This window comes from Vibrio sp. Evd11 (genome assembly GCF_900382755.1).
Lineage (GTDB): Bacteria > Pseudomonadota > Gammaproteobacteria > Enterobacterales > Vibrionaceae > Vibrio > Vibrio lentus.
This window is the reverse complement of the sequence record NZ_OSDX01000011.1, coordinates 57,672-111,955: the sequence shown is the minus strand read 5'-3', so window position 1 is coordinate 111,955 and position 54,284 is coordinate 57,672. Positions and strand designations below refer to the sequence as shown.

Annotated in this window: 47 protein-coding genes (1 of these 47 only partly in view); 15 read left to right on the top strand and 32 right to left on the bottom strand. The window is 44.1% G+C overall.

Going from position 1 to position 54,284, the window contains the following annotated elements:
* Positions 1 to 29: 29 nt before the first annotated feature.
* The 3 genes from ED652_RS07370 (at position 30) to ED652_RS07360 (ending at position 3,293) form a co-directional block, all read left to right on the top strand.
* A complete protein-coding gene (locus ED652_RS07370; RefSeq protein ID WP_122054104.1) occupies positions 30 to 890 on the top strand; it encodes a winged helix-turn-helix domain-containing protein in 861 nt (286 codons plus the stop codon).
* Between the two features lie 156 nt (positions 891 to 1,046).
* Positions 1,047 to 1,670 carry a redoxin family protein gene (locus tag ED652_RS07365; protein ID WP_122054102.1) on the top strand — a complete coding sequence of 208 codons (624 nt, stop codon included), beginning with the start codon at positions 1,047 to 1,049 and terminating at the stop codon, positions 1,668 to 1,670.
* Between the two features lie 201 nt (positions 1,671 to 1,871).
* Positions 1,872 to 3,293 carry a hypothetical protein gene (locus ED652_RS07360; protein ID WP_122054110.1) on the top strand — a complete coding sequence of 474 codons (1,422 nt, stop codon included), beginning with the start codon at positions 1,872 to 1,874 and terminating at the stop codon, positions 3,291 to 3,293.
* 82 nt (positions 3,294 to 3,375) lie between these two features.
* On the opposite strand, the gene ED652_RS07355 is transcribed toward ED652_RS07360, so the two are convergent.
* The 9 genes from ED652_RS07355 to ED652_RS07315 form a co-directional block, all read right to left on the bottom strand.
* Entirely contained in the window at positions 3,376 to 5,259 is a 1,884-nt protein-coding gene (locus ED652_RS07355) for a methyl-accepting chemotaxis protein (protein WP_122054100.1), read from the bottom strand.
* Positions 5,260 to 5,582: 323 nt separating this feature from the next.
* Complete coding sequence (locus ED652_RS07350) at positions 5,583 to 7,154, bottom strand: BCCT family transporter (RefSeq protein WP_076669844.1); 1,572 nt, start codon at positions 7,152 to 7,154, stop codon at positions 5,583 to 5,585.
* 270 nt (positions 7,155 to 7,424) lie between these two features.
* Positions 7,425 to 9,023 (bottom strand): BCCT family transporter, encoded by a 1,599-nt coding sequence (locus tag ED652_RS07345; RefSeq protein ID WP_122054098.1) that lies wholly within the window; start codon positions 9,021 to 9,023, stop codon positions 7,425 to 7,427.
* 169 nt (positions 9,024 to 9,192) lie between these two features.
* Positions 9,193 to 9,831, bottom strand: a complete 639-nt coding sequence (locus ED652_RS07340; protein ID WP_122054096.1) for a response regulator transcription factor — start codon at positions 9,829 to 9,831, stop codon at positions 9,193 to 9,195.
* Positions 9,824 to 11,179, bottom strand: a complete 1,356-nt coding sequence (locus ED652_RS07335; RefSeq protein WP_017110951.1) for a cache domain-containing protein — start codon at positions 11,177 to 11,179, stop codon at positions 9,824 to 9,826. The genes ED652_RS07340 and ED652_RS07335 overlap by 8 nt, the downstream gene beginning before the upstream one ends.
* A gap of 104 nt (positions 11,180 to 11,283) precedes the next feature.
* Positions 11,284 to 12,567, bottom strand: coding sequence for a TRAP transporter large permease subunit (locus ED652_RS07330; protein ID WP_054547368.1), 1,284 nt, complete (start codon positions 12,565 to 12,567; stop codon positions 11,284 to 11,286).
* 9 nt (positions 12,568 to 12,576) lie between these two features.
* Positions 12,577 to 13,134 (bottom strand): TRAP transporter small permease subunit, encoded by a 558-nt coding sequence (locus ED652_RS07325; RefSeq protein ID WP_102517062.1) that lies wholly within the window; start codon positions 13,132 to 13,134, stop codon positions 12,577 to 12,579.
* A 233-nt stretch (positions 13,135 to 13,367) separates the two neighbouring features.
* Positions 13,368 to 14,462 carry a TRAP transporter substrate-binding protein gene (locus ED652_RS07320; protein WP_017060957.1) on the bottom strand — a complete coding sequence of 365 codons (1,095 nt, stop codon included), beginning with the start codon at positions 14,460 to 14,462 and terminating at the stop codon, positions 13,368 to 13,370.
* A 608-nt stretch (positions 14,463 to 15,070) separates the two neighbouring features.
* Positions 15,071 to 15,463, bottom strand: coding sequence for a hypothetical protein (locus ED652_RS07315; protein WP_004733388.1), 393 nt, complete (start codon positions 15,461 to 15,463; stop codon positions 15,071 to 15,073).
* A 220-nt stretch (positions 15,464 to 15,683) separates the two neighbouring features.
* Here ED652_RS07315 and ED652_RS07310 point away from each other — a divergent pair, with 220 nt between their 5' ends.
* Positions 15,684 to 16,484, top strand: a complete 801-nt coding sequence (locus ED652_RS07310) for a DUF2982 domain-containing protein (RefSeq protein WP_122054094.1) — start codon at positions 15,684 to 15,686, stop codon at positions 16,482 to 16,484.
* Between the two features lie 103 nt (positions 16,485 to 16,587).
* Here ED652_RS07310 and ED652_RS07305 read toward each other — a convergent pair whose 3' ends face one another.
* From ED652_RS07305 to nrfB, 15 genes are all read right to left on the bottom strand, one after another.
* Positions 16,588 to 17,241 carry an MBL fold metallo-hydrolase gene (locus ED652_RS07305; RefSeq protein WP_076678904.1) on the bottom strand — a complete coding sequence of 218 codons (654 nt, stop codon included), beginning with the start codon at positions 17,239 to 17,241 and terminating at the stop codon, positions 16,588 to 16,590.
* Between the two features lie 100 nt (positions 17,242 to 17,341).
* Positions 17,342 to 17,890 (bottom strand): YcbK family protein, encoded by a 549-nt coding sequence (locus tag ED652_RS07300; RefSeq protein ID WP_122054092.1) that lies wholly within the window; start codon positions 17,888 to 17,890, stop codon positions 17,342 to 17,344.
* A 199-nt stretch (positions 17,891 to 18,089) separates the two neighbouring features.
* Entirely contained in the window at positions 18,090 to 19,628 is a 1,539-nt protein-coding gene (locus ED652_RS07295; protein WP_122054090.1) for a murein L,D-transpeptidase, read from the bottom strand.
* Positions 19,629 to 19,709: 81 nt separating this feature from the next.
* Positions 19,710 to 20,789, bottom strand: coding sequence for a DUF1513 domain-containing protein (locus tag ED652_RS07290; protein WP_122054088.1), 1,080 nt, complete (start codon positions 20,787 to 20,789; stop codon positions 19,710 to 19,712).
* Complete coding sequence (locus ED652_RS07285) at positions 20,779 to 21,840, bottom strand: imelysin family protein (RefSeq protein ID WP_122054086.1); 1,062 nt, start codon at positions 21,838 to 21,840, stop codon at positions 20,779 to 20,781. The genes ED652_RS07290 and ED652_RS07285 overlap by 11 nt, the downstream gene beginning before the upstream one ends.
* Positions 21,841 to 21,982: 142 nt before the next feature.
* Complete coding sequence (locus ED652_RS07280) at positions 21,983 to 23,371, bottom strand: di-heme oxidoredictase family protein (RefSeq protein WP_122054085.1); 1,389 nt, start codon at positions 23,369 to 23,371, stop codon at positions 21,983 to 21,985.
* A 111-nt stretch (positions 23,372 to 23,482) separates the two neighbouring features.
* On the bottom strand, positions 23,483 to 24,742 hold the full coding sequence (locus ED652_RS07275) for an imelysin family protein (RefSeq protein ID WP_076678910.1): 1,260 nt from the start codon (positions 24,740 to 24,742) through the stop codon (positions 23,483 to 23,485).
* A gap of 189 nt (positions 24,743 to 24,931) precedes the next feature.
* Positions 24,932 to 25,528, bottom strand: coding sequence for a GTP cyclohydrolase II (ribA, locus tag ED652_RS07270; protein ID WP_004733379.1), 597 nt, complete (start codon positions 25,526 to 25,528; stop codon positions 24,932 to 24,934).
* A gap of 249 nt (positions 25,529 to 25,777) precedes the next feature.
* Positions 25,778 to 25,954, bottom strand: coding sequence for a hypothetical protein (locus tag ED652_RS23725; protein ID WP_162929926.1), 177 nt, complete (start codon positions 25,952 to 25,954; stop codon positions 25,778 to 25,780).
* A gap of 89 nt (positions 25,955 to 26,043) precedes the next feature.
* Positions 26,044 to 26,484 carry a heme lyase NrfEFG subunit NrfF gene (nrfF, locus tag ED652_RS07265; protein ID WP_122054083.1) on the bottom strand — a complete coding sequence of 147 codons (441 nt, stop codon included), beginning with the start codon at positions 26,482 to 26,484 and terminating at the stop codon, positions 26,044 to 26,046.
* Positions 26,481 to 27,035 (bottom strand): DsbE family thiol:disulfide interchange protein, encoded by a 555-nt coding sequence (locus ED652_RS07260; RefSeq protein ID WP_122054081.1) that lies wholly within the window; start codon positions 27,033 to 27,035, stop codon positions 26,481 to 26,483. Before ED652_RS07260 ends, nrfF begins: the two co-directional genes overlap by 4 nt.
* Positions 27,016 to 28,938, bottom strand: coding sequence for a heme lyase CcmF/NrfE family subunit (locus ED652_RS07255; RefSeq protein ID WP_122054080.1), 1,923 nt, complete (start codon positions 28,936 to 28,938; stop codon positions 27,016 to 27,018). The genes ED652_RS07260 and ED652_RS07255 overlap by 20 nt, the downstream gene beginning before the upstream one ends.
* Positions 28,939 to 29,066: 128 nt before the next feature.
* Positions 29,067 to 30,041, bottom strand: a complete 975-nt coding sequence (gene nrfD / locus ED652_RS07250; RefSeq protein ID WP_122054078.1) for a cytochrome c nitrite reductase subunit NrfD — start codon at positions 30,039 to 30,041, stop codon at positions 29,067 to 29,069.
* Positions 30,042 to 30,043: 2 nt separating this feature from the next.
* Entirely contained in the window at positions 30,044 to 30,730 is a 687-nt protein-coding gene (nrfC, locus tag ED652_RS07245; RefSeq protein ID WP_076678915.1) for a cytochrome c nitrite reductase Fe-S protein, read from the bottom strand.
* Between the two features lie 3 nt (positions 30,731 to 30,733).
* Entirely contained in the window at positions 30,734 to 31,318 is a 585-nt protein-coding gene (gene nrfB / locus ED652_RS07240) for a cytochrome c nitrite reductase pentaheme subunit (RefSeq protein WP_076678916.1), read from the bottom strand.
* 481 nt (positions 31,319 to 31,799) lie between these two features.
* Between nrfB and nrfA the strand changes: the two genes are divergently transcribed.
* Together nrfA and ED652_RS07230 are read left to right on the top strand one after the other, a co-directional pair.
* Positions 31,800 to 33,230, top strand: a complete 1,431-nt coding sequence (nrfA, locus tag ED652_RS07235; protein WP_174214620.1) for an ammonia-forming nitrite reductase cytochrome c552 subunit — start codon at positions 31,800 to 31,802, stop codon at positions 33,228 to 33,230.
* Between the two features lie 127 nt (positions 33,231 to 33,357).
* A complete protein-coding gene (locus ED652_RS07230) occupies positions 33,358 to 33,702 on the top strand; it encodes a rhodanese-like domain-containing protein (RefSeq protein WP_122054076.1) in 345 nt (114 codons plus the stop codon).
* Positions 33,703 to 33,753: 51 nt separating this feature from the next.
* Here ED652_RS07230 and ED652_RS07225 read toward each other — a convergent pair whose 3' ends face one another.
* Together ED652_RS07225 and gyrA are read right to left on the bottom strand one after the other, a co-directional pair.
* Entirely contained in the window at positions 33,754 to 34,383 is a 630-nt protein-coding gene (locus tag ED652_RS07225; protein WP_122054074.1) for a tetratricopeptide repeat protein, read from the bottom strand.
* A gap of 252 nt (positions 34,384 to 34,635) precedes the next feature.
* Positions 34,636 to 37,308: a DNA topoisomerase (ATP-hydrolyzing) subunit A gene (gene gyrA / locus ED652_RS07220; protein ID WP_017106649.1), complete on the bottom strand. Its 2,673-nt coding sequence runs from the start codon at positions 37,306 to 37,308 to the stop codon at positions 34,636 to 34,638.
* Between the two features lie 258 nt (positions 37,309 to 37,566).
* Here gyrA and ubiG point away from each other — a divergent pair, with 258 nt between their 5' ends.
* The 4 genes from ubiG to yfaE all read left to right on the top strand — a co-directional run bounded on the left by ubiG (position 37,567) and on the right by yfaE (position 42,624).
* Complete coding sequence (gene ubiG, locus ED652_RS07215) at positions 37,567 to 38,313, top strand: bifunctional 2-polyprenyl-6-hydroxyphenol methylase/3-demethylubiquinol 3-O-methyltransferase UbiG (protein ID WP_122054072.1); 747 nt, start codon at positions 37,567 to 37,569, stop codon at positions 38,311 to 38,313.
* 515 nt (positions 38,314 to 38,828) lie between these two features.
* A complete protein-coding gene (gene nrdA / locus ED652_RS07210; RefSeq protein ID WP_076669905.1) occupies positions 38,829 to 41,111 on the top strand; it encodes a class 1a ribonucleoside-diphosphate reductase subunit alpha in 2,283 nt (760 codons plus the stop codon).
* Between the two features lie 101 nt (positions 41,112 to 41,212).
* Positions 41,213 to 42,346, top strand: a complete 1,134-nt coding sequence (gene nrdB / locus ED652_RS07205) for a class Ia ribonucleoside-diphosphate reductase subunit beta (RefSeq protein WP_004733365.1) — start codon at positions 41,213 to 41,215, stop codon at positions 42,344 to 42,346.
* Positions 42,346 to 42,624, top strand: coding sequence for a class I ribonucleotide reductase maintenance protein YfaE (gene yfaE, locus ED652_RS07200; RefSeq protein WP_017110975.1), 279 nt, complete (start codon positions 42,346 to 42,348; stop codon positions 42,622 to 42,624). The genes nrdB and yfaE overlap by 1 nt, the downstream gene beginning before the upstream one ends.
* A gap of 227 nt (positions 42,625 to 42,851) precedes the next feature.
* Here the strand turns inward: yfaE and napF are convergent, their stop codons facing one another.
* The gene (gene napF, locus ED652_RS07195; protein ID WP_122054071.1) at positions 42,852 to 43,367 is read right to left on the bottom strand and encodes a ferredoxin-type protein NapF; all 516 of its coding nucleotides are present in this window, start codon (positions 43,365 to 43,367) and stop codon (positions 42,852 to 42,854) included.
* Positions 43,367 to 43,933: a molecular chaperone gene (locus ED652_RS07190; protein WP_122054069.1), complete on the bottom strand. Its 567-nt coding sequence runs from the start codon at positions 43,931 to 43,933 to the stop codon at positions 43,367 to 43,369. Before ED652_RS07190 ends, napF begins: the two co-directional genes overlap by 1 nt.
* A 199-nt stretch (positions 43,934 to 44,132) precedes the next feature.
* Here ED652_RS07190 and ED652_RS07185 point away from each other — a divergent pair, with 199 nt between their 5' ends.
* The 3 genes from ED652_RS07185 to ED652_RS07175 are packed head-to-tail and all read left to right on the top strand — an operon-like array spanning position 44,133 to position 48,050.
* Positions 44,133 to 46,571: a DmsA/YnfE/YnfF family dimethyl sulfoxide reductase gene (locus ED652_RS07185; RefSeq protein ID WP_122054068.1), complete on the top strand. Its 2,439-nt coding sequence runs from the start codon at positions 44,133 to 44,135 to the stop codon at positions 46,569 to 46,571.
* Positions 46,572 to 46,582: 11 nt separating this feature from the next.
* Positions 46,583 to 47,203 carry a DMSO/selenate family reductase complex B subunit gene (locus ED652_RS07180; protein ID WP_017106644.1) on the top strand — a complete coding sequence of 207 codons (621 nt, stop codon included), beginning with the start codon at positions 46,583 to 46,585 and terminating at the stop codon, positions 47,201 to 47,203.
* A gap of 1 nt (position 47,204) precedes the next feature.
* Positions 47,205 to 48,050: a DmsC/YnfH family molybdoenzyme membrane anchor subunit gene (locus ED652_RS07175; RefSeq protein ID WP_122054066.1), complete on the top strand. Its 846-nt coding sequence runs from the start codon at positions 47,205 to 47,207 to the stop codon at positions 48,048 to 48,050.
* A gap of 146 nt (positions 48,051 to 48,196) precedes the next feature.
* On the opposite strand, the gene ED652_RS07170 is transcribed toward ED652_RS07175, so the two are convergent.
* A complete protein-coding gene (locus tag ED652_RS07170; RefSeq protein ID WP_122054064.1) occupies positions 48,197 to 49,435 on the bottom strand; it encodes a CinA family nicotinamide mononucleotide deamidase-related protein in 1,239 nt (412 codons plus the stop codon).
* A 209-nt stretch (positions 49,436 to 49,644) separates the two neighbouring features.
* On the opposite strand from ED652_RS07170, the gene ED652_RS07165 reads away from it, so the two are divergent.
* Positions 49,645 to 50,553 (top strand): DUF3943 domain-containing protein, encoded by a 909-nt coding sequence (locus tag ED652_RS07165; RefSeq protein ID WP_017110981.1) that lies wholly within the window; start codon positions 49,645 to 49,647, stop codon positions 50,551 to 50,553.
* 253 nt (positions 50,554 to 50,806) lie between these two features.
* Positions 50,807 to 51,319 (top strand): glycine cleavage system protein R, encoded by a 513-nt coding sequence (locus ED652_RS07160; RefSeq protein ID WP_017110982.1) that lies wholly within the window; start codon positions 50,807 to 50,809, stop codon positions 51,317 to 51,319.
* Between the two features lie 97 nt (positions 51,320 to 51,416).
* Here the strand turns inward: ED652_RS07160 and nspC are convergent, their stop codons facing one another.
* From nspC to ED652_RS07145, 3 genes are all read right to left on the bottom strand, one after another.
* Positions 51,417 to 52,550: a carboxynorspermidine decarboxylase gene (gene nspC, locus ED652_RS07155; protein WP_122054062.1), complete on the bottom strand. Its 1,134-nt coding sequence runs from the start codon at positions 52,548 to 52,550 to the stop codon at positions 51,417 to 51,419.
* Positions 52,551 to 52,760: 210 nt separating this feature from the next.
* Positions 52,761 to 54,011 carry a carboxynorspermidine synthase gene (locus ED652_RS07150; RefSeq protein WP_122054061.1) on the bottom strand — a complete coding sequence of 417 codons (1,251 nt, stop codon included), beginning with the start codon at positions 54,009 to 54,011 and terminating at the stop codon, positions 52,761 to 52,763.
* An 8-nt stretch (positions 54,012 to 54,019) separates the two neighbouring features.
* Positions 54,020 to 54,284 carry the 3' end of a pyridoxal phosphate-dependent class III aminotransferase gene (locus ED652_RS07145; protein ID WP_174214619.1) on the bottom strand. Its footprint extends 2,675 nt past the window's final position, so 265 of the gene's 2,940 nt are visible here — the last part of the coding sequence; its start codon lies beyond the right edge, outside the window; the stop codon is at positions 54,020 to 54,022.

Genomic DNA, 54,284 nt, shown 5'->3' with positions numbered 1-54,284 from the left:
GTGGCTACCGATGTATTGTTGAACACGGAATGTACAGCAAAGATCAACACGCCCTAGTAATTAATGACGAGTTACATATCAACCTAAGCGATCGTTCAATCACCAACATAGAAAACAACACCTTAATCAAATTAAGGCCGAAACCTTTTCGTGTTTTACTTTATCTAGATACTCATCGTGGTCGTTGTATTAGTAAGGATGAACTTTTTTCGGAGTGTTGGAATGGTGCTATCGTATCCGATCAATCACTCACAAATACAATCAGTACGCTAAGGAAAGCACTCAATACGATTGGAATCGTCAATATTAAGCTGACAACCGTCAGTAAAGCTGGCTATTTACTGGAAGATACAACCACGGATGAACAAGCCGATGAGTTAGGTAAGCTCAGAATAGAAAATCACGACTCGGCTGATTACCAAACTCAAGAATTACAGTTCTCCGAAAAGCAGAATGCTAACAAAGATGTTTCGCCCGAACGCGACAAAAAGTATGCACGCCCAAAAAAGTTAATGATGCTAATGCTCGGCATTACTTCTCTATCGTTAATAAGAGGTTGTTACAACACGAACAGCATTGACAAGAGCATGAATCAACGTTCGGTATCAACCGAGAACATTTCATACAACCTTGTCGATTATACCGAAACCATAGATCTTGAAACTATTGAGGGAATCATAAGATTAAACTCGTACAAAAACTGCAAGGCTAGCCATATTGATATCACGATAACTCAAAACAAAAATGGCATCTTCGAAACGGATTTTTCGATCATCTACAAAAATAAAGCGCGTAACTATTTACAGTCATACAAGGTAAGGAGTGACAGCTCCGAAGTTCGCATCGTACAGCTATCGAGAATACTTAGCTTATGCAAGCTCTCGTTTTAAATAGGTGTTATTTCTCCCTTATCCTTTGATATAAAAGAATTAAATGTTTTAGTTTGGTTTTCATTATCTATTTGTTTGAACAAAACCTTAAGAATCTAGCTAGAGTGCGCTCGGCTTAAACACAGGGCCGAATCAAACAAATTCAAGAGACTAAACATGAAAAAAACGCTAACTACGCTAGCTGCACTATTACTTACAATGGCAACAACTGTTACCGCTGCGGACTACCTAACCACCAGCGAGACGGCTCCGACAGGCAAAGACAACACACTGACCCTGTTCCACGACACAACACTCAATCTAGTTGGTAACAATTTGGCGGTAGGTGATGTCCTACCTTCGGTCACATTGATGACTAACCAAAATCAACCATACGACACCACGGCAAAAACAGACAAAGTTCGTATCTTTAGCGTTTTAGCATCCGTTGATACACCGGTATGTGACCAACAAGCACAGAATCTGTCTAAGTTTGTAGAAGCGAACCCTGCATTAACAAACAACATTGAATTCATCGGCTTAAGTGCAGATACAACGTTCGCTCTAGATCGATTCAAGAAAGAGAAAGGCATTACCGACAAACTCACTTTGCTTTCAGATGCAAAAGACCACGTATTTGGATTTGAGTCAGGCACGCAAATCAGCGAACTTGGCTTACTTGCTCGTACTACTTTCGTTGTCGACAAAAACAACAAAATTGTTCACATTCAGCGAGTTCCGGAACTTACTATGGTTCCAGATCTGAACAAAGCGGTTGAAGTAGCGAAAGAGCACTTTTAAACACTGATCTTCAGTGGGCTGGCTGAGGCTAGCCCACTTGCCCCTCTCTAGAGCAAAATATCGAACAATCGATATAGGAAATCAATTGCTGCAAGTTTATTTGTAAGAATTATCAATACACAACTTACAAAAGCTTACTAAGAGACAATACCATTTCTTGTAACATGCAGGCTTTATTGCTTGCAGATAACTTGGTTCCCTATAGTATACAAACTCACTATTCCAATTCTTGTTCTGACTACGATGCTCACTGCGTGCGGTGGTAGCAGTAGCGGTGGCAAGACCGCTAACGCCTCAAAGGGTGTCATCGACGCATCAAGCGCAAGCTCCGTTGTTACCTTAGGGAGCAACTATTCTCTGCACTTGAGTGTTAAGTCGATTACCCCAGGTACGGACAAGAACGTAAACATTGATATTACTCAGTATGGTAATACACAGAAAGCGAGCGGCAGTTTCGCGCAAGTTCACGGCATTCCTGAGCGCAATTATAAAACCCAAAGCGATGCAGATATCACCTTCTCCGTCACGGCAAAAAACTCAGCAGGTAAAACGTTCGACGTTGAAAATTTCAGTATTTACTACGAAAACTTTAACTCAACAACGACACCTGAAAAGCTTGCCATCGCTGAGGTTGAAAACAAGATAAACAACGTTGTTCGTTGGAAGCGGGCCGATACTGTCACTATCAACAGGCAATTCATTGTTGATGCTACTGGTGTCAAATTTAACATAGACCAAATGAGACCAATGAACTTATACGTTCGTGTTGGCAATACGTTAAGTAATGGCGTTCAATTCGTTCCATCTTTCGCTCAAAGTGCGTCAGAGACGTTTTCAAGAGCCCCAACGAGTGATTGCTTAGTTATCTCAAACACGACAGGTGATTTGTTCGCCAATGGCATCAAGCAACGCACTTGCGTAGAAGCTCATGGTTATAAGATCCCACTGTTAATTGAAGACAAATCCGAAAACAATTCGGAAGCAAAGGTCGCTCATGTTAAGAACATCATGCAGTACTACCTTGATAGCTTCCCAGCAGAAGTGACTAAGGCAATTTACGACAGTAAAGCTGCGATGGCATTCTTTTACGATGAAGATTGGGCTGATGGTCCGAATAGAGATGCAGGCGAATATTTAGATGAGAATTACCGCTTCCAAGATCTGTTTGCGACTGAAACTACAGACACGACAAAAGGTGAGAACAAGCTGGATTTGGCGACTCGACGAGACGCCGCGTTTGAAGAAATTATCCACTTTGTACATGATTACGGTGTGATGAACCTAGCGGTACAATCATCTTCATCGAAATGGGCAACGATGCAGAAAGAGTTAGATGAACTCAATGAAAAAGCGATTCTTGCTGGTTCTTACTTTCCAAACGGCAAAGACTCGACGATTGTCAAAGCTGACCTTGATGCAGAGTCATACGATCAAGAATACCTAGCCTACTCTCTTTATGCCTACTACGACCTCAACTTTAAGGGTTACAACCCGCAAGAGTTAAGCTCAGCGACGTTCACAGAGCTGCAAGCTAACGACCCTGAGGTGGTTAAATTTATGGAGCAGTACTTCCCGACTCGCGCAGCACTTAAAGCTAAATTCCCAGGCTATCCGAACAACTAGTTTGGATTCATAACTCTAACTAACACGCACAAAAAAGCCGAATGTGATAATCACATTCGGCTTTTAAATAACAAATTAGAGCTTACAGCTTGAAGCGGCTAATTTCGCTTTCTAGCTCGTGAGACAGTTCAGACAGTTGCGCTGCTTGCTCTGCCGCTTGGTGTGCTTCGTCTGCTAGCTCGTTAGATACGTCACGGATTCCTTCAGTGTTACGAGTAATCTCAGACGTTACTGATGCTTGCTCTTCTGCAGCAGAAGCAATCTGTGTTGCCATATCGCTAATGCGTTCAACGGCAGCATGAATTTGCGTTAGGCTTGCAGCCGCTGAGTTTGCGTCATCAACACTGGTTTCAGCAAGCGTACGACTATCATTCATGATGTTAACCGCTTTGCCTGTTGTACCTTGCAGCAATTCGATAGTTTGTTGAATCTCTTGCGTTGAACCGTGTGTACGTTGGCTCAGAACACGAACTTCATCAGCAACAACCGCAAAGCCACGACCCTGCTCACCCGCACGTGCTGCTTCAATAGCGGCGTTTAGTGCAAGTAGGTTAGTCTGTTCAGCGATACCTTGAATGTTCGATAGGATAGCGTTGATGCTGTTGCCGTGCTCTTCAAGTTCAAGAATCACATTAGTTGCGATTTGAACTTCTTGAGCCAGGTTTTGGATTGAGCTTTGAGTCTGTGTCACTTGACCAGTACCGTGCTCACACGCACCAACCGCTTCAGATGAGTTCTGTGCAGTGTGGTCAGCGTTACCCGCGATTTCTTGTGTTGCTGCAGCCATTTCGTTAACAGCTGTTGCGACCATGTTGATCTCGTCTTGTTGCATCTGGATGCGAGCGCTACGCTCTTCAGCTTGTGATGCCGTTTGACGCGCTTGGTTACCCAACGCAGCAGACACTTCACTTAGCTTAATAACCATAGTGTGCATGTTGCCCACGAAACGGTTGAAGTTTGCAGCAAGCTGACCAATCTCGTCGTCGCTCTTAGGCTCAAGACGTTGAGTCAGATCGCCTTCACCTGAAGCAATTTCTTCAAGTGCAGCAGAAACACGGTTTAGATCGCGGAATAGGAAGCTCACTAACCAAGAAACCAATACGATCACGATAAGTGTAATTACAACAGCCGTCATGATTAGCTGAGTAAGCAGTGTTGAGTGATTCGCTTCTTCAGTCGCTCGGTCCATTTGAACCGCGAAGATCCAGTTAGTGTTAGGAACTTTAGTGAAGTAAAGCAGCTTCTCAGCGCCACGCTCTTTGATGATCTCGATGCTACCAGTACGCACTGCGTTCTTAATGATAGGCATAGAGATGTCATTTGAAAGCTGGCTTACCGGCTTAAGGCTCAATGCTGAATCTGGGTGTGCTAGGAATGTGCCGTCAGAGGCATCAATTAGCATCGCGTTTGCGTTGTCACCAACATCTAGGCTAATTACATCGTTAACCAATTGATCGATAAGTACATCTGCACCTACTACACCAACAAGTTTGCCGTTATGACGCACAGGTTCTGCAATTGTTACTAGCAATGCTTTAGTGATCGCATCTTGGTAAGCAGTCGTGATGATTTGCTTACCCGCTGCGTTTGCTTCTTGGTACCAAGGACGTTGACGAGGATCGTAACCTGCGCGATTACGTTCAGGATGTGAACGGTACATTCCGCCTTCTGGAGTACCTAAAAAGATATCGTCAAAACCACCCGCTACACGAGCTTGTTTAAGGAAAGGAACAACATCATCCTCTCGTGAAAAGTCATTAAATGCTGATGCGATATCGGTACGGATATCAATCCAGTTTTTAATACCTTCAGATGCTGCTTCTGATACGCTTTCAGCTCGTAGGTATACGCCATTACGAGTCTGTTCAAATAATTGGTTTGCTGACAACCAAGTCAACGCTGTAGCCATAACGACAACAGCAGATAGGCTAGCACCTATCAACTTCTGCTTTAGTGTTAGTTTCATGTCAAAGTTTCACGAGTGGTGGGAAATCTCGCGCATACTACCCAATATCAGTATTAAATTCGAGCGATTTCACAATTTAATATTGGAATATATTTTTATGTAAACCATGGCCTTAGCTTATGCCAATTCCTTGGCTTTTCGCCAAATTCACGGCGCTATTAAGTGTATGGTTATTAAAAAATATGTCAGCTTCAATACGGTAAAATAGGCATTGGAATAGATAGAAAAATAGATACAAAAAAGGCAGGAGAGTTTCCTCACCTGCCTTCGTATTATTTAGCATTCGACCGTCTATAAATCGCGGTCGATTTGAGCTTTAAAGATTAGCGCTTTTCTGTACGCATACCCATTAGCAAGCTCACACACATCAGTAATAGAATGATGGTGAATGGCAATGCTGTCGAGATAGCACCCGCTTGCAGAGCTTGTACTGCTTCTGTACCGCCAACCCACAATAGAGCCACAGCAATCGCACCTTCAAGGAACGCCCAGAATACACGTTGAGGCACTGGCGTATCAACTTTACCACCCGCGGTGATGCTGTCGATTACTAGAGAGCCTGAGTCAGACGATGTAATAAAGAATACTAGAACCAAGATAACCGCAATGATTGATAGCAACGTACCGAACGGTAGAGCATCAAACATTTGGAACATCGCTAGTGATACATCCGTCAAACCATCTTGACCAAGGATACCAACGTTATTCACGATTTGGTCAATCGCCATGCCGCCAAATACTGACATCCAAATGATAGTAACCGTCGTTGGAACAATCAGAACAGCTGTGATGAACTCACGAACAGTACGACCTTTAGAAACACGAGCGATAAACATACCTACGAATGGTGACCATGAAATCCACCAAGCCCAGTAGAATACCGTCCAACCGTGCATCCACGCTTCATCTTCACGACCATGAGGGTTACTCAGCGGAATGATGTTCTCAATGTACGCCATAAAGGTAGTTGGGATAGAACCTAAACTCACCGCATAGCCAATTAGAGCCACTAAGATAAGCAGTAGGAAAGCAACCAACATGTTGATGTTACTGATAACTTTAACGCCGCCATCAATACCGCGAAGCACTGATACGACCGCTAGTAACGTTACTACTGTAATAACAACAACTTGTAACCCCAAGCCAGCCTCGATTCCGAAGACATGCTGGATACCACTTGCTGCTTGTTGCGCACCTAAGCCCAGCGACGTCGCCAAACCAAACAGCGTTGCAAGAACCGCTAGAATATCAACAATGTGACCAGCCCAACCCCACGCTCTATCACCCAAGATTGGGTAGAAAATAGAACGAATAGAAAGAGGCAAACCTTTATTGTAAGAGAAGAAAGCAAGTGACAACGCTACAACACCATAAATAGCCCAAGGGTGTAGACCCCAGTGATACATGGTTGCACCTAGTGCTAGCTTAGCCGCTTCTGGTGTATTCGCTTCAACACCTAACGGAGTCTCATACAAACCGGTGTAATATGCTGCTGGCTCTGCCACACTCCAGAACATCAAGCCGATACCCATACCTGCGGCAAACAACATCGATAGCCAAGACATGAATGAGTAATCTGCGGTTGCATCAACGCCACCAAGGCGGATTTTACCGTATGGCGAAACAATCAGGCCTAAACAGAAAATAACAAAAATGTTACCAGACCAGATGAACAACCAATCAAACGAGTTGATGATTTGGCCTTTAACACCATCAAGTGCTGCTTTTGCTGATGCGGTATCTGTAATAAGAATACCGATCAAAAACAAAGTAATTAGGCCTGCGCTAATACCAAATACAGGGTTATGAACATCAAAGCCCCATTTTTGGACGTTATCTTGACCGACAGTGTAATCCGTACTGTCGATACTGTATTTATCTATACCTTTAGTCATTATCCCTCTCTACGGAATACTAATACGGTCTGTTGACCTCATATCCCTTACTTACCTGCGACTTAATCACAAACTCGAACATACGATCCAAGTAGTACAAGCTGTTGTCACATAATTCAAATACTTGGATGTCTGAAGTTTAGCAGGTTAACTTATTGTTTTCAGTAAACCAGAATCGGTTCGATTGGTTTTCATCCAATATTTACGTAATTACCCAAGTTACCGGCAAAAAAAAGGCCGAACACGTCGGCCATTATTTCAATAATACTTTCAACTCAAAGCATTTTGCTGCTTAACCAATTGATTTTCTGTTCGCAAACCTAGCAATAAGCTTAGGCACATAAACAATAATATGAACGCAAATGGCAACGCCATTGATACCGTTCCGGCTTGTAATGCTTGAATGGATTCCGTACCGCCAACCCACAATAGAACCGCTGCAATCGCACCGCCCATCAACGCCCAAAATACACGCTGTGTCACCGGTGCATCGACTTTACCACCAGAGGTAATGCTATCGATAACTAACGAGCCTGAATCTGAAGAGGTTATGAAGAACACCATGATCAAACCAATCGAAACCACAGAAAGCACTGAACTCATTGGTAGCGCATCATAAGTGTGGAATAGAGAAAGCGTAATATCTTGCAGGCCATTAACGCCAATCTCACCCACCTTGTTCGCCACTTGATCAATCGCGATACCACCGAAAATAGCCATCCAGATGATGATTACTGACGTTGGGATGAACAATACAGCGACGATAAATTCACGAATTGTACGACCTTTAGAGATACGAGCGATGAACATGCCAACGAATGGTGACCATGACATCCACCATGCCCAGTAGAATACCGTCCAGCCTTGCATCCAAGTTTCATCGTCACGACCATGAGGATTGCTTAGAGGAATAAAGTTTTCAATGTAGCCCATTAGTGCCGTTGGAATAGCTTTAATACCCGCCATGCCGCCAGCGATCGTTACAAAGATAAGCAGACCCAAAGCAACCAACATATTGATGTTACTCAGAACCTTTACGCCACCGTTAATACCGCGAATTACTGACATTGTTGCTAAGAAAGTAACCACTGCGATAACAACCAGCTGCATCCCAATACCACCATCAGTGCCGAATACATGGTTAATACCACTTGTCGCTTGTTGTGCACCTAGGCCCAGTGATGTTGCAAGGCCAAATAGTGTTGCTAATACCGCAACGATATCAACAACATGACCAAACCAACCCCAAGTTCTATCGCCAAGTAACGGGTAAAAGATTGAGCGAATTGAAAGCGGTAAGCCTTTATTGAATGTGAAGAAAGCGAGGGCTAGAGCAACAACAGCATAAATCGACCAACCGTGGAGACCCCAGTTGTAGATGGTTGCACCTAATGCCAACTTAGCCGCTTCAGGAGAATAAGCTTCAACACCGAGCGGTGTTTCATACCAACCAGTAAAGTAAGCGACAGGTTCAGCCACACCCCAGAACATCAAGCCAATACCCATTCCTGCTGCGAATAACATCGACATCCAAGATAGGTTTGAGTGCTCTGCTTTGGCATCATTGCCACCAATACGTATCTTGCCATACGGGGAGACAATGAGGGCAAAACAGAAGATAACGAAGATGTTGGCTGCCCACATGAAGAAACCATCGAAGTTACCGATGACTTTCCATTTGATTCCATCCAGTGCCGCTTTTGCTGTTTCTGGATCTGCGACTAGAAGTGCAACCAAGAAGACAATGATCGCTCCTGCACTGATTCCAAATACTGGGTTATGAACATCAAAACCCCATTTCTGAACGTTATCTTGTCCTACTGTATAATCGGTATTTTCAATACTATACCTATCTTTTACAGGCTCCATGCTTCCTCTCTAATCTGTATCGCACAGTTTGCAACGTTGCATTCTGCGCCTAAATTTCGAAAAGAAGAATATCAACCTGTCGCAAAAATACTAAAAAAACCTCCAAAAAGCAGGGCTGAATTACACATTTAGTAATTAAATTACACATTTGGTGTCATTTAGCGTACGATTACTTCACAAGCCCCGAATTGACAGCGTACTTAGCAAGCTCTGCCGTAGAGTGAATATCCAGTTTATGCTTGATGTTTTGTCTGTGGGTTTCAACCGTTCGGTAACTAATATTCAAACCCTTCGCGATCTCTTTACTGCTCTCCCCTTTTGCGACTAATTTCAGCACAGCCTCTTCACGTCTGCTCAATGGATTATTCACAGATTGCGTGGGAGTAATCGGCTGAGTAAACAAATTCTGCGTCACTTTTTCACAAAAATAGGTCGAGCCTTGATTGACCGTTTTGATCGCCTGCACCATTTTTTCAGCCGAAATCTCTTTCAACATATAGCCGACTGCGCCCGACTGCATCACCTTCATGATGTATTCACGGTTGTTATGCATAGTCAGCATCAGCACCTTCGCATCAGGGTCTTCTTCTTTAATCAGGTGGGTGGCGTCAATGCCGTTCATAATAGGCATGCTAATATCCATCAACACCACATCGGGGCGTAAAGACTTAACAACCTCTACCACTTCTAAACCATTACTGGCGGTACCTATCACACAAATATCTGGCTCGAGTTCCAATCTCGCCATAAAGCCATCCAGTACCACTTGGTGATCGTCAGCGATCACAACTCGAATAACTTCACTCATTCATTAATCCCTCTAGTGTCAGTAACACTGTAATTTCCGTTCCGAGTCCAATCTCACTCATCAGTTCAAAATCCCCACCGATGAACTCCACTCGCTCTCTCATATTACGCAGACCAATCCCTCGTTTTTCCATCGCTTTATAAGTGTTGAAACCGACACCGTCGTCTTGGATCAGCAGTTGCAATACATTGCCAATTTGCTGCGCGATAACCGTCACTTTGGTCGCTTGTGCGTGCTTTTCTATGTTGTTCAAAGATTCTTGCACCACTCGATACAAGGTCGTTGCGGCTTCTGATTTCAGCTTGCCGGGTTGAGTACTGAACAAGGTCTCCACTTCAATGCCCGAGTGCGCCTGAAAATCCAACAACAACGAAGACAATGCCGCTTCTAAGCCGATATCATCCAGTGAACTTGGTCGAAGTTGATGGGAGATGTGCCTCACCTCTTCAATCGCTCGCATCAGCGAATGCTGCGACTTATTCAAATGCGCTTTGAGGTCTTCATTTTGTAACTTATTACCAAGCAGTTCTAAATGGCAACGACTTGATACTAATAATTGATTAATACCGTCATGCAGCTCTCGTGCTAAATGCTTCTTCTCGTCTTCTTGGAACATCACCGTTTTATGGGCGAGCTCTTTTAAATTATTATCCGCGATTCGATGCTCATGCATGTTAATAGCTAAGGTCAACACGATGATCACCGCCACGGTCACGCTTAAAATGACCACAATGGAAAAGAACGTGGTTTCAATATTTTTGTTGATCGCGGCCTGCATCGAAGCCACTTCTTGGTGCACGTCTTCAATATACAAACCCGTGCCAATCATCCAATCCCAACGCTCTAACCAAGCGGCGTAACTCAGCTTAGAGACCACTTCTCCGGTTGAAGGCTTTTGCCATAGGTACTGGTGAAACCCTCCTCCGGTTTGCGCTTCTTTCAACAACGCTTCGATTAGGAAATCACCATCTTCATCTTGCAGTTGAAGTAGGTTTTGCCCTATCAACTCTGGCTGGATTGGATGAACCAAATTGGTTCCGTGGCGATCATACGCAAAGAAGTAACCGTCAGAACCATACCTAAGTTTAGACAATATGGTTCGAACTTCTCTTTTGGCTTGGGCTTCTTGGATATCGGGATCGTTGTAGATATGTTCGATGGCATCAAATGCGAGATCGACAGTGTCTTTGAGGGCGTTTTCACGCGACTTGATTAAGCTGTCTCTGAAGATCTCGACCTCTTTCGCACCCAACGTCTTGGTTTGATGCAACGAGATCCAACTAATGCTCGCCGTTACTAGCAGCAACGGGAGTAGCGTCAGCAAAATCAGCTTAGCTTTTAGAGGCATTCCTTTCCTTCACAAAAAACGGCTTACTGAACATCAATAAGCCGTTTTACTTTATCAATTTATAGATAGCCGTTGAAACATATCATTCACATTCTAGGCTTCACTCACATTCCATAGAAAGATGGGAAGGCGAGAAGTGATCCAAGTACGAGGATTTGAATCAGAATAAACGGCATCACGCCTCGATAGATGTCCTTAGTGGTAACGCCTTTCGGTGCTACCCCTTTCAAATAGAACAAACTGAAGCCAAATGGCGGCGTTAAGAATGAGGTTTGCAGGTTCATTGCAATAAGGATAGCAAACCAAGTCATGTTGATGCCCATCAATTCAGCCACTGGCGCAATGATTGGCACGATGATGAAACAGATCTCTACGAAGTCGATGAAGAAACCCAGAATCAAAATAACCAACATGGTGATGATCAAGAAGCCCCACTTCTCACCTGGCAGCTGCAACATCCACTCTTCAACCAGATAATCACCGCCCGTGTAAGTGAACGCCATCGAGAATGCCGTCGCACCAAGCAAGATAGCAAATACCATTGCCGTGACTTTCACCGTTTCTTTGGACGCTTCATACACCATCGACCAGCTGAATTGACCGTACAGCAAAGCAAGTACCATAGCACCCGCACCACCTAATGCAGCAGACTCTGTCGGCGTAGCCACGCCCGCGAAGATAGAACCTAATACGACAATGATTAGCGCCAATGGCGGTACGATAGCTTTCAGTGCATTGATGACTTCTTGCTTACGACTAATGGAATCATCACGTTCAATCGGTTGAGCCGCTTCTGGGTTAAGCTTTGCGTATATCAAGATATAAACGATGTACGCGCCCACCAACATCACACCCGGCCAAATCGCCGCTTGGAACAAGTCCCCTACTGGTACACCGAGCACATCACCTAATAAGATCAATACGATAGAAGGCGGAATGATTTGCCCTAACGTGCCAGATGCACAAATAGTACCGCAGGCTAAACCTTTGTCGTAGTTGTACTTGAGCATGACTGGTAGTGAGATAAGCCCCATCGCAACCACGGAAGCACCTACTACGCCCGTTGAAGCCGCAAGCAGCGAACCAACGAGTACCGTCGAGATAGCAATACCACCACGAACACCACCAAACAGTCGTCCCATTGACTCAAGCAACTGTTCAGCAAGCTTGGTCTTTTGCAGAACAAGCCCCATGAAAACAAACAATGGAACGGCCATCAGCACCGTATTTTCCATGATTGATTGAATTCGATATGGCATGAAGGCAAACATTTCTATGCCTTCAGCCCACACACCAAAGATTAACGCGATACCACCAAAGGTGAACGCGACCGGGAAGCCAAGTAAAAGTGCAAACAAGGCTACGAAAAACATTACTATTCCAATCATGTTCAGCCTCTACTTATTCTTTGTATGAGTATTGTTTGCATGGATAAGATGCGGATTAAAAATCTTGTTCAACGAATGCAGAATCAAACCAACACCACTGACTGCCATCAAGAAAAACGAAAGCGGGATCATCGCTTTGATAACCCAACGATATGGTAAGCCACCGGGATCGCCCGACGTTTCGCCGAGGTTATAACTCTCTTTGGCAACATCAATTCCATACCAAGCAACCAACAAACAAAAAGGAAGCAAGAAGATAACGGTGCCTAGTAGGTCAATAATCGCTTGTGCCTTGAAGCTGAGTTGTTCGTAAAAAACATCTACTCGCACGTGGCCACCCGCTTTGATGGCATAAGGAACACCTAATAGAAAAACGGCTGAGAAAAGGTGCCATTCCATCTCTTGGAAGGCGATTGAGACATCATTGAAGGCATATCTCATGACAACGTCATACACAACGTTCGCGATAAGTAAAATAAACAACATACTGGAAAGCCATCCCAGTGCATCACCGATACGATTAAACAGGCGTTCAATATAAATTAGACTTCGCATTCCCGACTCCATGGAATTTGAAAAGACATCGCGTATTAGAGTTAGTGCAACTAAAACAAGTAGCGCTAACAAGATGCACGACGTAGAAAGGGTTCTTGGATCTTGTTACAGGATTTATCCTGCTTAATTATTATGTTTAAAATGAACCCGCCGCTTATCTGCTTAGATACGTAAGCCCTTAGACTTAAACTATGTAACAGTACGTTTGCTTTGGGTTCATTTAACTTTTAGGTCACCGCTGTCGATTATTTCGCTTGGCTATTTAGATAAGCTCTATGTGAAATATCCGTCCAAGAGCGCACTTGCTCTAGGTAGCTGGCTTGTGAAGCTTGGATCTCTTTCGCCAACTCATCTTTCTCAGCATGTGCAGCAAGTAGGCGATCGTTCGCTTCTTTCAGTGCCGACATTACTTCAGGCGGGAAATCTTTAACTTGTACATCTGGGTATTCTGTTTTCATTGAAACCCAGTTCTTGCCACTTTCGTGCGTTGCTTGTGTATACATGTCGTAAGCCGCAGTACGCATTGCAACACGCAAGATTTCTTGTAGGTCTTCAGGAAGCTTGTTCCATGTACGCTTGTTCACTAGGAATTGAAGCTCTGAACCCGGCTCGTGCCAACCTGTGTAGTAGTACGGCGCGATCTTGTGGAAACCCATTCGTAAATCAAGTGATGGACCAACCCACTCTAGTGCATCGATTGTGCGACGCTCTAAAGACGTGTAAAGCTCACCAGGGGCAATGTTAGTCGGCTTAGCACCTAGCTCCGCAAGGATCTCACCGGCAAAGCCTGGGATTCGCATTTTCAGACCTTGTAGGTCTTCAACGCTGTTGATCTCTTTTTGAAACCAACCGCCCATCTGGATATCCGTGTTACCACCTGGGAACGACATTAGGTTGTGTGGAGAGTAAACCTGCTCCATCAACTCCATACCACCACCGTGATAGAACCACGCGTACTGTTCTGCTGGCGTCATACCGAAAGGCATAGAAGTGAAGTAAAGAGTGTTTGGAACTTTACCTTTCCAGTAGTAAGAGCCTGAGTGACCCATGTCGTATTGACCAGACTTAACCATGTCAAATACGCCAAGCGGTGCTTTATGTTTGTTTGCTGAATCGATTCGGATTTGAAGTCGACCATTAGACATTTTCTCGGCCATCGCAGCCATGTTCTTCGTTGCGTCACCGAAGACAGGGAAGTTTGGTCCCCATGTCTCTGCAAGCTTTAAACGGTAAACCTTATCAGCAGCTGTGGCGCCAGTAGCGACCAAAGCTAAACAAGCCGCTGCAGTTACCGCAACGTTTTTAAAAACTCGTGTGAGGGAGTTAGAAATGAGACTCATGTTCACGTCCTTTTGTTGGGTTAACACTCTTTCTTTGAGTATTTTTTATGATTCAACATAAGAGTGCACCTTGATGAGGCAACTAGATATCAGGGAGAGCACGCACGACAGACCCACACAAACTGCGTATTAGACCAAAGGATTACGTATAACTACGTAGGAAATAATTGAATCATGTCGGTTTTAAAGGACTGAACCCATCCATAGTAAGAATACTTATTGATAAATACCTAAGTATTAATAATTAAACATCGTTAACAATTGATTGCCATTTCGTGATAAGGCTCTATTCACACCACAGATCAAATACGCACCTAAATGCATTCAATCCATGAGAATCAAGATTTCACAGAATCAGGTGCCCTACTTTGGTGCTTACTGATTCGAAACATCGGATACGCGAAACACAGATGAATAACGGAAGGGGTCAACCAATTGGAAATAAGGCTTCTTGGGCTAGGTTCGAATGCTAGGTTTGAATATGAGTATGAGTTTAGGGGGTTAGGATTTGGATTTAGGGGTTTAGGTTTAGCATGATCCGTCAGATACAAAAAAGCCTCGAAAATCGAGGCTTAAAAACTTAACGAAGCGAATGTAATCCCACAGGATTAAATAGCTTTGTAGATAACCTTGTTACCTGCTAGCTGCTCTTTCGCTACTAGGTTTTCTTCAAGAAGTTTTTTCAATGCGCCTGTTGCCCATGAAGCTGCTTTCGCGTCTTCTTGACCAGCTGCTAGGCCGATACCTTTAGGGTTAATGCCTTCAGCATTGCTAACAACGATGTCTAGAACTTGTTGTTGCTTAGGAGTCAGTGCTACTGCAACTTCTTTAGTTGCTGCTACTGCTTTCTCTACCGCTGGTTTTGCTGCTACAGTTTTTTCTGCTACAACTTTCTCTGCGACAGGCTTCGCTTTTTTCGGCGTTGCCACTGCTTTAACTACAGCCGCTTTAGTGCGTTTCTGCAGTTTAGCCTGCACCTTACGCTTATGAGCAAGTCTCATTGAATATTTCTCCAGTTCACTGCTCTTTTCGCAGTGGTGAAAATTTGAAGCGCGATTTATACCAAAAAACAGGAGCTATTTGTAGAGTGAAGCGCCGAAAGTCGACGAAAAATACCGATATTGTCTACTAGCGTCTATTATTTAATCATCGACTTATCAATTCAGGGTCATATACACTGGTTATCCATCCAGACAAAAATATGAAAACTTGGTGTTGCCTATGGACACTCGTCACCTTACAAATTTCTCTTTGCCTTCGTTCACACGTTCGTACCGTATTCTCGCCGTTATTTTAGGCTTCATTTGCTTGCTCATTGCTCTCTATAGTGACAATCCAAAGTTACTGATCGTGGGGGCATTTTGCATTATTACCCTACTAGGAGCTGGCTATTATTTAATGTTGCGCAGCAGGGTGATGTTTACCCTCACACCGACTCATTTTCAGCAACATTTTTATAAAGGTGGGTGGGTTTTAAAGTGGAGCAATATTGAAAAGATTGGCCTATGTACTTATGAACAAGATGGGTGGCATCAACCTCTCCCTTGGGTCGGCATTAAAATGACAGATTACTCGCCCTACCTCGATTCTATCTGCCCTAAAATCACCTGCGAGTTATTGCTAAGCCAGCGAGCACTTTTGTACCTGGGTGCCAAGCAAGCAGGTAAAGAGTCAAACTTTGAAGATATGGTTCTCGATTCATCCCATTACCATGCGCGTTGCATTGAGAGTAGCTGTGTAGAATTGAGCAAATATAAAGAGTCTGAGAATACTGGCGAGGTCAACTTCAGCGATGGCCAAGCGCAAACAAACCTTGATTCATCCCGTGAACCGAATACGCAAAACGCAGTGATTAAAAACTATTCCGGGCTACAGGCGATGCTAGCGAATAGGATGAAATATCAGAGGGGTTTCCACGGCTATGATATTTTCATATCAACTCAAGATTTGAATATGAGTGGAGAAGAGTTTATTGGATTAGCTCGACGCTACTTGGCGGCTGCCGAGCGTCTTTCTGATTAAAATTAAACAGGTTTAAAAATAAACTCGCACGCAATAAAAAAGCTTAGCTTTCATAGGAAAAGCTAAGCTTCATTTTCAATCGTTCTTCTATTAAATCAGAGAACTAGTACAGAGGCATTTCATCGGCTACGAACGGGTTTGATGCGCGTTCACGACCAAATGTCGATTCAGGGCCATGACCTGGAACGAATGTTACGTCACTGCCTAGTGGCCAAAGCTTAGTCTTGATTGAAGAAATCAACGTGTTGAAATCACCTTGAGGGAAATCCGTACGACCAATTGCGCCGTTAAACAATACATCACCAACAAACGCCATGCGCGCTTGCTCGCTAAATAGCACAACGTGACCTGGAGTATGACCCGGAGTATGAATCACATCAATCACTTGGTTACCAAAAGTAACTTTGTCGCCCTCTTCTAACCATGTGTTTGGTTCAAAGGCTTTGCACAGTGGGAAACCAAACATCTGGCTTTGATTCTCTAGACCTTGAAGCCAAAAGTTGTCTGCCTTATGTGGGCCAACAATGTTCACGTTCAAGATCTCAGCAAGCGGTACAGTGCCGCCCACATGGTCTAAGTGACCGTGCGTCAGTACCAAGTTCACCACTTTAACACCTAGCTCTTCGATGATCGCAGCCAGCTGTTGAACGTCACCGCCCGGATCGACAACGATGCCTTCCATTGTCTCATCACACCACACAATTGAGCAGTTTTGAGAGAAAGAGGTAACAGGGACAACTTGATACTTGAGAGACATATACAAACCTTAGAGGGCAAACTGAAATTTGGGCAAACTATGACATTGGATGTCTACTTTGACAAGTCCCTACCGTTTCGATCGCAGTCTAAGTCTAGCGCTACCAGCTGCGGACTGGGCCAGTATCTATATGGATAAAGTTGCTACGTGCATAATAACCCACACCACCCGCGTTTAGGCTTTTAGCTACGTCTCTCAACTCTTTCAAATCGACACCATCGATACGAAAATCGATCGCTTTACCAAGCATGTGATAACTCTTCTTCGCTACACCACTCGACTTTGAGCGTAGTGCTTCATTGGTCGCTGGAGAGCGGTAACCAGAGATGATCTGAACTTCTTTTTGAATACCTAAGACATTCTGTATCTGTGTGATCTGATCAAACAGGTTCTTATCCATTGGGTGAATTTCATTGCGGCGGAAGTCACGGCAAAGCTTGCTTAGGCGAGCCATCTCATTACCGACATAGTTCGTGCCATCGAAATAGCAAGTCTCTAATCGTTCACCAGTGTGAAGATTGTTCATACTGATCGTTCTTGGCTGGCCTGGGTATGACGCAAAAGCGATAGAAGGCGTGATTGAGGCGATAACAGCGGTGCCACCAGCGTAAGTCAGAAACTGACGGCGAGAAAATAAACTTTGAGACATACAGCAAAAAACCAATTAGATCGAACGAAAAATGCACGATACATAATGAGAATTGCTGCGTCAACGTACGAAAACCGCCCAAAGGGTTAGTATTTGTAACCTTTTGTACGGTTAGTTATTGATACACATTATAATTTTATCAATAGATACTTCCTTGTCATTTTTTGGTCAAGATCACCCTTATTAGCTTCATTCTGAATTAACCACCCTCTTTATCATATTGATAGATGTCACCACGATACTGTATGCCTCCTTCTTCAAACAACACCGTTTGATAGATAATATGCACTGGGATTCGCTTCTTGAGTCGCACCTTAGTATTAGGTGCTAAGTCACCACCTTGGTTAGGTACCTTTCTGACCTTAGTCGCGAACAATAGCTCAGCGAGTTGCTCGGCATGTTCCACACGTATACACCCGGAGCTGTATGCTCGGAAGTCGTCATTAAACAAGCCTTTACTTGGTGTGTCGTGTAAATAGATCGCTCGCTTGTTGGGTGTATTGAATTTATATAGCCCTAATGCATTTCGAGAGCCCGCTTGTTGTCGCATACGGTATGGGAACGAACTAAAATTAATAGTCTGCCAATCAATATCTGTAGTGTCGACAGTTTCCATTGAACGCCAACCATCAATCACTTGGATATTATGAGTTTCTAAGTAACTTTCGTCGGCTTTTACCTTCGGTAAGATGTCTTTAACCATGATTTTCCATGGTACATTCCAAGTCGGATTTAAGATGACTGAATCTAGATTTATCTCTAAGAGCGGTGTTTTTCTCGATTTTCTCCCAACGACCACCTTAGACTCAAACACCTCTTCACCACCCTCCCAATACTTCATATCAAAGCTAGGTACGTTAACCACGATGAGAGAATCTCTATCTCTTGGCCACAAGCGCACGCGTTCGGCATTCAGAGCCAACGAACTTAATCGATCTTCAAAGCTCATATTGATCCATTTGATCGTATCAGGTCCGATAATTCCATCCGCCGTGAGACCGTGCATGCGCTGAAAATATTTAATCGCCGTTTGCAGATCTCGATCGAACTCGGGAAAATCGACCGCGATCATCGAGGTATTAACACCAACCAAAGCGATACGTTCGACAAGAATGTTTTTGTCTGAAAGCTGGTCACCCAAGCGTTTCAAGCCTTTCTGTCTATAACGTTCAATATTAAGTTCAGACGCGGTTTCTAGTACCGAATAGGTTGCCTTGAATTGGTCAAAATCCCCTACAGGAGGCGCATAAGAGAGCACCATCTCCATCAAATAATCATCGGTAACACTGCTTTTTAGTCTCATCAGAATATGAGGTGAAGGCGCAGGTAATTTAGAATGTAACTTGCCTGAAAAATACCATTCTTTACCAATTAGGGGCGCATTCTCAACGTAGCTCAGATAATAGATGAAGGTGTCGGTTAGTAGAATATCCAACTCTTGCCATTGCCCGCTAGATTGATACTGGCGTATTTGGTTAAGTTGTCGCTCAAAAAGTGGCGCCATTTGAGCTTGTTCTAACAATGAAAGCTGAAATTCAAACGCGTTAACAAGCTCTGGCGAATCCCAGAGGATAGGAAAAGAAGAGTCTTGGTAAATACTCTGAGTTAGCTCGGGATAGATGAGCATGAAAGAGAGTTCTGAATCAGCCGGAATAAATCGGCTCACGTCAGAACTCGTATAGCTCCATGCATGCACAGACACTAAAACCAATAATCCACAGAAGTATTTCGCTAACATGCTTAACTCCAACACCAACAATCTCATAAGTATGGCAAAGAAATTGGAGTAAGCATGTTATTTTTTAAGGAGTTTTATGAATCAAATTGCACTCCAATGATTATCCCACTGGACCGATGATTGCTGAGCTGATTTCTCATAAGGCTTACGTTGGCTCACCACGCTACCTGCACCAGAGCTTAATCTAAACTCACCATCAAGCAACACCGCACCAGACGCATCTGATAACGCTGAGAGTTCTACGAGCTCTTTAGTCTCTTTAGACCAAATGCCGTAGCAATTCCCTCTTGGTGAGGTAGCGATAATCCAATCATCTGAAGCCGCAATACTCGCGATATAATGATTGAACCTTGCCCATTGCTCTGGTTCCGCATTCAACGATTCAAACTGCCCGCCTTTAGTATGCATCGCCAAAAGTGAAGGATACTCATCCGGCTCACCACGATACTGCTGACCACAAAGCACGGTTTCAGCACCATCATGGGCTAAGTGTCGAATGCTTAACTTCTTATCCAACAATTCGACCTGATCAAGTAGCACTCCTTCAGATGAAACGTAGCTCAAACTCGGTTGCATCGAATCAAGGTTTTTAGGTGTTCTACCATCTGTATGAACGCCACCGACACCGATCGCGAGATTACCGTCCGGCATGATGATCACTTCATGTGGTCCAATACCAAAACCGGTGAACTCTTCGACCTTGCGATATCCTTGCGCGACATCGTAAACGCCAATCACACCTTGGCTGCTGTCCGTTTTCCCTTCAGTGGCATACAGTAACTTGCCATCTAATGAGTAAACGCCATGGCCATAAAAGTGACGGTTCTTACCCTTCACAACTAACTTGATTTGGTCACCGCTTTTATAGTCAAACACCATAAAATAGTCACCAGGACGACGAGCAAATACCACCGCATGTGATGATGTTGAGCAAATCGCGACACCATGACCACGATCTGGGAGCGGCAGCTGGTTCAAAGGCATTCCATATTCGTCAGCCACAACCGCTGAATATTGACCTCGCCCATTCAGCGCACAACCGATTAATTGAGGCTCACTGGATGAGCTAGAGCGACTAGCGCAACCAAATGGAAGTACTGGAACAGCTGCACAACTCAGTGCAGCCTTGAGCAACGCTCTACGTGTATTATCAGTCACCATCGGTAGCATTAAATCCTATTACGACGCCAAGCTCTATCGCCACTTCTTCATGAATGAGATACTTCAAACGTTCCAATTTGTTGTATTGAGTCAGCACCTCTCGGTAACCTTCTTTGCTCTGCAATAACTCAAACAAGCTTGATTCCGTAGGCCAAGTATCTAGCGTCAATGTGAACTGGTCAGCAACACGATCTGCAAGGTCGTTTAAGCCCTTCTCTCTCAACAAGCCGTCTAGGCCATTGCCATCTGCAAGGTACAAATTCTGAAGTGCTGCTACATTGGCTTTTAGTTGAGTCATCGAGGTTTGTGCACGCCATGATTCAGAGAAGTAAGGACGAGGGTGACCGATTTTAGCCATTGGACGACTCAGCTTTTTCATGCTGTAATCAAGTTGGTTGGTCAATAAAGCGATGTATTCTGACTCCCAACGAGTCTCATCCAGTGCTAACCAAGGGTTAACTTGCCATGCCTGTGCTATCGAAGAAGACTTAATCGCTAAGTTCTCAGTAATCGCTTGTGATGATTGGCAGCCTAGCGCTTTGTCTTGAAGCAGTGGCGATTGTTCGTCATAAAGCGACCATTCCAACGCACCTAGCCCTTGCACTGTCACACTCTGCTGCGCGATTTCGCCTTGAGTCCAAGCTTTGTTCTGCTGAGTTAGCTGACGCATCTTAAGACCCGTCGTGTTCTTTTTGTCTGGCCAGAATTGAACATTCCAGCTCTCTTCAAGCGCCGCTGTTGGACCTCTTTCTTGCCCTTGCAGTGCCATCCAGCTGTTCATAGCTAGCTGCCACTGAGCTTTCAAAGTATCTAACTCAACACTGTTGGTTTGGCAGTAACCCTGCATCAAGACTTCTAGCTCATTGGCTTGCTTGGCGAATAAAACTGCCGAATCAAACTCTTGCTGATAGACACCACGGCTGATGTGGTTAGTCGAATCTGCTTGATAAGACACACCGTTAACCTCGGATGAAGCAGCTTGCTCACCCGTTGATTGGCAGCCTGCCATGATTAATACCGACAAAGGCATTAACAAAAATTTATGTGTCATGCTGTTACCTTACTTCCTAATTTTTCTTTTAATTATATGAGTTCGTTAAATACGAAACGACCGCTAACCTCGTATTCCTACAAGTTCAGCGGTAGTGTGCTGTTGGTTAGTTCAGTAGTTGAGCCACTGAATCTCAGACCGACTATAACGAATTCAAAAACGCCAGTAGTGCTTCACGCTCAGTGGCATTCAAAGACAGAACGTTTTGTTTCGCCATTTCTGCTTCACCATCATGCCAAAGCACAGCTTCCATAACATTTCTCGCACGACCATCATGAAGTAAGAACGTGTGGCCATTCACTTCTTTGGTGTAGCCTAATCCCCATAAAGGTGTTGTGCGCCATTCTTGACCGTTTGCTAGGTATTCTGGACGATTATCTGCTAAGCCTTCACCCATGTCGTGCAGCAACATATCGGTATACGGGCTAATTAACTGCTTAGACAACGCAGGTAAACCTTCCCGTTCTGCTGTGCGAATTTCAGCTTGGTGACAACTTTGGCAACCAATGTCTTTGAACAGTTGTTTACCTTGAACAACCGCAGGGTTATCAACGTTACGACGAATAGGTACCGCTAGATGCTGCGAATAAAACTCAACGAAGTCTAAAATGTTATCGCTGACTTCTGGCTCGCCGCCATTTGGGAAATCGTCACACGTTGATTGCGCTGATGTACAGTTTTCCTTTGGAAATAGACGACTCGTTAATCCCAAATCACCGTTAAACGCCGCCGCATTTTGCTGCATTAGATTTGGCTGCCCCGCTTTCCAACCAAAACGACCCAGCGTCATTTCATTGGTTTTAACATCAAGAACATGATTGGCTTTACCTGAGATACCTTGTTTGTCGGCCAGTTGTTGCTCAGCAAATCCGAGAATCGTTTCTTGCGGGATACTTTCAAGTAAACCGAGACCAATCATGGGCGGCGCGACACGAGCAGAAAATTCTGTTTTAGGGTGCATTTCGCCGAAAGCAAGTTCGGTAATCTTTAAGGTTGGTTTACGCAGAGTGACGACTGTGCCGTCTTTGAATTCAACAGGAACATCTGTGTAGCTGATGTTCACTTTACCCTCAGGTTTCACGCCTTGAAGCGCAAAATCTTGTAGCTGGCCACCATAAGTTGGTTCTGGAATACCACCATCGCGAATGAAGGCTTGTCTCTGCTCTGGCGTTTCAGCAGGAATGCTCAAGCGAACCAACATGGATACCGCGTTCTCATCACCTTTTTCTGGCGCGTGGCCTCGACCATCTTTGATGTGACAGTTTTGACAACCGTTGGTGTTGAATAGTGGGCCTAACCCATCACGCGCATCGGTTGATGATGGTGCAGGAACCCAAGGGTTTCTAAAGAAGCTGTTACCTACGCTGAAATCCAAGCGTTTGCTCATTGGTAAGTTGGCTGCAGGAAGAGAAAAAGCATTAGCGCCTTCTTTCTTCACGGTAGTTTTGCCACCAGAGTAGGTTTCATGGGCGTGTAATGGAGATAAGAAAAACAGTGCGGTTAATAGTGAGGCTGATAGATACGACTTCATACATTGCCTTGCTGTGTTTTGATTTTAGTTTTTATGTGGGAGTGACTTTCTTGAGTAGCAAACAATTAAGGGCTCAATGAGAGCCCTTACATTGGATTTGGTCTCGGGTTCTTAGAACTCGTGATCCGCTGTATCTGGGTTTAGGCTATCAATGCCAATAACACCAGCAGCACGCTCGATTGCAGCTGTTTGAGACACTAGAGCAACAATTGTTTTGTTTACTAGTGCATTACCAGCAGCGTTGTCAGCAGCAATTAGTTGGTCGAAGTGCTGGTTGTTTTTTTCTGCAGAAACAACAAGTTGACCAACTTGTGCACGTGCTAGGTCAAACTGCTTTTGAATCTCTTTTGCAGCTTGCTCGTCTTTTTGTTCAACTAGGTCAAACAGGCTTGGGCCTGAAAGTAGAGAGCCATCTTCACGCTTGTACAAGCCAGTGTATACGTTGTAGATACCTTGCTCGTTGTAGTAGTGAGAGTTGTGCGTGTTATCAGAGAAACAATCGTGCTCGTCTTCAGTAGAGTTTGCTTCTAGTGCAACCTTCATACGCTCACCAGCTAGTTCACCTAGAGACAGTGAACCCATGCCGAATAACATTTTACGTAGGCCGTTTTCGCTAGAATCAGAAAGAAGCTCTTGACGGTAGTTGCCTTTCTCGCCTTCAGCCCACTGCTTTTCCATCCATTCTAGGTCTTGGATAAGAAGTTCAGCTGATGCTTTCAGGTACGCGCCACGACGGTCACAGTTGCCATTAGTACACTCTGCGCCAACAACGAAATCAGTGTAAGCACGCTCGCCTGCACCGCTGTTTGTGCCGTTTAAATCTTGGCCCCAAAGTAGGAATTCAATCGCGTGGTAGCCGGACGCTACGTTCGCTTCAGAACCGCCGATCTCATTAAGGTCTGCGATTAACTCAGGAGTAATGTTGGTTGCGTCTACCGTTGTCTGACCAATTTGGAATGTTTTGTTCGCAACGATGTTTGCGCTAGCGCCTTCGTTACCAAGCTCATATTGGTAGTCAGAAGATACGTAATCGATCAGGCCTTCATCTAGTGGCCATGCGTTCAATTGGCCTTCCCAATCATCAACAACAACGTTACCAAAGCGGAATACTTCTGACTGTTGGTAAGGTACACGAGACTCAAGCCAAGCTTGTTTTACTTGTTCAAAGTTACCAGCAGAAGGAGAAGCTAAGAAGGTATCAATAGAAGAGTTCAACGCTTTTGCTGTAATTACTGAATCTGCAAACACGGCATGAGCAATATCTGCGTAATGTTCTACAACTTGATCTTGAGTTACTGCTGCGAAAGAAGAAGCAGAGGCAAAAATGAGTGACGAAGTTACGGCTTTGGTCACTAAAGATTTAATGGTCATGAAGCATCCTTGTTGAGCTTTAAATTATTATTCGTAGCATTATTCGTAGTAATAGTGCAAACCATTATCATTTGCACTACGAATTTGAATAATACAAACTTACAATTTTATTGCAAGATAAATACAAAAAAACCTCACATTTGTGAGGTCTTTAAACATTTTTATGTTAGGCGCAACAATGGAGGAGAATCAGATATCCAGGTTATGCTTACCGTGTGAGACTTTCGCTTTAAGGTAGCTTTCATTACCCGACTTAACATGGGCAGAGGTGTTCACCACTTCCTCAATCTCAATACCAAAAGATTTCAACTCATTGATTTTTTTTGGGTTGTTAGTCACTAGGCGAATTTTTGTGGTTCCCAAAGCACGAAGCATTTCTGCTGCCTCTGTAAAATCACGCAAATCATCACCAAAACCTAGGTGGTTGTTGGCTTCGTAAGTGTTCATACCTTCGCTTTGCAGTCGGTATGCATCGATTTTGTTATACAAACCAATACCACGACCTTCTTGGCGTAAGTAAAGAATCACTCCACCCGTCTCACCCATAATTCTTATGGTTTCGTCAAGCTGCTCGCCACAGTCACAGCGAGAAGAATGGAACACATCACCAGTAAGGCACTCAGAGTGCATACGAACAAGAGGTATGTCTTGTGTCTTATCGGCTGATTTAAATATCACAGCAACATGCTCTTTGTCTGTTTTCAATCCATGAAAAGACAGAAGTTCAGCATCGATACTGCTTGTTACCCCTACTTTGAAATCTATTCTGGCACGCACTTCCGCCATAACTATACTCACTTGAAAATTCGATGTATTTAACAACACTACATTATACGTCTAGGCAATATTTTGTAGCTAACTATCTAATGATAGACACTATGAGGCTGTTAACAATTTTTTTCAAGGTCGACCATGCACTAATTGTTATATTATAACAATTATTTTTCAGGTAACAAAAAACCCCACATTGGGATGACCAACATGGGGTTATAAATTAATCAGTTGCGGCTAAAGCTACGATTTTTTACAGAACGATCAACTTACTTGAGTTTGCTTCCAGATGATAAGTTGAACCCAAGCGTTCTCTAATTCAGTTAGCTCTTCTTGAGTAAGCGTAGAAATGCTCGACTTTGCACTGTATTTTTCTGCCCACTTGTCAGATCGGACATGAGTATGGAACTCTTTCTTTAAATTTGAGATTACGTTATCCACAGATACATCCTTATATAACAGTGCTTAGCCTTTATAATCCTTTAATGTTACAAAATACAGGTCAATTGGTAAACAGTAATACATAATTTTTATGAGCTCTTTCTAACACTTTTTACTGATAAATATATAAATAGCAGAGGTAATAGGCTCGGAAGTAACCAAAGTAATAAGTTTGAAACACTAATTGTCGGTTTATAGAGCACAAATTCACCGAACCTTTCCGTCATATATTGAGTAATTTCATTATTACTCTTCCCTGCTTTTACCATATTGAATACAACGAGGCGTAAGTCTTTTGCTATCGGAGAGTTCGACTCAATCAGGTTTTGATTCTGGCATTGCGGACAACGTAGCGTTTTTGCCAACGTAATAGCGCGCTGCTGCTGTTCTGGGTTTTCAAACTCAAACAGTTCAACTTGAATACTCGTGTCCTTGTTACTGGCTGTAAACAGATCTTCTGCCAAAGTCGGAAAACTAATAACCATAAGCGTAGACAGCACAACGAGTGCTTGTATTAAAGGCTTCATCATCCATTCGCACCATCAAAATACATCGCAAGTTCTTCTTGCCACACGGATTCGTTGATCACGCCCAGTAACTTCTTAATGATTTGGCCGTCAGCGTCGACCAAAAACGTTTCAGGAGTACCGATTACGCCGAGTTCTAACGCTAGCTTACCTTGAGGATCACTGATCACTGTTGAGTACGGATTGCCGTCGCTCGATAACACATTGATTGCTGCCCCGGAATTATCTCGATAATTGAGCCCAACAATTGGAATACCTTTGCCGTGAAGTTTGAGCAAAAAAGCGTGCTCAGTTTTACATATGCCGCACCACGAAGCCCATACATTAACTAATTGGTAAGGATGCTGAGTGATATCAGTCAACGTGATTCCCTGTTTGCCACTAATGTCTTCACTATTCGCTAACGCAGTAGATATGAATTCTGGAAATGCCCTTTTCTGCTCCGACACAGTTGTCGATTGTTGTTTATTATTGAGCGCAAAGGCAAACCCCAACACCACAACGAATGCCAATACAATTAACGTGATGAGCTTGTTACGAACGCTGGTATGCATACTGTGACGCCTTAACGGTTTTCTTTTTACGATGAGTCAATGAAAGTAAAGCGCCGAGAATGGAGAACAACCCACCAAACCAGATCCAGCGCGCATACGACTTGTACTGCACTCGAAACGCATAAGCGGTAGAGTCTACTTTCTCGCCCATGGTGATATACACATCACCATGCCAGAACCACTTCATTGCAGGCTCACTCATGTTCATGACACGAACTTGGTAGTGTCTTCTTTCTGGCGCGATAGAAAAGCTTTTCTCATTAGTATTTAAGCTTAGTATCGCCTTCTCTGCGGTAAAATTTGAGGCGACATAAAGCTCAGTATCACGATGAGAAAGCGTCCAGTCCATGAACTCTACTTGTGCGCCCGGGCTTAGTTTATAGCTGCGCTCAAATGAGTGATAGCTATTCATTGCAGCACCTACAGCGAGTACTGCAACCCCGACATGAGCAAAGGTCATCACCCAGACTTTGCGTTGGAACTTGGAACTGCGCGTCACCACTAAGCCATAAACATGAGTTAGTAAAACCCAAAATGCGAGTGACCATGTCATCAGAACCATCACTTGTGCTTGCGCCTGTTCGAGTTGCCAGGAATAACAAACGTAACCCAATACCAATGACGCCACAGCTAGCGATGAAATAACACCTTTAGTCGCTTGAGGTTTAATACTCAGCAAAGGGGCTAAGCCGACGACGGCCAACGCAAGCAAAGCCAAAGGTGCAATCAACAGATTAAAGTAAGGCGCACCTACCGATATGTTCCCCAGTCCAAGTAACTCGAATACCATTGGATAAAAAGTGCCAAAAACAACCACCGCTGTCGCCAGTACAAAGATGAGTACCGCAACTAAGCTCAAAAAGCTTTTGCTGGCGAAGCTGGTAATCGGGTTAGATTCAAAAGATTCGCCTCTCACTATAAGCAGAGAGAAAGAGCTCACCAGCACCAACACCAATATAAGTAGCAGCGCGATACCTTTGGTTGGGTCAACAGCAAAAGCATGCACCGACGTTAGTACGCCAGAACGAACGATAAAGGTACCTAAGATACTCAAACAAAATGTAATGAAAGCAAGGCTGAGAGACCACTTTAGAAGCTGTTGCTTGCCCTTAGCAACGCCTAGGCTGTGCAATAAAGCTGTTGAAGTAAGCCATGGCAACAAGCTAGCATTTTCAACAGGATCCCAGAACCACCAGCCGCCCCAACCCAATTCGTAATACGCCCACCAAGAGCCAAGAATGATCCCTGCGGTTAAAAAGATCCAAGCGACTAGACACCAACTGCGACAATGAGCAACCCAATCGAATTCAATTGGATCAACCAGCAATGCGGCTACAGCAAATGCCAACACCACAGAAAAGCCAACATAGCCAAGGTAAAGTAATGGAGGGTGAAAAATCAGCCCGACATCTTGTAACATTGGGTTAAGATCACGCCCTTCTAGCGGCAACGTCGAGTTCATTTCAAATGGGTTTGATGCAAATAACGTAAACCAAGCAAATATCGCGAGCAGTAAATTCATTACCCACAACACACGGCTTTGGTATTCATTCGAATAGTGTTTTTGTAAGGCGATAACGCCAGACCAGACGCTGATCGTCAGTACCCAAAATAACAAGGAACCTTCATGGCCTGCCCATACGGCTGCAAGCTTAAAAAATGAAGGTAGTTGAGTATTTGAATGTTCAGCGACATAGAGGATAGAGAAGTCATCACTGACAAAGGCATAGCCAAGCAACGCGACAGAAGTGAGAGAAAACAGTGCACTTGAAAGAGAGAAACTGCGGATTAAACCTATATTTTGCGCCCGCTTGTTTAGCATTTGATAAAACGAATGCACACCAATAATGCTACTGAGTACAGCAACCAACACTAAACTAAACAGCCCCAAAGAACCGACCATATCACCTCAATAAGGCTCCGCTAGAGCAGAGCCGATCTGAACACGCATCTCATGCTTACTAAAAGCATGTTCATTAATAAGCAGATGTTTAGTATCCAACATCTACTCACTAACAAACTTGAGCAAAATTAAGCTATCGTTAACTGTCCTGCATATAGGACAAAAGTTCGCAGCATTAATACGCCCATTAGGCTTAGCGAAGTCACGGAGAAAATATACACCGAGCTATGGCGGATTGAGGATGGTGTAACGGCATTTAACAGTAATGGTAGCACCATACCGACACCGATCACGCCATACCAGAACCAACTTGCCCAGAAACCACTACCAATCGCGTTCCATACTGCTTGCTCACTTTGACCACCAGCGAAGATAAGTCCAGTAAAGAAAGTAATAAGAACAAACAGCTCAAACATCACAACCGGACGTTCAAATCCATGTATCCAAGAAATACTCGGACTGTGTGGCGACTCTTTGAAGACCAATACACCAAATAAAATACACGCAGCCGCGCCCGAAGATAGACTCGAAAACAAGAATAGAATCGGCAAAACTGGGTTATTCAATAATGGGAAGGTATTTAAAGCTGAAAGCAAAAAGCCCGTATATGCAGCAAGCATCAATGCGAGAACCGCTAAGAATATTTCCAGAGCATTCTCAAACACCTCTAACTTACCTATCCATTTTCCAACAAAGTCGAGGCGCCCTTTCAACCATGCTTGGTCGTTCAAGAACACGACAATTTGATCTCGGAAAATAATACCGATCCAAAGGAACAAGATCACCATATACACTTGGAATAAGATCACACCCATCGACATCACAGACGTTGGGTTATAAAAGATCATGATCTTCCAAAATGACAAAGGCTTAGTTAGATGGAAAACTAAGATCAACAGACCTGCAATGATCCCAAACGGAGCAAGAAAAGCCGTAGCCTTTAATACACCATTATGAGCCGGATCACCTTCAATAACCTTGCGCTTAAGATAAATGGAGATCATTACGGCACCCGCCGACATCCCCGCGAGAAATAGATAGATTGCAATAATCCAGTCCCATACCACCGTACCAGACTGAAAAGCTGTATCCCATGCACTCATAATCAAATCTCCCCTTTTTGGTGTGGCACTTTATAGAGTTTTGGTTGAGTGCCCAGATAGGCTTTATCTCTGTAAACCACCTCAGATTGAAGTACTTGGTTTATCTCACTCTTAGGGTCATTCAAGTCGCCGAATATCAGCGCTTTGGTTGGGCAAGATTCTACACAAGCAGGCAACTTCCCTTGTGCTAGATTGGTATCACGACAGAAGTTACATTTATCGGCTGATTTGTTCTCTGGATGGAAAAAGCGCACTTGATATGGGCACGCTAACAAACAGTAACCACAACCGACACACTTATCTTTGTGGACATCAACAATGCCCGTTTTTTCATCTTTGTAGGCAGCACCTGTTGGGCAAACCATGACACATGGAGCGTTATCACAATGTTGGCAAGAGTTACGAGTAAAACGGTAATCAACATTTGGATATTCGCCTTGGGGTTCGCTCTTAATAATTTCTAAGCGCGACACGCCTTCAGGTACTTTGTTCACTTCACGGCATGCTTCTGTACAAGCAGTACAACCAATACACGCGGTTTCGTCATGAATCATTCCATAACGTTTAGCGCCATCTTCTTGGACATTGGCTAATGTTTTACGACTTGTTACCGCCGCCGTTCCTGCAACGCCAGTCGTAAAGATAACGGCACCCGCGCCCGCTAAAAAGTTTCTTCTTGAGCAGCTCATAGATTACTCCCCTTCTTTCTTCTGGTTGAAGTCTGAATGGCAATCCACACACAGCTTAATGGTTTGCTTTTTATCTAAGCCCAACACCTTCGCTTCAGTCGCATGAACATCATGGCAGTTTGAACACGTTAAGTTTTGCGCGTGAACATCGTGGGTCCAACTCGCTTCACGCAGATCATCAGGCTTGTGACAATCGATACATTGACTATTGGCATCTAAAATTAAGCTAGGGTCTAGGAAAACCTTTTCGGTTCCCGGTTGTGATTGAGCCTCACGATACTTCACCACTTCAGGTGCACCTTCTCGGTGATCGGGGCTAATAGAACTATGACAGTCGGTACAATTTACTTCGCGGCCAAGCAAAGCGTGTGCACTTTCACCATGTGAACCCAATACCGTTTCTTTTGAATCTTTATGGCATTGAACACACTTGTAGTCTTTGTCACGGAATAATTCGACTTCATGTCTTGTTGATTCTCCTACTGGCGTAACAGCAGGCTCAGCAACAGCATGAATGGAATAACCATAGAGGCAGAATGCTAGAAGGGATTTAAGCATTATGACTATGGCCAATTTAATATTGCCCATTTTATCCTTTCCTTATACCGGAATTATTTAACTCTCAACTAAACAATATTCCGGTTAAACAAAAGTACCCTTAAACGATATTATTACCGTTTAAATGATATCAATTCTTATTTTGGATAAGCCACAACGCTTTCTATAGTTAGAATATACCTCTAATTAGGTAATACGAAATTTGGATGGGTTAATCTGTGAACGCAATCACCCTATTTATATCATGGTCAATCTAGGTAATTGATTGTTATATATGATAATAATTCTCAATTGAATTTTAATACCACTAACCGACAATACCTCTTTAGGGGTATATAAACTTCAACGTGATTGAAGTCACTACCGTTAATTGATCTAAGACAAGCTATATCCAACACGTAACAAAATGTGTTTGTCTATGAATTAATATAAACAGGAATTCTCCAGTTCTTAATTTGAATAGCAAACTCACAACGCTTGGTATAAGAATCAGTATATTGGAGATATCACTGTGAAAAAGCATTGGATACGTAATTCGGTCACAGCACTATTAATGGTTAGCGCATCACTAGCAAGCGCGACCAGTTTTGCTGCGTCTGAACAAAAAGAAATTGGCGACCCTCGTAACGGCCAGTTCGAGCAAAACCACCCAGATCAATATCATTCATGGAGACAGACTTCAGAAAGCGAAGTTATTGAAGACGCACTAAAAGAAGATCCAAACATGGTCATCATGTGGGCTGGCTACGGCTTCGCAAAAGATTACAACAAAGCACGCGGCCACTTTTATGCCATTGACGATGTAAGACAAACACTTCGTACTGGCGGCCCAACGGACGAAAGCTCTGGCCCAATGCCAATGGCGTGTTGGAGCTGTAAGAGCCCAGATGTCGCTCGTGTTATCGAAGAGCGTGGTGAAGATGGTTATTTTGAGGGTAAATGGGCGCGTCTTGGCAACGAGATCATTAACCCTATTGGCTGTTCAGACTGTCACGATACCCAAAGCGAAGGCTTTAAGAATGGTGAGCCAGCACTGAAGGTGACTCGCCCTTATGTAGAACGCGCATTTGAAACGATTGGTAAAAAGTTTGATGAGCAAAGCCGCTTAGACCAACAAGCTTCTGTTTGTGCTCAGTGCCACGTGGAATACTACTTCACAGGGCCAACCAAAGGTGTGAAGTTCCCTTGGGACCAAGGTACAACCGTTGGCGACATGGAACGTTACTATGATGCAATCAACTTTAAAGATTGGACGCATAAAGTATCGAAAGCACCCATGCTGAAAGCACAGCACCCAGGTTTCGAAACATGGCGCGAAGGCATCCATGGTAAGAACAAAGTCGTTTGTGCTGACTGTCATATGCCAAAAGTGACCAAAGAAGATGGCACTGTTTATACCGACCATAAAGTGGGTAACCCATTCGACCGCTTCGAAGATACGTGTGCAAACTGTCACACTCAATCGAAAGAAACCATGCGTAACATCGTTTCAAGCCGTAAAGCGCAAGTGCTGAACATGAAGCTGACAGCCGAGAAGCAAATCGTTGCTGCTCACTTTGAAGCAAGCGCAGCATGGGAAGCGGGTGCGACAGAGCAAGAGATGGAACCTATCTTACTCGATATCCGTCACGCTCAATGGCGTTGGGACTACGCTATCGCGTCTCACGGTATTCATATGCACGCACCTGAAATCGCTCTAGAAGTGCTAGGAACTGCCGTTGACCGCGCCGCGGATGCTCGTACTAAGATTGTTCGTCTACTAGCGAAAAAAGGCATCACCGATCCAATTGAGATTCCAGATATCTCGACAAAAGAAGCGGCTCAAAAAGCGCTTGGAATGGACATGGATAAGATGAACGCTGAGAAACAACACTTCTTAGACACGGTTGTTCCTAAATGGGAAGAGCAAGCTGAAAAGCGTGAAGCCAACTACGAATACTAGTTTCTTCAATTAGACCATTAAGTAAAAACCAGTCACACTATTGTTGTGTGGCTGGTTTTTTTAGGTTTTGGGGGAATACACATCACTATCGATACCCCGATCCACTCGCCAATTAAAGGATTAAACAATGAAAATCTTACTTTCGCTTACGGCATTATGTATTGCACTACTCAGTTCAAGCGTTCATGCCTCTGAGCGTGCTGAGACAGGGTGGGAGTTAATAGAGAGAGGCGCATTAGTCGTTGATGTCAGAACACCTGCAGAGTTCGAACAAGGGCATCTAGACAACGCCATCAACTACCCTCTTTCTGAGGTGGCTACTCACTTTGCTCAGATAGATAAAGACCAACCCATCGTGTTGTATTGCCGCAGTGGCAATCGTTCAGGGCAAGCTTATCAATTCTTGCGCGATCAAGGGTTTACTCAAATCCACAATGCTGGTGGCTTAATCGAAATGCAGGAAAACCAATAATCTTCGAAATGATCTCTTAAGTAAGATCGCCTCTTTAGCAGTTAGCCTAGTTTAGCGGATCATCTGTTTGGCTTGGTTGATCGAATGAATAATGGAGACACGATCAATGCCCTTCTGATTGGAATCTAAGATTTGAGTCCACGCATCGATCGCTTGTTGATAGCGCATGCTGATGAAGTGATCGGTCGCAATCAGCATCAATGCCGTACGATCATTGGGATCAAGCTGCATTGAGTGCTCCAACAACGCATTAACATCATCACTCATCGCTTGAGAGCTCAGATAATAAAGTGCGGTTGCTTTGGCAGCATAGAGGCCAGAAGGCGCTTGAGGATCTAAGCGAATCGCATAATCGTAGCAAGTGAATGCCGCATCAAACTCCCCTTTCTGCATGTACACACCACCAAGCTTAAACCACAAGTCGGATTGATTCGGGTCTTGCTCAAGGCTTTGCTGAAGTTCATTTTCGAAATCTGTTACCGTGTAGTTATTGCTATCATCCAAAGGAAGTTGAGGTAACTCTTGTTTCAGTTGAGACCAAACCAGTACGCTCAAAGCCACCGCAGTAAGAGAAATCACCACATTGCCTTTTAGATGGCTGACATTGTTGCTCACGGCAATAACGACCGCGATTAAAAACAGACTCATTAGTACCAACGCAACCAACAACCAGATATCCATTCCACATCCCTTTTATTTAGATCTACCTCTACTCTATCGTTTTCGCCCTGCCTCGTTATTGATCAAAGTTTAGCGTTCGAGATTTAGTGCTCAAACTTTCGCATAAAAGCGACGGGGTAAGGTTGGTGTTCAAACCTAAGCCGTAAGCCATAAGCCATAAGCCAAATAGAAGAGAAATGACAGGCAATAAAAAACCGAGCACTTAGGCTCGGTTTTTTCATTGGTAAGCTTAATTACTTAACGTAATCGAGATTACTCAGTGTCTTGCTCGCTATCACTTTCAGAGTCAGAAGCATCAGATGCTTGCTCTTCACTTGATTCAGAAACAACAGCTGTTTCAGCGTTTACTGCGTCAGCATTTGCTTCTTCAGTCTCTTCGCCTTCAACAATCTCCGCTTCTTCTACTTCGTCGATACGTTGTAGACCTACAACATTCTCGTCTTCAGCAGTACGAATCAGTGTTACACCTTGAGTGTTACGACCAACTTGGCTTACTTCCGCTACGCGAGTACGTACTAGTGTACCTGCGTCGGTGATCATCATCATTTCATCGCCTTCTTCAACCTGAACAGCACCAACTACTGGGCCATTACGATCAGAGACTTTGATAGATACTACACCTTGCGTTGCACGGCCTTTCGTTGGGTATTCAGCCAGCTCAGTACGCTTACCGTAACCGTTTTGAGTCACAGTTAGGATATCGCCTTCGTTTGAAGGAACAATCAGTGAAACCACTTGATCGTCTTCTGGAAGCTTCATACCACGAACACCAGAGGCAGTACGACCCATTGGACGTACTTTGTCCTCGTTAAAGCGAACAACTTTGCCCGACTTCGAGAACAGCATGATGTCGCTATTACCGTCAGTAATATCAACGCCAATCAGTGAATCATCGTCACGTAGGTTAACTGCGATTAGGCCGTTAGCACGTACGTTTGCGAATTGATCCAGTGATGTCTTCTTAACGGTACCGTCGCCTGTTGCCATGAAGATGAATTTCTCGTTTGAGAATTCAGAAACAGGCAGGATAGCCGTAATACGTTCACCTTCTTCTAGAGGAAGAATGTTAACGATAGGCTTACCACGAGCGGTACGGCTTGCTTGAGGCAGTTGGTAAACTTTCAGGCGGTACGTTTTACCACGAGTAGAGAAACATAAGATGTTATCGTGAGTATTAGCAACAAGCAGACGCTCAATGTAATCCTCATCTTTCATCTTAGTTGCACTCTTACCCTTACCACCACGACGCTGAGCTTCGTAGTCGCTTAGGATTTGGTACTTAACGTAACCTGCGTTAGAAAGCGTTACTACAACGTCTTCTTGAGCGATTAGCTCTTCCATGTCGATGTCATGAACCGCTGCTGTGATTTCTGTACGACGTTCGTCGCCATAGATATCACGTACCGCTTCAAGTTCTTCACGGATCACTTCCATCAAACGCTCAGTGCTTGCAAGGATATGCATTAGCTCAGCGATCTCTTCTAGAAGTGCTTTGTATTCGTCTAGAATCTTCTCGTGCTCAAGGCCAGTTAGGCGGTGAAGACGAAGTTCTAGAATAGCTTGCGCTTGAGTTTCCGTTAGGAAATATTGACCATCACGGATACCGTATTGGTCTTCAAGCCAATCTGGACGAGCTGCATCAGTACCAGCACGTTCAAGCATTGATGCAACGTTACCAAGATCCCAACCACGAGATACTAGACCAACTTTAGCTTCTGCTGGTGTTGGTGCGTTCTTGATCAGTTCAATGATTTCATCAATGTTTGCAAGCGCTAAAGATAGAGCTTCCAAGATATGTGCACGGTCGCGCGCTTTCTTCAATTCGAAGATAGTACGACGTGTCACAACTTCACGACGGTGATCAACAAAACACTTCAACATATCTTTAATGTTGAAAAGTTGTGGTTGGCCGTTGTTCAGAGCAACCATGTTGATGCCGAAAGTTGTTTGCAGTTGAGTTTGTGAGTAAAGGTTGTTTAGTACAACTTCACCGACAGCGTCACGCTTACATTCAATAACAATACGCATACCATCTTTATCAGATTCGTCACGCAGTGCACTGATGCCTTCAACTTTCTTGTCTTTTACAAGTTCTGCAATCTTCTCGATCAGACGAGCTTTGTTCACTTGATATGGAATTTCAGTAACGATAATTGTTTCTTTACCGTTCTTTTCCATTTCAATGTTCGCGCGCGAGCGCATGTAAACTTTGCCACGACCAGTCTTATATGCATCAACAATGCCCTTACGGCCACTGATTAATGCTGCTGTCGGGAAGTCTGGACCAGGGATGTAGTCCATTAGCTCATCAATAGTGATGTCTTCATTATTGATAAATGCTAAACAGCCATCAACAACTTCGCCAAGGTTATGTGGCGGGATGTTGGTAGCCATACCTACTGCGATACCAGAAGCACCGTTAACCAATAGGTTTGGTATTTTTGTTGGTAAAACTGCTGGTATTTGCTCGGTTCCATCATAGTTAGGAACGAAGTCAACCGTATCTTTATCAAGATCCGTTAATAGCTCACCAGCTATTTTTGACATACGAACTTCGGTATAACGCATTGCCGCAGCTGAATCGCCGTCAACCGAACCAAAGTTACCTTGGCCATCGACTAACATATAGCGTAGTGAAAACGGCTGAGCCATACGAACAATTGACTCGTATACCGCACTATCACCGTGTGGGTGATATTTACCGATTACATCGCCTACTACACGAGCAGACTTTTTATATGCTTTGTTCCAATCATTACCTAGTACATTCATCGCGAACAAAACGCGGCGGTGTACTGGTTTTAGGCCATCACGCACATCTGGAAGGGCACGACCAACGATGACGGACATCGCGTAGTCTAGGTATGAACCTCTAAGCTCATCTTCAATATTTACGGGCGTGATCTCTTTCGCTAGATCGCTCATAGAGCCATTTTCCCTCTATAGTCAGATCGTATTTTTGAATACGTATAAGACCGAAAAATATAACACAAATTTACCTACGGAGGCATCACTTTCCCTCTCCTTTTACCATCTTGTGACCCTTGTAGCCAATCTATTGATGAGAAATTGCACCTCAGCGTCATATCTTGCTGAAACATGGTCACTTTACACCCAATAAACTAGCAAAATTGTAGATCTTCTGGTCAGCAGGAAAAGGCAAGTTATAATGCCTGCAATTTCATGGATGCATTATTTAACTTGGAAATGCCGATTATGACTAAATCACAGAACGTAGACCCAGCAGAAATCAAAAAATTCGAAGACATGGCGTCGCGCTGGTGGGATCTAGAAGGCGAGTTTAAGCCACTACATCAAATCAATCCGCTGCGCTTAAATTACGTGCTAGAGAAAACCAAAGGCCTTTTTGGCAAGAAAGTTCTCGATGTCGGCTGCGGCGGCGGTATTCTGGCTGAAAGCATGGCTGTAGAGGGTGCAGTAGTCACCGGACTAGATATGGGTAAAGAACCGCTAGAAGTCGCTCGTCTGCACGCATTAGAAACTGGCACCAAGCTCGATTACATCCAAAGCACCATTGAAGACCATGCAGAGCAAAACCCACAAACTTACGATGTGGTGACGTGCATGGAAATGCTAGAGCACGTTCCTGACCCACAATCGGTTATCTCGGCTTGTTCAAAATTGGTTAAACCGGGCGGACATGTGTTCTTCTCGACATTGAACCGTAACTTTAAGTCTTACCTGTTTGCTATTGTTGGCGCAGAGAAGCTACTTAAGATTGTGCCAGAAGGTACTCATGACCACGAAAAGTTCATTCGACCAGCTGAACTCATCAAGATGATCGACAATACACCTCTGCAAGAATTAGGCATTACTGGGCTGCATTACAACCCACTAACAGATACGTATCGTTTAGGGTCAAATGTCGATGTGAATTACATCGTCCACACTCAAAATTTCGCCCAATAATTATTCGTATCTCTACCAGTATCCCTACCGTAAGATCTTTTATAAAAAAGGCTCATGAAAAGAGTTGCAATTAACATAAGATTGCGACTTTTTTCAGTCTAAATTTCGTGCGCCAGCTTCCATTTTGACCACCTCGATTTAAATTTAATCACCTAAAATCCATCGCCCATTTTGCCCAAAGATCAAGGGATTTTTTTTATGGGAGTGCAAAAATAAAGCATCCTTAAAAGGCGGCTTTTATACAATCAAGTCACATCTAACCTCATCAGTTAGTGGTCACTTACAGTTTTTTTTAATCCACCACTTATCCACAAGCAACCCAATTTCTTTACCTTGAAAAATATCAGTTGTAGCACTATCTTGTAACCCAACAAACAAATGACCCCCATATGTTGTGTTTGAACTACAATGTATGGGTAGACCAAGATCACAAAGCCGAAACGTAATTTACAAAAATTATACAGAAATACACAAAAACACGGCCTTGTTCAGTTTTGTTAGGGAAATTAAGCAGAATGAACCAACAACTTACTGTTACCAAGCGTAACGGACGTAAAGAAACCATCGATTTAGAGAAAATCCATCGCGTGATTACATGGGCAGCTGAAGGCTTGCACAATGTTTCTGTATCACAAGTAGAATTGAAAGCTCACATTCAGTTTTACGATGGCATTACCACGACTGACATTCATGAGACAATCATCAAGTCAGCAGCGGATTTAATCTCTGAAGAGACTCCTGATTACCAATATTTAGCAGCACGTCTGTCAGTGTTCCACCTACGTAAAAAAGCGTACGGTGAATACGAGCCGCCAGCTCTTTATGACCACGTTGCAAAACTGGTTGATATGGGTAAATACGATAGCCACCTTATGGAAGACTACACGAAAGCTGAATTCGAAGAGCTTGACGCGTACATCGACCACAAGCGTGACTTAAACTTTTCTTACGCGGCGGTTAAGCAGCTTGAAGGTAAATACTTCGTGCAGAACCGTGTAACAAAAGAAATCTACGAGAGTGCTCAGTTCCTTTACATCCTAGTTGCTGCGTGTTTATTCGGTAAATACCCGAAATCAACTCGTCTGGATTACATCAAACGTTTTTACGACGCCTCGTCTACGTTTAAGATTTCTCTACCTACACCGATCATGTCTGGTGTACGTACGCCTACTCGTCAATTCAGTTCATGTGTACTGATTGAGTGTGGTGACAGCCTTGATTCTATCAACGCAACAGCAAGCTCTATTGTTCGTTACGTATCTCAACGTGCTGGTATTGGTATCAACGCAGGTCGTATCCGTGCGCTTGGTTCTGAAATCCGTAATGGTGAAGCGTTCCACACGGGCTGTATCCCTTTCTACAAATACTTCCAAACAGCAGTAAAATGTTGTTCCCAAGGTGGTGTTCGTGGCGGCGCAGCAACCGTGTTCTACCCACTATGGCACGGTGAAGTTCAGTCTCTATTAGTACTGAAAAACAACCGTGGCGTTGAAGAGAACCGTGTTCGTCACATGGACTACGGTGTACAGCTGAACAAGCTTATGTACTCTCGTCTTGTTCAAGGTGGCAACATCAGCCTGTTCTCACCTTCTGACGTACCTGGCCTTTACGACGCGTTCTTCGAAAACCAAGAGCGTTTTGAAGCGCTTTACGTTAAGTACGAAAACGATCCTTCAGTGAAGCGTGAAACGGTTAAAGCCGTTGAGCTATTCTCTCTGCTAATGCAAGAGCGTGCTTCTACTGGTCGTATCTACATTCAGAACGTTGACCACTGTAATACACACAGCCCGTTTGATTCTGAAGTAGCACCTGTACGTCAATCGAACCTATGTCTAGAAATCGCGCTACCAACTAAGCCGCTTTCTAACGTAGAAGATGACGAAGGTGAAATTGCACTATGTACGCTTTCAGCGTTTAACCTAGGCGCAATCAACGAGCTAGACGATCTGGCTGAACTCTCTGAACTGGTTGTTCGTGCTCTAGATGCACTACTTGATTACCAAGACTACCCGCTTCCAGCAGCACGTAAGTCGACAATGAACCGTCGTACTTTAGGTGTGGGTGTAATCAACTACGCATACTACCTAGCGAAGAATGGTGTTAAGTATTCTGATGGCAGCGCAAATGGCCTGACTCACCGTACTTTTGAAGCAATTCAATACCACTTACTAAAAGCGTCTGTTGACCTAGCGAAAGAGCAAGGCCGTTGCCCATCTTTCCACGAAACCAACTACGCGAAAGGCCTACTGCCAATCGATACTTACAAAAAAGATATCGACTTAGTATGTGAAGAGCCACTGCACTACGATTGGGACACGCTACGTGAAGAGATCATGGAGCACGGCCTACGTAACTCTACACTGACAGCGCTTATGCCTTCTGAGACTTCGTCTCAAATCTCGAACGCGACTAACGGTATCGAGCCACCACGTGGTTACGTATCAGTTAAAGCATCGAAAGACGGCATCCTGAAGCAAGTAGTTCCTGATTTCCTAAATCTTAAAGAGAACTACGAGCTACTCTGGAACATTGGTACTAACGACGGTTACCTGCACTTAGTGGGTATCATGCAAAAATTCGTTGACCAAGCTATCTCTGCAAACACTAACTATGATCCAAGTGTTTACGACAGCGGTAAGGTACCAATGAAGCAACTGCTTAAAGACTTGCTAACAGCGTACAAGTACGGTGTTAAGACGCTTTACTACCATAACACGCGTGATGGTGCTAAAGACGACCAAGGCGATGCAGTTCAAGTGCCGGAAGAAGATTGTGAAGGCGGCGGTTGTAAGATCTAAACCGCAATAAACATTAAGACCCCAGAGAAGTTATCTTCTCTGGGTTTAAAGCATTAACAGGGTTCGTTTTATTACGGGTCCTTAAAGGATTTGAGGCATTTATGGCTTACAGTACTTTTTCTCAACAAAAAAATGACCAACTAAAAGAACCAATGTTCTTGGGTCAGTCGGTAAACGTTGCACGTTACGACCAACAGAAATTCGAAATCTTCGAAAAGTTGATCGAAAAGCAGCTTTCTTTCTTCTGGCGCCCAGAAGAAGTTGACGTGTCTAGCGACCGTATCGACTACAACAAGCTTCCTGAGCATGAAAAACACATCTTCATCTCTAACCTGAAGTACCAAACACTTCTAGATTCAATCCAAGGCCGCAGCCCTAACGTTGCCCTACTTCCTTTGGTATCACTGCCAGAAGTTGAAACTTGGATTGAGACATGGTCATTCTCTGAAACGATTCACTCTCGTTCATACACGCACATCATCCGTAACATCGTGAATGATCCAGGCGTAGTATTTGACGACATCGTTGAAAACGAAGAGATCCTAAAGCGTGCGAAAGATATCGCGTTTTACTACGACGACCTAATCAAGCTGACGGCTGACTACCACCGCTACGGTGAAGGCAACCACAATATCAACGGCGAAGACGTTAAGATTTCACTTCACGACCTGAAGAAGAAACTTTACGTATGTCTAATGTCTGTAAACGCACTAGAAGCGATTCGTTTCTACGTGAGTTTTGCATGTTCATTCGCATTCGCTGAACGTGAGCTAATGGAAGGTAACGCGAAGATCATCAAGCTAATCGCTCGTGATGAAGCACTTCACCTTACTGGTACACAGCACATGATCAATTTGCTGCGTAACGGCCAAGATGACTTCGAATTCATGCAGATCGCTGAAGAGTGTAAGCAAGAATGTTTCGACCTATTCAAAGAAGCGGCAGAGCAAGAAAAAGAGTGGGCAGAATACCTATTCAAAGATGGCTCTATGATTGGTCTAAACAAAGACATTCTTTGCCAATACGTTGAATACATTACCAACATCCGTATGCAAGCGGTTGGTCTAGGTACTGCTTACCCAGAAGCAACATCGAACCCAATCCCATGGATCAACGCATGGTTATCTTCAGATAACGTACAAGTTGCTCCACAAGAAGCTGAAATCAGTTCTTACCTAGTTGGTCAAATCGACAACGAAGTAAAAGCTGACGACTTTGAAGGATTTGAGCTGTAATGCCAACAATCAAAATCAACAAGCTGACTTCGATTGAATCTAACCCGTCGAATACTCTATTGGAAACAATGGAACAGGCGGGCTTAGAACCAGAATACAACTGCCGAGATGGGCACTGTGGTGCTTGTCGTTGCACGTTGGATTCGGGTGAAGTTGAGTACGTTGGTTTTGCTATGGCTTACACACAAGGCGATGAAATTTTGCCATGCATCTGCAAAGCAAAAACCGATTTATCGCTGAGTAACGTAACTCACAGAAGCAAACAGAAGCGCGCCTAAGCCAATCAGCTTAAGTTTGTTTCGTTTCATTTAGAGTTGCGTGAATTCAAATGTTTTTAAACGCTTTAGGTTTAAAGCAACGCCTCTTCAAAGATAACACGTATTAAAAAGGGTCCGCCTCCTCTTGGAATGCGGACCCTTTTTCTATTTAAATCTTTAGGTATCTGAGACGACTCTCCTATCACTCAAAGCCTTCTTGCTGGTTCCCACCAAGCAAAACCGGATGTTTACTGTTGAGTCAGGTTCAGAGTCACTGAGCCAATGTAACAAGCGCTTCGGCACTCTCCGCAACCATTACACTTATCTTTGTCTAAGGTAGGTAACTCCCCTACTTCGATTTGAATTGCACTTACTGAACAAGCGGCTTGGCACGCATTACAATCCATTTGCATGTAGTTGTTGCAGCTATCTGCAAAGCTAGGCTTGAGATCAATATAAGGCGTGACCGTTGGATGGAGTGCGCCAGTCGGGCACACTTCACTGCACTTATCACACAGCGAACAACTGTTGTAATCCAAATTCAGCAGCGCACTGCCCTCTAGCATCTCAATAACGCTATTTGGACACACTTGCTCACACAACCCACAACCGTCGCAAAGACGCTCAAACAGCACCTCATCAACCGCTCTCGGCGGCCTTGCATGCACGCGCAGTGATTTCTCTTCATAACTTGCCGCAGCTTTAACCGGCTTAGAGAGTCGAGTTAAGAAACCGCGTCTATTTGAATTTATTTTTTCAGACATTAATCGATATATAACTTTTTAGGAACAACGTTTATTTTATATTCAGATGTTAGATATTTAATCCAATCTATTACGTCAACTGATAGCTTCTTATAAAAAGATAGTTCTGATGCTGTATTTAATTTCTCTAAATAAACAGGAGACCAAGTTAATAAGTGGGAAGCTAATAATTCATGTGCTGAATCAATATTATTCTTTTCTAACAAATACGCATGGGCGAATAACATTAAACCAAATTGATCTTCTGGCTCTCTTAAACCTGTGTCCAATTCAATATGGTTCAATTCTAGAAACTGTCGATATTCCACAGTCGATGCACCAAACACAACACGGTCTTTATCTAGGTAAACAGAACCCCAAGGTGGTGCCGGCATGTCTCCAACGCCTTCAAACAGGCGGCTAAACTCTGTAACTAGCGCATCTTCTTGTTCATTTTGAAGTGCCTGCAAGCACTCTTCTGATAGTACTTCACTCTCGACCAATGCTTCGACTATGGTTAACAACTGTTCTTTACTTGTCGCTTGATAAAATAGCGAACCCAATAATTTATGCGTATCGATAATCATTATTATTTATACCGTAATAGGTTTTAACGACAATTATATTAATTAAACCATTCCATTCTTTGATCTAATTTATACATTCGATTCATAATATTTAAATTTCGCTCTTATTTGACGTTAATCAATCAAGAATTAGAAATAACAACATATAGATCAAACTACCTATAAAGTGCTAGCCATCAATAACAAAAGGCATCTTAGAATGACGAATAAGAAAGAATCTGGGGTAATGAATCTTACTCGAAGAAGCTTCATGAAAGCTTCTTCTGCGGTAGGTAGCGCTGCTGCACTCGCGGGCGGTATCGCTTTACCTTTCAAATCCAGACCAGTAGCGGCTGCGGTTGCTGAGAGTGTGGATGAGAAAATCGTATGGAGTGCATGTACGGTAAACTGTGGCTCTCGCTGCCCATTACGTATGCATGTGCAAAACGGTGAAATCAAATACGTAGAAACCGACAACACAGGTACTGACGAATACGGTCATCACCAAGTTCGTGCTTGTCTACGTGGTCGCTCTATGCGCCGCCGTGTTTACAACCCAGATCGCCTTAAATACCCAATGAAACGTGTTGGTAAACGTGGTGAAGGTAAATTCAAACGTATTAGCTGGGAAGAAGCTTACGATGAAGTTGCTGGCACCATGCAACGCCTTATCAAAGACTACGGTAACGACACCATCTACCTAAACTACGGTACAGGTACGCTAGGTGGCACTGTCACAAAATCTTGGCCACCAGCACAAACGCTGATTGCTCGTCTAATGAACCTAAGTGGTGGTTACCTGAACCATTACGGTGACTACTCAACAGCGCAAATCGCGAAAGGTTTGAGCTACACCTACGGTGGTTGGGCAAACAACAACTCTTTCTCTGATTTAGAGAACACTAAGCTTAACATCCAATTTGGTAACAACCCTGCTGAGACTCGTATGTCTGGCGGTGGTCTGATCCACCACTACGTAGAAAGCAAAAACAAATCGAACGCAAGAACGATCATCATCGACCCTCGCTACACCGATACTGCTGGCGGCCGCGAAGATCAATGGATCCCAATTCGTCCTTCTACCGATGCTGCATTGGTTGCTGGCCTTGCGCATGTAATGATCACTGAAGAGCTTGTCGACCAACCGTTCTTAGACAAATACTGTGTCGGTTACGATGAGAAGACGCTTCCTGCATCAGCACCAAAGAACAGTGACTACAAATCTTACATCCTAGGTTTAGGTGAAGACGGTGTAGAGAAGACGCCAGAGTGGGCTTCTAAGATCACAGGTATTCCCGTTGATACTATCGTCAAGCTTGGCCGTGAGATGGGCACTGCAAAACCATGTGCAATCCATCAAGGCTGGGGACTACAACGCACTGCGAACGGTGAGCTAGCTTGTCGTGCAATCGCAATGCTGTCGCTACTAACCGGTTCTGTTGGTGTATCAGGTGGTTCTACAGGTGCTCGTGAAAGTGACATCAACATTCCATTTGTTCGCTTCCCGACTGTGCCAAACCCAGTTGAAACTTCTATCTCGATGTTCATGTGGACAGACGCGATTTACCGTCACCATGAAATGACCGACATCACTGATGGTGTTCGTGGTGCAGAGCGCCTTAAGAACCCTATCAAGATGATCTGGAACTACGCTGGTAACTGTATTATCAACCAGCACTCAGACATCAACAAAACACACGAGATCCTTCAAGACGATACCGCGTGTGAAATGATTGTTGTGGTCGATAACCACATGACGTCTTCAGCGAAATACGCCGATATCATCCTGCCTGACTTAACAACATCAGAGCAAGACGACTGGTGTATGGATGGTAAAGCAGCAAACATGCCTTACTTCATCTTCGCGCAAAAAGCGATCGAGCCTCAGTTCGAAGCCAAATCTATCTACGAGATGTGTTCTCAATTGGCGAAACGCATGGGCGTGGAAAAAGAGTTCACAGAAGGCCGTACTCAAGAGCAATGGATTGAGCACCTTTACGCTGAAACTCGTAAGAACGATCCAACACTGCCAACCTTCGAAGAGATGAAAGAGTTGGGTATCTACAAACGTAGCTATGACCACCACTACATCGCTTACGAAGATTTCCGCAAAGATCCTGAAGCGAACCCACTGACCACACCAAGTGGCAAGATCGAGATCTACTCAGAGCAACTGGCTGATATCGCGAAGACTTGGAAATTGAAAGAAGACGAAGTGATTCACCCTCTTCCGATTTACGCTGATTCTTTTGAAGGCCACAACGACCCATTAGCAGAGAAGTACCCACTTCAGCTAACTGGTTTCCACTACAAGGCTCGCACTCACTCGACTTACGGCAACGTTGCAGAAATCAAAGCAGCAGCACCGCAAGAGTTGTGGATCAACCCTATTGATGCGAAAGAACGTGGTATCGAAAACGGCGACATGGTGAGTATTTTTAACGACCGTGGCGAAGTTCATATTCCAGCGAAAGTGACACCTAGGATTCTTCCTCGAGTTGTCGCGCTAGGCGAAGGTGCATGGTACGCACCAGATGGTCAGAAGATCGACCATGCAGGCTCTATCAACGTGCTGACCACTCAGCGCCCGAGCCCACTTGCTAAGGGTAACCCTCAGCATACAAACCTAGTTCAAATCAAAGCGCTAACGAAAGCATAAGGTAGGTTGGAATGAAACAATACGGCTTTTACATTGATTCAAGTAAATGCACGGGTTGTAAAACCTGTCAGCTTGCTTGTAAAGATTATAACGATCTAGACATCAAAACAAACTACCGTCGCGTATACGAATACGCAGGTGGTGGCTTCACTCAAGATGGCGATACCTGGGTTCAGAAAGATGTCTTTTCTTACTACCTATCTATTGCTTGTAACCACTGTACTAACCCTGCGTGTGTGAAAGTATGTCCTTCGGGCGCGATGCACAAGCGTGATGAAGACGGTTTGGTTGTGGTTGATGAGAGCGTATGTATTGGTTGTCAGCACTGCAGTAATGCATGCCCTTACGGCGCACCGCAATACAATGCGAAGAAAGGTCACATGACAAAATGCGATGGTTGCTACCAACGTGTTTCTGAAGGCAAGCAACCTATCTGTGTTGAGTCTTGCCCACTTCGTGCATTGGAGTTTGGTGAAATCAACACACTTCGCGAGAAGTACGGTTCTGGTGCAGATGTAGCGCCACTGCCATCTTCAAGTGAAACGCTACCAAACATCGTGATTAAGCTGAACAAAAACGCGAAGCCGACTGGCGATACCAGTGGTCACCTAGCAAACCCGAAGGAGGTATAAGATGATTTTTCATGAGTGGTCTTTAATCTTCTTTACGGTGCTGGCACAAACTGCGGTTGGTGGTTACTTACTTATTGGCGCACGCGCGCTGGTACTTAATCATGACGAAGAGAAGCTGAACAGCTACAAGGTTCCAATGTTCATTCTGTGGGCATTAATGGGGCTTGGTTTCATGTTCTCGACAACGCACCTTGGTTCTCCACTGCGCGCGTTTAACGCCCTTAACCAGCTAGGTTCTGCTTGGTTGTCTAACGAAGTATTCTTCGGTGCGGTATTCTTCGCAATAGGCGGCCTGCAATGGCTACTGTCTGTGCTTAAGAAAGGTGGCGTTGCTATTCAGAAAGCACTGATGGTTGGCGCGATGGTGTTGGGTGTTATCTTCATGTACGCGATGATCAGCGTATACATGATCAACACAGTACCGACATGGGACAACATCTACACACCGTTAAGCTTCATCATGACCATGGTTGTGGGTGGTTTGCTGCTGTCTCAGTTCGTGATTGTATTCGCCAACGACAGCCGCTTTACCGTTGACCGCAACATCACGATGCTGGCTGTTATTGCCGTTGCTATTAGCTTGATTGTGACAGTAGGAAAACTGAACCTAATCGGTGACATCCAAACTTCAGTAGCTAAAGCGTCTGAGTTGGTTGACGCTTTAGGTAGCTATGTGATTCTTCAAGTGGCACTGCTAATGGCAAGCTTGCTAGTTTGGATTCTACCTATGCTGAACAAAGCAAAAGTGAACCCAGTAAACCTAGGCTTAGCATTGGTACTGTTCTTAGCTTCAGAACTCATTGGCCGTGGTTTGTTCTACAGCCTACATATGACAAGCGGTTTGTAATCACAGCCCTCTTGTTTAGTTATCTAGAAGGCTAGATAACTAAAGGCCCAACACCTATTTAGATGTTGGGCCTTTTTATTTGTTCTGATTTAACCTTAGTTGCAGAGGTCTTGGCTCAAGAGGACCCGGTTAACTAAAAGAGCTGCTTACTTGATGATCGCCGAAGGAATAAACATGTCTTTCAATCGCTTAACCGAAGAGTAAGTGCCAAACATAGGTTTGTTGTCTAGGTGTCTTCTCAGCATATCTGCCGCAACGGTTTTGATAATGGTGCGCGCATCTTCACGATTGTACTGGCGGTAGAACTCAAGAACTTGTCCCCACTCGCCTGCTTCAGTCGACAATGCAACGCTGAATGTATTGCCTTCCAGCTTACCCGTCACCAAGGCTAATTCAGTTCCGCACTTCTCTCTTGTTGCGCCAGCCAGAGCAAAGGTGGCGGATAATGGGTCACTCTTTTCGAGTTCACTCTCTTTTGGTTCTGCCATGACCCAAGAGTGACCAAAGCAATCTTCAACCTGCTCATTCGATTGCAACCAAGCCGACAATGCACCTTTAGTCGACACTTCAGACACAGACAAAGTTTTCTTTCTCTCTGCCATGATGTGGCCAATATGATCAATCATCGGCTCATCAACACTGACTACATTACTCTCTAACAGCTTGTACACCATTTGCAGCAGCTTAACGCGGGTTTCTAAGCCAGACTTAGGGCCAAACAATTTCACTTCAATGAACGGCAAATAAGAGCGATAACCCAACTCATAGCCTTCAGGCAGTTTCAATTGGTCCAACACATCAGAAATACCTGACTCAGATAAGCCAAACGTAAATAGACGACTGCACTCAGAGGCAACCACTTGTGGATAAGCACGAGACAAATCAGGAAGAATTTCAAACGTCACCATGCGTTTGAATTCACTCGGAACACCCGGCGTGAAATAGAAAGTCGCGTCGTTGATTTTCAGCTTGAAGCCACATGCTGTGCCGACTGGGTTATCAACAATCTCAGAGCTTACTGGCAACAAGGCTTGTTTAAGGTTGCTGTCAGGCATCGGCATGCCACGTCCAGCAAACATCTCTTCCATGCGATCTAACCATTCAGGGAACATGACTAGTTTCTGTTCTGACGCTGCTGCAGCGGCAGCCGCACTCATGTCATCTGTTGTTGGCCCTAAACCGCCATTGACGATAACCACATCATAGTTAAAGCTCAGCATCAGCAGTTCTTCAATGAGAGCATTCATTTGGTCACCCACAGTGGAACGTTTGGCGAGAGCAAAGCCGTGTTGGTAAAACTCTCCAGACATCCAAGCTGCGTTTGTGTCTACAATGTCTCCATGAAGAACTTCTTCACCTGTGCTTAACATTGCGATTTTCGTCATATTTCTATCCCTTGTGGTCATAAAAAGACACTGCATTATTCATAAACTGGTCTATGGTTGAATTTGAGAAATTCCAGCTTTTCACAAATATTATTAATGTTAAATCTAAGGTTTTCTTAGGAAAAGCGACAAATTATTAGTTCCCTAAATCAGGCATTTAATAGATAATTGTGACTCTGATCAATTCTTAACTTCTCATGGAGACCCTTGTGGCCAAATCACCGTTACTAGCGAAGGTTACTGCTGCATTTTCAATGCTAATGTCAGTTAACTCGGTTGCAAGCCAATACGACTTCGACCAGCCAATCAACCTTTCTTATTCGGATGAATGTGCTCAAGACTACTGTGTTAATGATAGCTTGTACACCTACAAGCCAAGTGCCAATTACGCACTGAGCGAATCAAGTGATGAGTACGACTTCTCAATCCAACAACCAAAACATATGTTGGTGAGTCAAGAGAAGGATTGGGATTATCTAATGGGTCAAACCTACACTATTCTGGGTTTAAGTGTCGCTACAGTGGGTCTAATGACTCTGCTACCTGAAAGTATCACTAAGTGGGATGATGACCAACGTGATATCAGCTCATTAGGTAAAAAGTGGAAAGATAACGTGTCTGAAGGCCCAGTATGGGACCGCGATGAACACTTCCTAAACTACGTGATGCACCCATATTTTGGTGGTGTTTACTACACCGCAGCTCGACACGCGGGTTACGATGAGTTTGAGTCTTTCTTATACTCTTGGACCATGTCGACGTTCTTCTGGGAATACGGCGTAGAAGCATTCGCTGAAGTACCTTCTTGGCAAGACCTGTTCATCACTCCATTCTTTGGTGCGGTTGTCGGTGAATTGATGCTAGAAGCTGAGCAAGACATTGTGGCTTCAGGTGGCGAAGTGATGGGTTCTCAAACCATGGGTGATGTTTCTCTATTCTTCCTAAACCCTGTTGGCCATATCCACTACTGGGTAAGTGACGCTTGGGGCGGTGATGCAGAAGTTAACCTGAACACCAACCCATGGTGGGATAACCAAGATGCAGCAAGATTCGCATACGATGCAGGCGCACCTTATGACTCTCAGTTTGTTGGTATGAACTTTAAAGTTACGTTCTAAAATAGCTTTCAGTCTCTGAACTCTAAGTTACTGCATTCCCAGTAACAACGACGACTCTTCTAAAAAGCGGCTCTCTAGCCGCTTTTTTTGTGCCCTACTCTCCATTCTCTTTTTTTGCATCACAGCTTAGTTTCAAAAATTGACGTAGGTCAAACATTGTTCGATGTAAACTTCTACACTGAAATTAACGAACTTTATCGCGTGATATCAAACATTTAATTAGCAACGATTAATTGAGACTTTGGGGGCTGATATGAACAGTACATTTATCGTAAACTTTATCGGAAAAGCATCACCAGCAACAATCAAGCAACTTGCTGCGGTTACTCACGAAAACGACGGGAAATGGCTCATTAGTAAAGTTAACTTTATTGAAGACCAAGTCGCAGGCGTACTCAAGGTTCAACTTCCAGCCATCAACGAATCAATTGTGAAAGAAGCTTTCAGCGCCAATGCTGATCTTATCGTGCAATTTGTTGATTCAGACCATACTCATAACGCACAAGATACGATCCATCATCTACGACTCGACTCTAACGACCGAGCTGGAATCGTGAATGAAGTGACACACGTATTAGACAGACAAGGCATCAGCATTCTAGATATGGATTGTCACCGTGTGTTTATCGCCGGAGGCGGTGGTGTTAGCTCTAGTTTATTTACTTCCAAGATTGCCGTTAAGCTACCAATTGAAGTTTTGATTGATGATGTGGTCAATGAATTGGAAACGCTAAGCGAAGATACCCGCGTGATCATTGAAAGCTAACTGGTAATTGTTGATTGTTGTAGCTAATGGCTATACCAAAAAATAAAAAAGAGCAGCTCATCGGCTGCTCTTTTCGTGTTCTAACACTCAGATTCCGTTACTTAACCGACCATTGTGATAATGAGCGTTTGAAGTCTTCATAGCCGAATTCATTTAGCTTCTGAACTTCGCCACTGCTACGTTCGCAGTAGATTGATGGCATTTTTAGGCCATTGAACCAGTTCAGTTTCACCATGGTGTAGCCTGCACTGTCTAGCAGGTGCAGCTTTTGACCAATCTTAAGTGGCTCATCAAAGCTTGCTTCACAGAACTGATCGCCCGCTAGGCATGAACACGAACCTATCACATAGTCATGGCTGCCGTTTTCAGAGGCTTCGAATACCGATGCTGGTTCATTGTAGATAAGCGTATCAAGGCGATGAGCTTCGGTTGCCGAATCGACAATTGCCGTTTTCTTCACGTTCTCAACGATATCAACCACAGTCACAACTAAGTCAGTTGTTTTAGTGATGATAGCTTCACCCGGCTCTAGGTACATCTGCACGCCGTGCTTTTCAGAGAAGGCTTTTAGCGCAAAACCCAGTTTCTCGATGTCATAACCCGGCCATGTGAAGAACACACCTCCGCCCATGCTCACCCAGTCCAACTTATCTAGGTGCTCGCCAAACTGTTCTGAGATTGAATCAAGCAGGCCGATAAATGCATCGACGTCTTTATTCTCACAGTTCATGTGGAACATCACACCATTAATCTCATCGAAGATCTCAGGCTTAATGTGATCAGCTTGAACACCTAAACGAGAGAATTGACGCGCTGGGTTTGCCAGATCTTGTCCTGCGTAGCTCACACCTGGATTTAAACGTAAACCCAGCGAAGCCTTACCTTCAACGATGTGTCGGTAAGCAGCAAGTTGGCTTTGAGAGTTGAAGATCATCTTGTCGCAGATATCCGCAACTTCTCTCACGTCATCTTCGCTGTAACCGACACTGTAAGCGTGCGTTTCACCACCAAAGGTTTCATGACCAAGTTTCACTTCGTATGGGCCAGAGCTTGTCGTGCCATCGAGGTAAGGCTTGATGATGTCAAACACACCCCATGTCGAGAAACACTTGAGTGCCAATACCAGCTTCACACCTGAAATCTCTTTCAGCTGCTTAGCTTTCTCTAAGTTCGCAATCAACTTGTCTTCGTTGATCATGAAATAAGGCGTTTTTAGTTCGTTGTTTTGCATGTTAATACCTTGCGGCCCTCGAGTTCACGAAGGCACATGATAATCGAACAAAGCCGACGCAACAGCATCGGCTTGTAATTATACGTTCTCGTCAATCATATGACTTTGAATGGAATTCGCAGAGCTTTGCCCTTGTCGCTAGGACATCGCGCGGAGTTTACGTACGTAAATGAGCACGATGGACAACGCGACGAGGGCAAAGAGCCAGAATTACTTCAAAGTATGGATTAGAGGTAGACCTTGACCTGATTCTAGCTCTTGAACGTGCCAATCTAGACCGATTTCTGGCATCGTTGCTAGGAACGGGTCTGGGTTTAGCTGTTCCATGTTAAACACACCTTTATCAGCCCATTCGCCACGGAAGAACTGAAGTGCAGCCGTAATAGCTGGAACACCTGTTGTGTAAGAGATCGCTTGGTGCTCTACGTCTTCGTAAGCCACTTCGTGGTCTGCGTTATTGTAGATGAATACGCTGCGCTCTTTACCGTCTTTCTTACCTTGAACCCAAGTACCGATACACGTTAAACCCGTGTAACCCGGAGCTAGAGATGTTGGATCTGGTAGTAGTGCTTTAAGAACATGCAGAGGCTGAACCACAGTGCCGTCATGTAGCGTTAGTGGATCTGGGCTAAGAAGACCGATATCACGCATGCAGTTGAAGTAGTTCAGGTATGCATCACCAAAGCCCATCCAGAATTCGATACGCTTAGCTGGGATGAACTCTTTCATTGAACGAACTTCATCGTGCGCCATTGAGTAAACTTTGTGAGAGCCACAGTTCGGGAATTCAAACTCAAGCATACGAGAGTGACAAGGTACTTGTTTCCACTCTTCATTTTCCCAGTAGAAAGAGTCACCTTGGATCTCAAGCATGTTGGTTTCTGGGTCAAAGTTTGTCGCAAACTTCTTGCCGTGGTCGCCAGCATTCACATCCATTACATCAATCGAGTCAATCTCATCAAACAAGTGCTTAACCGCGTACGCAGCAAAGATTGATACCACACCAGGATCGAAACCAGCGCCTAGAATACCTGTGATGCCTGCTTCTGCGAACTTCTCTCGGTAGCCCCACTGCCAATCGTAAGCTTGTGGTACTTGCTGGCCCTCAGAACATAGGTCAACCGCTACCGATGTATCTAGGTAAGAGACTTTAGATTGGTAACACGCTTCCATGATCGCCATGTTTACCCAAGGAGGACCAGCGTTGATAACAAGATCCGGCTGAACTTCTTTAATCAAAGCAACAAGCGCATCAACATCATCAGCGTCTACTGAACGTGCTTCTAGTTTCTTAGTTGAATCTTTAAGGTTGTTTTTGCCTTTGATAGATTCGATGATTTTTTCACACTTCGCGATTGTGCGAGAAGCGATAGTGATATCACCCAGTACTTCGTTATTTTGTGCTGCTTTGTGTGCAACAACCCAACCAACGCCGCCTGCACCAATTTGTAGAATAGCCATAGTTTTAATTACCCTTGTTGTTCTGCTAGCTCAATAGCTAAAGTTTGAATTTTGTTAATTAGAGATTTGAAATCTGATGTCTTTAAACACGGGTTTAAGATAGTAAATTTAAGTGCGCTTTTGCCATCCACAACCGTTTCACCAAGCACCGCAATACCACGGGTCAGGGCTTCCAGTCTTAGCGCTTGATTCAGTTTGTCTAAATCTAGCCCACCGTTTTCTGACGGCTTAGATCGGAACAATACTGTTGATAGTGACGGCTCCGCGAGTAGC

What these genes read in the sequence shown, in the direction of transcription:
- ED652_RS07370 (WP_122054104.1), top strand. Translation starts at nt 30, where the DNA reads ATGTACAGCAAAGATCAACACGCCCTAGTAATTAATGACGAGTTACAT.
- ED652_RS07365 (WP_122054102.1), top strand. Translation starts at nt 1,047, where the DNA reads ATGAAAAAAACGCTAACTACGCTAGCTGCACTATTACTTACAATGGCA.
- ED652_RS07355 (WP_122054100.1), bottom strand. Translation starts at nt 5,259, where the DNA reads ATGAAACTAACACTAAAGCAGAAGTTGATAGGTGCTAGCCTATCTGCT.
- ED652_RS07350 (WP_076669844.1), bottom strand. Translation starts at nt 7,154, where the DNA reads ATGACTAAAGGTATAGATAAATACAGTATCGACAGTACGGATTACACT.
- ED652_RS07345 (WP_122054098.1), bottom strand. Translation starts at nt 9,023, where the DNA reads ATGGAGCCTGTAAAAGATAGGTATAGTATTGAAAATACCGATTATACA.
- ED652_RS07340 (WP_122054096.1), bottom strand. Translation starts at nt 9,831, where the DNA reads ATGAGTGAAGTTATTCGAGTTGTGATCGCTGACGATCACCAAGTGGTA.
- ED652_RS07335 (WP_017110951.1), bottom strand. Translation starts at nt 11,179, where the DNA reads ATGCCTCTAAAAGCTAAGCTGATTTTGCTGACGCTACTCCCGTTGCTG.
- ED652_RS07330 (WP_054547368.1), bottom strand. Translation starts at nt 12,567, where the DNA reads ATGATTGGAATAGTAATGTTTTTCGTAGCCTTGTTTGCACTTTTACTT.
- ED652_RS07325 (WP_102517062.1), bottom strand. Translation starts at nt 13,134, where the DNA reads ATGGAGTCGGGAATGCGAAGTCTAATTTATATTGAACGCCTGTTTAAT.
- ED652_RS07320 (WP_017060957.1), bottom strand. Translation starts at nt 14,462, where the DNA reads ATGAGTCTCATTTCTAACTCCCTCACACGAGTTTTTAAAAACGTTGCG.
- ED652_RS07315 (WP_004733388.1), bottom strand. Translation starts at nt 15,463, where the DNA reads ATGAGACTTGCTCATAAGCGTAAGGTGCAGGCTAAACTGCAGAAACGC.
- ED652_RS07310 (WP_122054094.1), top strand. Translation starts at nt 15,684, where the DNA reads ATGGACACTCGTCACCTTACAAATTTCTCTTTGCCTTCGTTCACACGT.
- ED652_RS07305 (WP_076678904.1), bottom strand. Translation starts at nt 17,241, where the DNA reads ATGTCTCTCAAGTATCAAGTTGTCCCTGTTACCTCTTTCTCTCAAAAC.
- ED652_RS07300 (WP_122054092.1), bottom strand. Translation starts at nt 17,890, where the DNA reads ATGTCTCAAAGTTTATTTTCTCGCCGTCAGTTTCTGACTTACGCTGGT.
- ED652_RS07295 (WP_122054090.1), bottom strand. Translation starts at nt 19,628, where the DNA reads ATGTTAGCGAAATACTTCTGTGGATTATTGGTTTTAGTGTCTGTGCAT.
- ED652_RS07290 (WP_122054088.1), bottom strand. Translation starts at nt 20,789, where the DNA reads ATGGTGACTGATAATACACGTAGAGCGTTGCTCAAGGCTGCACTGAGT.
- ED652_RS07285 (WP_122054086.1), bottom strand. Translation starts at nt 21,840, where the DNA reads ATGACACATAAATTTTTGTTAATGCCTTTGTCGGTATTAATCATGGCA.
- ED652_RS07280 (WP_122054085.1), bottom strand. Translation starts at nt 23,371, where the DNA reads ATGAAGTCGTATCTATCAGCCTCACTATTAACCGCACTGTTTTTCTTA.
- ED652_RS07275 (WP_076678910.1), bottom strand. Translation starts at nt 24,742, where the DNA reads ATGACCATTAAATCTTTAGTGACCAAAGCCGTAACTTCGTCACTCATT.
- ribA (WP_004733379.1), bottom strand. Translation starts at nt 25,528, where the DNA reads ATGGCGGAAGTGCGTGCCAGAATAGATTTCAAAGTAGGGGTAACAAGC.
- nrfF (WP_122054083.1), bottom strand. Translation starts at nt 26,484, where the DNA reads ATGATGAAGCCTTTAATACAAGCACTCGTTGTGCTGTCTACGCTTATG.
- ED652_RS07260 (WP_122054081.1), bottom strand. Translation starts at nt 27,035, where the DNA reads ATGCATACCAGCGTTCGTAACAAGCTCATCACGTTAATTGTATTGGCA.
- ED652_RS07255 (WP_122054080.1), bottom strand. Translation starts at nt 28,938, where the DNA reads ATGGTCGGTTCTTTGGGGCTGTTTAGTTTAGTGTTGGTTGCTGTACTC.
- nrfD (WP_122054078.1), bottom strand. Translation starts at nt 30,041, where the DNA reads ATGAGTGCATGGGATACAGCTTTTCAGTCTGGTACGGTGGTATGGGAC.
- nrfC (WP_076678915.1), bottom strand. Translation starts at nt 30,730, where the DNA reads ATGAGCTGCTCAAGAAGAAACTTTTTAGCGGGCGCGGGTGCCGTTATC.
- nrfB (WP_076678916.1), bottom strand. Translation starts at nt 31,318, where the DNA reads ATGGGCAATATTAAATTGGCCATAGTCATAATGCTTAAATCCCTTCTA.
- ED652_RS07230 (WP_122054076.1), top strand. Translation starts at nt 33,358, where the DNA reads ATGAAAATCTTACTTTCGCTTACGGCATTATGTATTGCACTACTCAGT.
- ED652_RS07225 (WP_122054074.1), bottom strand. Translation starts at nt 34,383, where the DNA reads ATGGATATCTGGTTGTTGGTTGCGTTGGTACTAATGAGTCTGTTTTTA.
- gyrA (WP_017106649.1), bottom strand. Translation starts at nt 37,308, where the DNA reads ATGAGCGATCTAGCGAAAGAGATCACGCCCGTAAATATTGAAGATGAG.
- ubiG (WP_122054072.1), top strand. Translation starts at nt 37,567, where the DNA reads ATGGATGCATTATTTAACTTGGAAATGCCGATTATGACTAAATCACAG.
- nrdA (WP_076669905.1), top strand. Translation starts at nt 38,829, where the DNA reads ATGAACCAACAACTTACTGTTACCAAGCGTAACGGACGTAAAGAAACC.
- nrdB (WP_004733365.1), top strand. Translation starts at nt 41,213, where the DNA reads ATGGCTTACAGTACTTTTTCTCAACAAAAAAATGACCAACTAAAAGAA.
- yfaE (WP_017110975.1), top strand. Translation starts at nt 42,346, where the DNA reads ATGCCAACAATCAAAATCAACAAGCTGACTTCGATTGAATCTAACCCG.
- napF (WP_122054071.1), bottom strand. Translation starts at nt 43,367, where the DNA reads ATGTCTGAAAAAATAAATTCAAATAGACGCGGTTTCTTAACTCGACTC.
- ED652_RS07190 (WP_122054069.1), bottom strand. Translation starts at nt 43,933, where the DNA reads ATGATTATCGATACGCATAAATTATTGGGTTCGCTATTTTATCAAGCG.
- ED652_RS07185 (WP_122054068.1), top strand. Translation starts at nt 44,133, where the DNA reads ATGACGAATAAGAAAGAATCTGGGGTAATGAATCTTACTCGAAGAAGC.
- ED652_RS07180 (WP_017106644.1), top strand. Translation starts at nt 46,583, where the DNA reads ATGAAACAATACGGCTTTTACATTGATTCAAGTAAATGCACGGGTTGT.
- ED652_RS07175 (WP_122054066.1), top strand. Translation starts at nt 47,205, where the DNA reads ATGATTTTTCATGAGTGGTCTTTAATCTTCTTTACGGTGCTGGCACAA.
- ED652_RS07170 (WP_122054064.1), bottom strand. Translation starts at nt 49,435, where the DNA reads ATGACGAAAATCGCAATGTTAAGCACAGGTGAAGAAGTTCTTCATGGA.
- ED652_RS07160 (WP_017110982.1), top strand. Translation starts at nt 50,807, where the DNA reads ATGAACAGTACATTTATCGTAAACTTTATCGGAAAAGCATCACCAGCA.
- nspC (WP_122054062.1), bottom strand. Translation starts at nt 52,550, where the DNA reads ATGCAAAACAACGAACTAAAAACGCCTTATTTCATGATCAACGAAGAC.
- ED652_RS07150 (WP_122054061.1), bottom strand. Translation starts at nt 54,011, where the DNA reads ATGGCTATTCTACAAATTGGTGCAGGCGGCGTTGGTTGGGTTGTTGCA.